Annotated in this window: 31 protein-coding genes; 11 read left to right on the top strand and 20 right to left on the bottom strand. The window is 72.3% G+C overall.

Annotated features, from left to right (window positions below; all coding sequences use genetic code 11):
- Positions 1–160 precede the first annotated feature (160 nt).
- Complete coding sequence (locus ACZ4EF_RS35775) at positions 161–610, bottom strand: nuclear transport factor 2 family protein (RefSeq protein ID WP_355347799.1); 450 nt, start codon at positions 608–610, stop codon at positions 161–163.
- A gap of 160 nt (positions 611–770) precedes the next feature.
- Between ACZ4EF_RS35775 and ACZ4EF_RS35770 the strand changes: the two genes are divergently transcribed.
- The 7 genes from ACZ4EF_RS35770 to ACZ4EF_RS35740 all read left to right on the top strand — a co-directional run bounded on the left by ACZ4EF_RS35770 (position 771) and on the right by ACZ4EF_RS35740 (position 13,023).
- Entirely contained in the window at positions 771–3,503 is a 2,733-nt protein-coding gene (locus tag ACZ4EF_RS35770) for an alpha/beta fold hydrolase (RefSeq protein ID WP_467508365.1), read from the top strand.
- 14 nt (positions 3,504–3,517) lie between these two features.
- A complete protein-coding gene (locus ACZ4EF_RS35765) occupies positions 3,518–4,402 on the top strand; it encodes an ABC transporter permease (protein ID WP_188282197.1) in 885 nt (294 codons plus the stop codon).
- Positions 4,403–4,677: 275 nt separating this feature from the next.
- The gene (locus ACZ4EF_RS35760; RefSeq protein ID WP_401314363.1) at positions 4,678–6,060 is read left to right on the top strand and encodes a S53 family peptidase; all 1,383 of its coding nucleotides are present in this window, start codon (positions 4,678–4,680) and stop codon (positions 6,058–6,060) included.
- 230 nt (positions 6,061–6,290) lie between these two features.
- A complete protein-coding gene (locus ACZ4EF_RS35755) occupies positions 6,291–7,844 on the top strand; it encodes a chitinase (protein WP_355347790.1) in 1,554 nt (517 codons plus the stop codon).
- A gap of 133 nt (positions 7,845–7,977) precedes the next feature.
- Positions 7,978–8,814 (top strand): undecaprenyl-diphosphate phosphatase, encoded by an 837-nt coding sequence (locus tag ACZ4EF_RS35750; RefSeq protein ID WP_355347787.1) that lies wholly within the window; start codon positions 7,978–7,980, stop codon positions 8,812–8,814.
- A gap of 162 nt (positions 8,815–8,976) precedes the next feature.
- A complete protein-coding gene (locus ACZ4EF_RS35745) occupies positions 8,977–11,226 on the top strand; it encodes an RICIN domain-containing protein (protein WP_467508363.1) in 2,250 nt (749 codons plus the stop codon).
- Positions 11,227–11,484: 258 nt separating this feature from the next.
- Positions 11,485–13,023, top strand: a complete 1,539-nt coding sequence (locus tag ACZ4EF_RS35740; protein WP_355347784.1) for an aldehyde dehydrogenase family protein — start codon at positions 11,485–11,487, stop codon at positions 13,021–13,023.
- 314 nt (positions 13,024–13,337) lie between these two features.
- Here the strand turns inward: ACZ4EF_RS35740 and ACZ4EF_RS35735 are convergent, their stop codons facing one another.
- The 4 genes from ACZ4EF_RS35735 to ACZ4EF_RS35720 form a co-directional block, all read right to left on the bottom strand.
- Positions 13,338–14,441: a Gfo/Idh/MocA family protein gene (locus ACZ4EF_RS35735; RefSeq protein WP_401314356.1), complete on the bottom strand. Its 1,104-nt coding sequence runs from the start codon at positions 14,439–14,441 to the stop codon at positions 13,338–13,340.
- Complete coding sequence (locus ACZ4EF_RS35730) at positions 14,438–15,181, bottom strand: sugar phosphate isomerase/epimerase family protein (protein WP_355347778.1); 744 nt, start codon at positions 15,179–15,181, stop codon at positions 14,438–14,440. The genes ACZ4EF_RS35735 and ACZ4EF_RS35730 overlap by 4 nt, the downstream gene beginning before the upstream one ends.
- A gap of 116 nt (positions 15,182–15,297) precedes the next feature.
- The gene (locus tag ACZ4EF_RS35725; RefSeq protein WP_355347775.1) at positions 15,298–16,218 is read right to left on the bottom strand and encodes a sugar phosphate isomerase/epimerase family protein; all 921 of its coding nucleotides are present in this window, start codon (positions 16,216–16,218) and stop codon (positions 15,298–15,300) included.
- A 1-nt stretch (position 16,219) separates the two neighbouring features.
- Positions 16,220–17,395 (bottom strand): Gfo/Idh/MocA family protein, encoded by a 1,176-nt coding sequence (locus ACZ4EF_RS35720; protein ID WP_355347772.1) that lies wholly within the window; start codon positions 17,393–17,395, stop codon positions 16,220–16,222.
- A gap of 157 nt (positions 17,396–17,552) precedes the next feature.
- Between ACZ4EF_RS35720 and ACZ4EF_RS35715 the strand changes: the two genes are divergently transcribed.
- Together ACZ4EF_RS35715 and ACZ4EF_RS35710 are read left to right on the top strand one after the other, a co-directional pair.
- Positions 17,553–18,734, top strand: a complete 1,182-nt coding sequence (locus ACZ4EF_RS35715; protein ID WP_317452715.1) for an ROK family protein — start codon at positions 17,553–17,555, stop codon at positions 18,732–18,734.
- A 113-nt stretch (positions 18,735–18,847) separates the two neighbouring features.
- A complete protein-coding gene (locus ACZ4EF_RS35710; protein WP_391050690.1) occupies positions 18,848–19,963 on the top strand; it encodes a DUF5954 family protein in 1,116 nt (371 codons plus the stop codon).
- Between the two features lie 117 nt (positions 19,964–20,080).
- On the opposite strand, the gene ACZ4EF_RS35705 is transcribed toward ACZ4EF_RS35710, so the two are convergent.
- The 8 genes from ACZ4EF_RS35705 to ACZ4EF_RS35670 all read right to left on the bottom strand — a co-directional run bounded on the left by ACZ4EF_RS35705 (position 20,081) and on the right by ACZ4EF_RS35670 (position 29,590).
- Positions 20,081–21,487, bottom strand: coding sequence for an AlkA N-terminal domain-containing protein (locus ACZ4EF_RS35705; RefSeq protein WP_467508359.1), 1,407 nt, complete (start codon positions 21,485–21,487; stop codon positions 20,081–20,083).
- Between the two features lie 108 nt (positions 21,488–21,595).
- Positions 21,596–22,018: a PIN domain-containing protein gene (locus ACZ4EF_RS35700; protein WP_402712115.1), complete on the bottom strand. Its 423-nt coding sequence runs from the start codon at positions 22,016–22,018 to the stop codon at positions 21,596–21,598.
- Positions 22,015–23,139 carry an aldose epimerase family protein gene (locus ACZ4EF_RS35695; protein ID WP_391050696.1) on the bottom strand — a complete coding sequence of 375 codons (1,125 nt, stop codon included), beginning with the start codon at positions 23,137–23,139 and terminating at the stop codon, positions 22,015–22,017. Before ACZ4EF_RS35695 ends, ACZ4EF_RS35700 begins: the two co-directional genes overlap by 4 nt.
- Positions 23,140–23,333: 194 nt before the next feature.
- Positions 23,334–24,350 (bottom strand): LacI family DNA-binding transcriptional regulator, encoded by a 1,017-nt coding sequence (locus tag ACZ4EF_RS35690; protein WP_355347756.1) that lies wholly within the window; start codon positions 24,348–24,350, stop codon positions 23,334–23,336.
- Between the two features lie 101 nt (positions 24,351–24,451).
- Entirely contained in the window at positions 24,452–25,486 is a 1,035-nt protein-coding gene (locus ACZ4EF_RS35685) for an ABC transporter permease (protein ID WP_467347622.1), read from the bottom strand.
- Between the two features lie 8 nt (positions 25,487–25,494).
- Positions 25,495–26,463 carry an ABC transporter permease gene (locus ACZ4EF_RS35680; protein ID WP_355347753.1) on the bottom strand — a complete coding sequence of 323 codons (969 nt, stop codon included), beginning with the start codon at positions 26,461–26,463 and terminating at the stop codon, positions 25,495–25,497.
- Positions 26,460–28,193, bottom strand: coding sequence for a sugar ABC transporter ATP-binding protein (locus ACZ4EF_RS35675; RefSeq protein WP_467508356.1), 1,734 nt, complete (start codon positions 28,191–28,193; stop codon positions 26,460–26,462). The genes ACZ4EF_RS35680 and ACZ4EF_RS35675 overlap by 4 nt, the downstream gene beginning before the upstream one ends.
- A gap of 305 nt (positions 28,194–28,498) precedes the next feature.
- On the bottom strand, positions 28,499–29,590 hold the full coding sequence (locus ACZ4EF_RS35670; RefSeq protein WP_355347747.1) for an ABC transporter substrate-binding protein: 1,092 nt from the start codon (positions 29,588–29,590) through the stop codon (positions 28,499–28,501).
- Positions 29,591–30,021: 431 nt separating this feature from the next.
- Between ACZ4EF_RS35670 and ACZ4EF_RS35665 the strand changes: the two genes are divergently transcribed.
- Both ACZ4EF_RS35665 and ACZ4EF_RS35660 read left to right on the top strand, forming a co-directional pair.
- Positions 30,022–32,466: a beta-L-arabinofuranosidase domain-containing protein gene (locus ACZ4EF_RS35665; RefSeq protein ID WP_467508354.1), complete on the top strand. Its 2,445-nt coding sequence runs from the start codon at positions 30,022–30,024 to the stop codon at positions 32,464–32,466.
- A gap of 62 nt (positions 32,467–32,528) precedes the next feature.
- Positions 32,529–35,159, top strand: a complete 2,631-nt coding sequence (locus ACZ4EF_RS35660; RefSeq protein WP_467508352.1) for a glutaminase domain-containing protein — start codon at positions 32,529–32,531, stop codon at positions 35,157–35,159.
- A gap of 18 nt (positions 35,160–35,177) precedes the next feature.
- Here ACZ4EF_RS35660 and ACZ4EF_RS35655 read toward each other — a convergent pair whose 3' ends face one another.
- The 7 genes from ACZ4EF_RS35655 to pelF form a co-directional block, all read right to left on the bottom strand.
- A complete protein-coding gene (locus ACZ4EF_RS35655; protein ID WP_467508350.1) occupies positions 35,178–36,140 on the bottom strand; it encodes an endo alpha-1,4 polygalactosaminidase in 963 nt (320 codons plus the stop codon).
- Positions 36,137–36,823, bottom strand: coding sequence for a spherulation-specific family 4 protein (locus ACZ4EF_RS35650; protein WP_355347735.1), 687 nt, complete (start codon positions 36,821–36,823; stop codon positions 36,137–36,139). Before ACZ4EF_RS35650 ends, ACZ4EF_RS35655 begins: the two co-directional genes overlap by 4 nt.
- Entirely contained in the window at positions 36,820–37,782 is a 963-nt protein-coding gene (locus tag ACZ4EF_RS35645; protein WP_467508348.1) for an NAD-dependent epimerase/dehydratase family protein, read from the bottom strand. Before ACZ4EF_RS35645 ends, ACZ4EF_RS35650 begins: the two co-directional genes overlap by 4 nt.
- A gap of 6 nt (positions 37,783–37,788) precedes the next feature.
- Positions 37,789–38,502, bottom strand: a complete 714-nt coding sequence (locus ACZ4EF_RS35640) for a sugar phosphate nucleotidyltransferase (RefSeq protein WP_355347729.1) — start codon at positions 38,500–38,502, stop codon at positions 37,789–37,791.
- A gap of 89 nt (positions 38,503–38,591) precedes the next feature.
- A complete protein-coding gene (locus ACZ4EF_RS35635) occupies positions 38,592–39,593 on the bottom strand; it encodes a GDP-mannose 4,6-dehydratase (protein WP_391160661.1) in 1,002 nt (333 codons plus the stop codon).
- Positions 39,594–39,684: 91 nt separating this feature from the next.
- Positions 39,685–41,364 (bottom strand): hypothetical protein, encoded by a 1,680-nt coding sequence (locus ACZ4EF_RS35630; RefSeq protein ID WP_467508346.1) that lies wholly within the window; start codon positions 41,362–41,364, stop codon positions 39,685–39,687.
- Positions 41,361–42,962, bottom strand: coding sequence for a GT4 family glycosyltransferase PelF (pelF, locus tag ACZ4EF_RS35625; protein ID WP_467508344.1), 1,602 nt, complete (start codon positions 42,960–42,962; stop codon positions 41,361–41,363). Before pelF ends, ACZ4EF_RS35630 begins: the two co-directional genes overlap by 4 nt.
- Between the last annotated feature and the right edge of the window lie 215 nt (positions 42,963–43,177).

The following is a 43,177-nucleotide window of genomic DNA, read 5'->3' as shown; positions in this document are numbered from 1 at the left end:
GACGCTGGCCCTCCTTCCCCCCTCCCCCCCGCCCCCCCCCCCCCCCGCGCCCCCACCCCCCCCCCCCCCCCCCCCCCCCCCCCCCCCCCCCCCCCCCCCCCCCCCGCGGCGGTTCACGGACACCGCGCGAACCGGGTACGTGCCGAAGGCGGCCGGTCGCTCACGCCTGCGCGGAGCCCGGCGCCCGGTACATGTACGACGTCTCCTGCCGCCGCGAGGCGATCCGCCAACCGCCGCCGTCCCGCGCGAAACCGTCCACGTACCAGAAGCCGCACAGCAGCACACCGCGCTCGGCGGCCTTGCCGCCCTCGGGCAGGACGAGCGGGTTGAGGCACATGGTGCGGCCCGTCGCGCGGTCCCCGTCGAGCCGGATCGCGCAATTCCCGAGCAAATGCTGATATCCGGGAAAACGCGGCATGACGGCCGCGAGAAATTCCTTGATCTCCGGCAGAGTTCCACGCGGTCCGCCCGTCGCCGTGTAGTCGAGGACCGCGTCCTTGGTGAAGACTGCGTCCAGCAGCGGCCATTGGCCGGTGTCCACCGCGTGGCTGTATTCGATCAACAGATCCTGGATTTCCAGCCGGTCGGAGATATCGCCGAGCGAGAGCATGCGGCCCCTCCTGCCCGCGCCCGGACGGACGCGTGGGCACCGCATGGATGGCACGCGCCACCGGAGAAGTCAAGACACCTGACAGGCGCGGAGTATGGGAATACCCGGAGAACCCTCCGCCCACGCCCGGTCCGCGACCCGAGCCGCCTAGGATCGAGGGATGGATCTTCGATGGCCGCGACGCAAGAGGTGGTTCGCCGCCGCGGGGGCGCTCGTGGTGCTGGTGGCGGGCGGCGTCGCGGTCGGTACGGCGACCGCGTCCGGCGACGGCGGCTCGGTGCACCGCAGCGACGCGATGCTCGACGGCACCGGGGGCGTACGCCTGGACACCTCGTACTTCACCTCGGGCGGTCCCGGCAGGCGGCCCGCCGTACTGCTCGGGCACGGCTTCGGCGGCAGCAAGGACGACGTGCGCGGCCAGGCGGAAACGCTCGCCCGGCACGGCTACGCCGTACTGACCTGGTCCGCGCGCGGCTTCGGGCACTCCACCGGACGCATCGGGCTCAACGCGCCGGACGGCGAGGTCGCCGACGTCGGCAAGCTCATCGACTGGCTCGCGGACCGCCCCGACGTGCGGCTCGACGCGCCGGGCGACCCGCGGGTCGGCATCTCCGGCGTCTCGTACGGCGGCGCGATCTCCCTGCTCGCCGCCGGTTACGACCAGCGCATCGACGCCATCGCGCCGCGCATGACGTACTGGAATCTGAGCGACGCGCTCTTCCCGAACGACGTCTACAAGAAGCTGTGGGCCGGCATCTTCTTCTCCAGCGGCTCCACCCCGCTGGACGCGGCAGCGGGCGGCGACCGGACCCCGGACACAGGCGCGGGCACAGGCACGGGCACGCCCACGCCCGCCGGAGCGCCGACGACCGCCGACCCCCTCTGCGGCCGGTTCGAACCGTCCGTCTGCGCGCTCTACCAACGCGTGGCCCAGGCGGGAAAGCCCGACGCCGCCGCCCGCGCGCGACTCGACGCGCTCAGCCCGTCCGCGGTCGGCTCCCGTATCAAGGTCCCCGCGCTGATCGTGCAGGGCCAGACCGACTCGCTGTTCACCCTCACCCAGTCCGACGCGATGGCCAAGGCGATCAAGGCCAACGGCGCACCCGTGACCGTCGACTGGATCGCGGGCGGACACGACGGCGGCAACACCGAGAACGGCAGGATCGACCAGCGGGTCACCGCCTGGTTCGACCACTACCTCAAGGGCGAGACGTCCACGAGCACGGGACCCGCCTTCCGGGTCACCCGCACCGGCGGCCTCAACTCCACCGACGGCAGCGTCACCCTGCGCGGCGCGAGCGGCGACAGCTACCCCGGCCTCGACGGATCGGGCAGCCGGAAGATCGCGCTCGCCGGCTCCGCCCAGCGGATCACCAACCCGGCGGGCGGCGCCCCGCCCGCGATCTCCGCCGTCCCCGGCCTCGGCGCGCTCACCCAGCTCTCCTCGGTCGGCGCCGGCATCTCCCTGGACTTCCCCGGCCAGATCGCGGTGTTCGAGTCCGCGCCGCTGCGCGACGGCGCCCAGCTCACCGGAGCGCCGTCGGTGCGGGTGAAGGTCGCCACCGACGCGCCCGACGCCGTGCTCTTCGCGAAGCTCTACGACGTCGCGCCCGGCGGCAAGGAGACCCTGCCCGCCTCGCTCGCCGCCCCCGTACGCGTCGTCGGGTCCGGGCAGGGCACCACCGTCACGGTCCGACTGCCCGCCGTCGACCACGACTTCGCGGCCGGGCACCGACTGCGCGTGGTGCTGTCCACCACCGACCTCGGCTACGCCTCCCCGGCCGCGCCCGCGGTACTGACCGTCTCGCTCGCGTCGCCGACGCTCACCCTGCCCACCGACACCGGGCTCGGCGCCGACGCCACCTCGGTCGCGTGGTGGGCCTGGGCGCTGCCGCTGATCGCGCTGGCCGTGGCCGCCGTCCTGCTGCTCACCGGCCGCCGCCGGGTCCGCCCGCGCCCGGCCGACCCGGCGCTCGCCGCGGTCCCGTTGCAGATCACCGGCCTCAGCAAGCGGTACGCGAAGTCCGTCGACCAGTACGCCGTACGCGACCTGTCCTTCCGCGTCGAACCCGGCCAGGTGCTCGGCCTGCTCGGGCCGAACGGCGCGGGCAAGACCACCACCTTGCGGATGCTGATGGGCCTGATCCGTCCCGACGAGGGCGAGATCCGGGTGTTCGGCGAGGCGGTACGGCCCGGCGCGCCCGTGCTGTCCCGGCTCGGCGCCTTCGTGGAGGGCGCCGGATTCCTGCCGCATCTGTCCGGCCGCGCCAACCTCGACCTGTACTGGCAGGCCACCGGCCGCCCGGCGCAGGACGCCCACCTGGCGGAGGCCCTGGAGATCGCGGGCCTCGGCGACGCGCTGGAACGGGCCGTGCGCACCTACTCGCAGGGCATGCGGCAGCGACTGGCCATCGCGCAGGCCATGCTCGGCCTGCCGGACCTGCTGATCCTCGACGAGCCGACCAACGGACTCGACCCGCCGCAGATCCGCGAGATGCGCGAGGTGCTGATCCGCTACGCGCAGGCGGGCCGGACCGTGATCGTCTCCAGCCACCTGCTGGCCGAGGTCGAGCAGACCTGTACGCATCTGGTGGTCATGGACCGCGGGCGGCTGGTCACGGCCGGTCCCGTCGCCGACATCATCGGCTCGGCGGACACCGTGCTGGTCGGGATCGACGGCGAACTGCCGCAGAGCGCGGTCGAGAAGGTCGCCGCACTGCCCGGGGTCGCCACCGCGGTCCGCGAGGAGGACGGTCTGCTCGCGGTGCTCGACGGCCTGACCCCGGCGCAATTCGTGGCCGAACTCGTCCGTCTCGACGTGCCCGTGGCCCAGGTCGGGCCGCACCGCCGCCTGGAGGACGCCTTCCTGACCCTGATCGGAGGCTCCTCGTGAGCGCCGCACCCGCCCTGCCCGCCCCCGCGCCCGCACCGGACGGGTCGCCGGCCCGCGCCACCGCGCCCGGCTACCGCCCCGGCCGTACGCTGCGGCTGCGCGTCGAGGCCAGGCGGCAGTTGCGCAGGCGCCGCACGATGATCGTGGCCGCGCTGCTCGCCGCGCTGCCGTTCATCCTGATCGCCGCCTTCGCGATCGGCGGCACCCCGAGCGGCGAGGGAAGGAACGGCCCGACGCTGATCGACACCGCCACCGCCTCGGGCGCCAACTTCTGCGCGACCTGCCTGTTCGTCTCCGCGGGCTTCGTGCTCGTCGTGCCGGTCGCGCTCTTCTGCGGCGACACCGTGGCCTCGGAGGCGGGCTGGTCCTCGCTGCGCTATCTGCTGGCCGCGCCCGTGCCGCGGACCAGGCTGCTGGCCGTGAAGCTCACCGTGGCGCTGGGCTTCAGCGCGGTCGCGCTCGTCCTGCTGCCCGCGGTCGCGCTGGTGGCGGGCACCGTCGCGTACGGCTGGGGGGACCTGGAACTGCCGACCGGCGGGGCGCTGGCGTCCGGTGAGGCGCTGCCGCGGCTGGCGGTCGCCGTGATCTACATCTTCGTGAGCCAACTCGTCACGGCCGCGCTCGCCTTCTGGCTCTCCACGGTCACCGACGCGCCGCTGGGCGCGGTCGGCGGCGCGGTCGGCCTCACCATCGTCGGCAATGTGCTGGACGCCGTGACCGCGCTGGGGCGGTGGCGCGACGTGCTGCCCGCGCACTGGCAGTTCTCCTGGGCGGACGCGCTCCAGCCGACGATGGAGTGGTCCGGCATGCTCCAGGGCACCTCGGTGTCGGTCTCGTACGCGATCGTGCTGACGGCGCTGGCCTTCCGCGGCTTCCGCACCAAGGACATCGTGTCCTGACCCGCCGTCGGCCGTGTCGTGACGTGGTGTATGCCGTGCCGTGCCGTGCCGTGACGCCGCCGCATGACGGGCCCCGTGACGCCGCCGCATGACGGGCCCCGCGACGCCGCCGCACCATGACGCCTCGTCATGGCATGCCCATGAAATAACCAAGGGACGGCCATCCGGAGTAAAGCGGTCGGCAGCAAACGGCGAAGTCTCTTGTCCTGGGCATGATCTGTGGGTGTGATCGCGGCATCCGTCTCGTGCGGTCGCACTCCACACAAGGAGAGTCCATGCGCAGATTCCGTCCGCGGCCCCGCGCCGCGGTCGCGGCGGCAGGGGTCACCGCCCTCGCCGCCGCCGCTTTGACAGCCGCTCCCGTCGCCGGGTCCGCCACCGCCGCCCCGGCGCGTACCGCACCGGTGGTGAAGGCAGTGCCCGCGGTCACGGGACACCGGCTGGTGAGCGGGGTGAGCAGCCCGCTCAGCAGCGCGCAGTGCCAGGCGAAGTGGGGCATCAACTGCTACACCCCGCAGCAGTACCGCCAGGCGTACGACCTCAAGCCGCTCTACCGCGCCGGTATCACCGGCAAGGGGCGGACGATCGTGATCGTGGACTCGTTCGGGTCGCCGACGATCCAGCACGACCTCGACGTGTACAGCCGGCAGTTCGGCATCGCCAGCTCGCACGTACAGGTCGTCAAGTGGGGTGACGTGCCGCCGTTCGACCCGACGAATCCGGACCACACCGGCTGGGCGAGCGAGAGCACGCTGGACGTGGAGATGGCGCACGCCGTCGCGCCCGACGCGCACATCGTGCTGGTGGAGACCGGCGTCGCGGAGACCGAGGGCGTCGAGGGGCTGCCCGAGATGATGGACGCCGAGAAGTCGATGATCGACCACGGCGTCGGCGACGTGATCACGCAGAGCTTCGGCGCCACCGAGAACACCTTCCCCGGCTTCGACCGGGGCGACTTCTCCAGCATCCAGAAGCTGCGGTACGCCTTCAAGGCCGCCGCCGCGCACGGCGTGACGGTGCTGTCGTCCTCCGGCGACGGCGGCGCCACCGACTCGATGGCGGACGGCGCCACCGACTACCCGTACCCGGTGAACTCCTGGCCCTCGTCCGACCCGCTGGTCACCTCGATCGGCGGCACGCAGCTCCACCTGGACGACGCGGGCGACCGCACCGCGCCCGACAGCGTCTACAACGACTACGGCGCGGGCGGCGGCGGCCAGTCGCACGTCTTCACCAGGCCCTCGTACCAGGACGTGGTCAAGAACGTCGTCGGCGCCCGGCGCGGCACCCCGGACATCTCGATGACCGCGGCCGTGGACGGCGGGGCGTGGGTGTACTCCTCCTTCGACCCGACGGCCGTCGGATGGGACGTGTACGGCGGCACCAGCGAGTCCAGCCCGCTGTTCTCCGGCATCGTCGCGCTGGCCGACCAGCTCGCCGGGCACCGGGTGGGCGACATCCACCAGGCGCTGTACGCGCTCTACCGGGGCGACAGCAGGCTCACCGGGATCGTGGACGTCAAGGACGGCACGAACAACTCCTACGACGGCGTCACCGGCTACACCGCGGTGAAGGGGTACGACATGGCGACCGGTGTCGGCACGCTGGACGCCGCGCGGTTCGTTCCCGCGCTGGCGATCGCCAGTTGGCGGCGCTGACCGTCCGAGCGGGGTACTGACAGGTCACCGCCGCGTCCGCGCGGGCGCGGCGGTGACACGTGCTGTCCGGGCGCCGGAAATGTCCGCTCCCGCGGGGTGAGTGGTCCAACTCCGTTATCTGTTAGGACTCTTGACAGTCGGGTGGTCCAGACCAACAGTATTGGTCCAGACCAGCAGCGCCCCCTGTGCTGTCGGCCCCCACACATCCCCCCTCGAAGGGAGCGCGGTCCATGACCGGACCCGTTCGCAGACCCCTCCGCGCGTTGCTCACCGGACTCGTCACCGCCACCGCGGCGGCCGGGCTCGCCCTGACCGGCAGCGGCACCGCCCACGCCGCCACCCCGCTGCCCGCCCACGTGTTCGCCCCGTACTTCGAGGCGTACAACGGCGACAGCCTCTCCGGCCTGGCGTCGGCCTCCGGCAACAAATTCCTCACCATGGCGTTCATCCAGACGCCGTCCGTCGGCTCCTGCACCCCGTACTGGAACGGCGACAGCTCGCTGCCGATCGCCCAGGCGAACTTCGGCGCCGACATCGACACCCTCCAGGCGGGCGGCGGCGACGTCATCCCGTCCTTCGGCGGTTACGCGGCCGACAACAGCGGCACCGAGATCGCCGACAGTTGCACCAACGTCAGCTCGATCGCCGCGGCCTACGAGAAGGTCATCACGACCTACGACATCAGCCGGATCGACCTCGACATCGAGGACAACTCGCTGACCAACGCCGGCGGCATCGACCGCCGCAACAAGGCCGTGAAGATGGTCCAGGACTGGGCGGCGAGCAACGGCCGCTCGGTGCAGTTCTCCTACACCCTGCCGACCACCACCCACGGGCTGACCACGGGCACCGCAGGTGACGGCTCGGGCCTGTCGGTGATCCAGAACGCCATCTCCAACGGCGTCAAGGTCGACGTCGTGAACCTGATGACGTTCGACTACTACGACAACGCCACGCACAACATGGCGACCGACACCCAGACCGCCGCCACCGGCCTGCACGACCAGCTCGCCGGGCTCTACCCGTCGAAGACCGACGCGCAGATCTGGGGCATGGTCGGCGTCACGGAGATGCCCGGCATCGACGACTTCGGCGCGGCCGAGACCTTCACCACCGCCAACGCCACCACCGTCTACAACTGGGCGGTCAGCAAGGGCATCAACACGCTGTCCTTCTGGGCGCTCCAGCGCGACAACGGCGGCTGCCCCGGCCAGGGCGGCTCCGACACCTGCTCCGGCGTCGCACAGAGCACCTGGCAGTTCAGCCACACCTTCCAGCCCTTCACCGGCGGCGGCACCACCACCCCGCCCCCGGCGAACGACTTCTCGGTGTCGCTGACCCCGGCCTCCGGCTCCGTCGCGCCGGGCGGTTCCACCACCTCCAGCGTGCACACCGCCGTCGCCTCCGGCACCGCGCAGTCCGTCGCGCTGACGGTCTCCGGCGCCCCGGCCGGTGTCACCGCCACGCTCAGCCCGACCTCGGTGACCGCGGGCGGCAACGCCACCTTGTCGGTCGCCACCACGGCCTCGGCGGCCCCCGGCACGTACACCCTGACCGTCACCGGCAAGGCGGGCACCACGACCCACACCGCCGCGTACACGCTCACGGTCACCGGGACCACCACCGGCTGCACCGCCACCGCGTGGAACAGCAGCGCGGTCTACGTGGGCGGCAACACCGTCTCGTACGCCGGTCACACCTGGAAGGCCAAGTGGTGGACGACGGGCGAGACGCCCGGCACCACCGGTGAGTGGGGTGTCTGGCAGGACCTCGGCGCCTGCTGATCCGCCTCCCGCGGCGGCCGGGCCCCGGATTCGGGGTCCGGCCGCCGATCCTCTAAAGTCTGACCGTTGTCTACGAACATGTAGTCGTAACGGGCCGGGGCGATCACCGGCGGACAAGGGGCGGGACCACCCAATGAGCGTCATCGGCGTCGGCCAAGCCGTCATTCTCGGCGTCGTGGAAGGAGTGACCGAGTTCCTTCCGGTCTCCTCCACCGGGCACCTGAAAATGACCGAGGGCCTGATGAACATCCCGGTGGACGACAAGGCTGTCGTCGGCTTCACCGCGGTGATCCAGACCGGCGCCATCGCCGCCGTCTTCGTCTACTTCTTCTCCGACATCAAGCGGTTCGTCGGCGCCTGGTTCAAGGGGCTCGCGAACAAGAGGGAGCGCGACAACCACGACTACAAGTTCACCTGGTGGGTGATCTACGCGACCATCCCGATCGTCGTCGTCGGACTGGCCGCCAAGCCGCTGATCGACGGCGCCCTCGCGTCCTTGTGGGTCGTCGCCTTCTCGCTGATCGGCGGCAGCGTCGTCATGTGGTGCGCCGAGCAGATGGCGCGATTCAAGCGCGGCGAGGACCAGGTCACCTTCAAGGACGCGATGATCGTCGGCTGTTCGCAGATCCTCGCGCTGCTCTTCCCCGGCTTCTCCCGGTCGGGCGCCACCATCTCCACCGCGCTCATCCGCGACCTGGACCGGGTGGCCGCCACCCGCCTGTCGTTCTTCCTCGGCCTGCCCGCCCTCACCGGCGCGGGGCTGTACGAGTTGAAGGACGCCACCAGCGGGGGCGTCGGCGTGCCCGCGCTCGCCGTCGGCACCGTGGTGTCGTTCGTGATCGCCTACGTCTCCATCGCCTGGCTGCTGAAGTTCGTCGCCAAGCACTCGTTCAACTCCTTCGTGATCTACCGGATCGTGGTCGGCTTCCTGCTGATCGGCCTGCTGACGACGGACACGATCAGTTCCTGACTTACCGTCAGACGCACTCCGAGGGCCCGGCCGGGACGGCCGGGCCCTCTTTTCCGGCCGGATAGTTCACGACTTATTTTTTGATGTGTATTGACTCGCCGACGGGCGGCCCCTAGCGTCCACACCGCATCGCGACCCCACAACGCGACCGAGGAGACACGTGTGACTCAGGTCCCCACCGTGCCCGGCACGCCCACCCGCACATCCCGCACCCGCAGACGAACAGCCGCCATAGCGGCGGCGCTCGTCCTGCCGGTCTCGGCCTGTATCGCCCTGGTCACCGCACGGGACGCGGGCGCCGCCACCATCCCGGCCGCCCCGGCCAGCGTCACCAGCGTCAGCAGCGGCAAGTGCGTGGACGCGCGCGCCGCGGCCACCGCCAACGGCACAGCGGTGCAGCAGTACGCCTGCAACGGAAGCGCCGCCCAGCAGTGGCAGTTCACCGCCACCGACAGCGGCTACTACCGGATCGGCGTGTCCACCGCGCCCGCCCAGGTGTGGGACGTCACCGGCGTCTCCACCGCCGACAGCGCCACCACACAGCTCTGGATGTACGGCGGCGGCAGCAACCAGCAGTGGCAGCCCGTCGCCGAGAGCAGCGGCGCCTTCCACTTCGTCAACCGCAACAGCGGCAAGTGCCTCGACGTGCCCGGCGCGTCGACCGCCGACAGCGTCCAGCTCCAGCAGTACACGTGCAACGGCACCACCGCGCAGTCGTTCAACGTCAGCGGCAGCGGCGGCGGCACCACGCCGCCGACCACCCCGCCCAGCGGCGGCGACCCCGACCTCGGCCCGAACACGGTCGTCTTCGACCCGTCGATGTCCGCCTCGACCATCCAGTCCAAGCTGAACTCGATCTTCAGCCAGCAGGAGACCAACCAGTTCGGCAGCCAGCGCTACGCGGTGCTCTTCAAGCCCGGCACCTACAGCGCGGACGTCAACGTCGGCTTCTACACCCAGGTCGCAGGACTCGGCCTGAGCCCCGACTCGGTCACCATCAACGGCAAGGTGCACGCCGAGGCCGACTGGTTCCAGGGCAACGCCACCCAGAACTTCTGGCGTGACGCCGAGAACATGTCCGTCAACCCGACCGGCGGCAGCGACCGTTGGGCCGTCTCGCAGGCCGCCCCGTACCGGCGGATGCACGTCCGCGGCAACCTCGCGCTGGACGACGGCGGCTGGTCGAGCGGCGGCTTCATCTCCGACTCCAAGATCGACGGGCAGATCCAGTCCGGCTCCCAGCAGCAGTTCCTCACCAAGGACACCGAGATGGGGTCCTGGAGCGGCTCCAACTGGAACATGGTCTTCGTCGGCGACAAGGGCGCGCCCGCGCAGAGCTTCCCGACGTACACCACCGTCGCCAGCGCGCCCGTGGTGCGCGAGAAGCCCTTCCTGTACATCGACAGCGCGGGCAAGTACCAGGTCTTCGTGCCCGCCCTCCAGTCCAACGCGTCCGGCACCACCTGGAGCGGGAAGACGCCGGCGGGACAGTCGCTGCCGATCGACCAGTTCTTCATCGTCAAGCCGGGCAACACCGCCTCCGACATCAACGCGGCGCTCGCGGCGGGCAAGAACCTGCTGTTCACGCCGGGTGTCTACCACCTCAACCAGACGATCAACGTGACCCGGCCCGACACCGTCGTCCTCGGTCTCGGTCTGGCCACGCTCGTCCCGGACGGCGGCGTCACCGCGCTGACCACGGCCGACGTGGACGGTGTGAAGCTGGCCGGGCTGCTCATCGACGCGGGCACCACCAACTCGCAGACGCTGATGCAGATCGGCCCGGCCGGCTCGTCCGCCAACCACGCGGCCGACCCGACCAGCCTGTCCGACGTCTTCTTCCGGATCGGCGGCGCGGCCGTCGGCAAGGCCACCCAGTCGCTGGTCGTCAACAGCAACAACGTCATCGGCGACCACATGTGGCTGTGGCGCGCCGACCACGGCAACGGCGGCACCGTCGGCTGGAACACCAACACCGCCGCCACGGGCCTCGTCGTCAACGGCCAGAACGTCACCATGTACGGCCTGTTCGTCGAGCACTACCAGCAGGCCCAGGTGCAGTGGAACGGCAACGGCGGCAGAACGTACTTCTTCCAGAACGAGATGCCCTACGACCCGCCCAACCAGGCTTCCTGGATGAACGGTTCCTCGCAGGGCTACCCCGCCTACAAGGTGGCCGACTCGGTCACCAGCCATGAGGCGTGGGGGCTCGGCAGCTACTGCTACTTCTCCGCCAACTCCTCGGTGGTGTCGGCCAACTCCTTCCAGGTGCCCAACACCTCCGGGGTGAAGTTCCACGACATGGTGACCGTCTCGCTCGGCGGTGTCGGCACCATCAGCCATGTCATCAACACCACGGGAGCGGCCGTGAACAGCGGCCATCAGGTCACGTACCTGACCAGCTACCCCTAGTCACACAGGGGTACACGGGGGACACAGTGGGGCCGGCCGGCACAGGGGGCGCATCCCGTCGGCCGGCCCCTCTCCCGTGCGGTGACCCCCGCTCTCCCGCGCCGTAACCCGCCTCCTCCCGTGCCGTGGCCGGGCACGGTGACGACCGACACACCCGTGGTCGAACACCGGAACCCCCGGGAGTCCAGTCGCTATCGTCGGCAGACGCGCGGTGGTGCGCCGCGCGAGTTCCGCCCCCCGACGAGAGCGGAGTTCCGAATGACCCTCATCCTCAAGCCCGGAACGGCCTGGAGCGACGCGTGGCGGCGCGCCCTGCGGACCGCGCCCGAGGCATTCCGCGACGACCGTGTGCTGAATCTGTGGGACGGCCGCTGGCAGGCCGACGGCCGCCCGCTGCCCGCCACTTCACCGGTCGACGGCAGCCCGATAGCCGGGCCGCCCCGGCTCGACGCGGCCACCGCGCGACAGGCGGTACGCGCCGCGCTCGACGAACACCGGAGCTGGCGGCACGTACCGCTGCCCGACCGCAAGGCGCGCGTCTCGGCGACTCTGGACGCCCTCACCGAACACCGCGACCTGCTGGCCCTGTTGCTGGTCTGGGAGATCGGCAAGCCCTGGCGGCTGGCCCGCGCCGACGTGGACCGGGCCATCGACGGCGTCCGCTGGTACGTGGACGGCATCGAGCCGATGGTGGCGGGCCGCACCGCACTTGCCGGTCCCGTCTCCAACATCGCGAGCTGGAACTACCCGATGAGCGTGCTGGTGCACGCCATGCTCGTCCAGGCGCTCGCGGGCAACGCGGTCATCGCCAAGACGCCCACCGACGGCGGTCTGGCCTGCCTCACCCTCGCCGCCGCGCTCGCCAGGCGCGAGGGCATTCCCGTCACGCTGGTCAGCGGCAGCGGCGGCGAACTCTCCGAGGCCCTGGTGCAGTCCTCGGAGATCGGCTGCGTCTCCTTCGTCGGCGGCCGGGACACCGGCGCCCGGATCGCGACGGCCGTCGCCGACGTCGGCAAGCGGCACATCCTCGAACAGGAAGGGCTCAACTGCTGGGGCCTGTGGGAGTACAGCGACTGGGACGCCTTCGGCGCGCAGATCCCCAAGCTCTTCGACTACGCCAAGCAGCGCTGCACCGCCTACCCGCGGTTCGTCGTCCAGCGCTCCCGCTTCGCGGACTTCCTCGCCGCGTACCTCCCGGCGGTCAAGTCGGTCAGGACCGGTCACCCGTTGGCCGTCGCCGCGCCCGACGACCCGCTGCCCGCACTCGACTTCGGGCCGCTGATCAACGCGGCCAAGGCGAAGGAGCTGGCCGATCTGGTCGCCGAGGCCGTCGACCGCGGCGCGGTGCCGCTGCACCACGGCGCCCTCGACCCCGGCCTCTTCCTCCCCGGCCAGGACACCTCCGCCTACCTCGCCCCGGTCACGCTCCTGGGCCCTCCGCCGTCCTCGCCGCTCCACCACACCGAGCCCTTCGGACCCGTCGACACGATCGTCCTGGTCGACACCGAGGCCGAGCTGCTCTCCGCCATGAACGCCAGCAACGGCGCCCTGGTGGCCGCCCTGTCCTGCGACGACCCGCGCACCACCGAACGCCTCGCCTCGCAGGTCCGCGCCTTCAAGGTCGGCCGCGGCGCGCCCCGCTCCCGCGGTGACCGCGACGAACTCTTCGGCGGCCTCGGCGCCTCCTGGCGCGGCGCCTTCGTCGGCGGCGAACTCCTCGTCCACGCCGTCACCGAAGGCCCCACCCTCGACCGCCTCCCGGGCAACTTCCCCGACTACCAATTGCCCGCGGCCTAGGGAGCCGCCTTGGGTGAGGCCGCGGTTGCGGCGAGCCGTGCGGGGGAGCCCTCTCGCGCAGGCTCACCGCGATCCCCTTTTTTTGCCGCCCTCTCGCCTCCGGCGGCTTAAATCCGGTGTCGACAGTCGATCGTGCTCGCTCCCTCGTTCCTCGGTCGCTGTGCGCGTTCTCCCTTTCAACACCGGCGCCGCCTTCGGCTCGCTGGCTACCGGCGAACCCACCTGCGCAGCGGCGAACCGTACTCAGAAAAACCCCGGTCGACCCATCCCCCCACGGGTGGGCCGACCGGGGCCGACGGTGGTCGACCGCTGCGTCAGGACAGCGTCGAGGCCGCCGGGTCCCACGCGTCCGGCAGCGGTGACACGGCCGGGGCGCTGGTTTCGAGGGTGCGGACGGTGTGCTCTTGCGCGGCGTCCGTCACCGTGGCCATCAAGTCGAGTACGTGCTGGGCGAGTTCGCCGGAGGCGCGGTGCTCGGTGCCGCCCCGGATGGCGCGGGCCATGTCCAGGACGCCCAGGCCGCGACCGGCGACCGTACCGGTGACGGGCAGGTCACGCCAGTCGTCGTCACCGAACGCCCGGACCTGCAAAGGCCCTTCGAAGGTGTTCGGGTCGGGCAGCGACAGCGTGCCCTCGGTGCCGGTGACCTCGATGAGGCGGCGCGGCACCGAGGAGTCGAAGCTGAAGGTCGCCGAGCCGCTGGGGCCACCGGCGAAGTCCAGCAACGCGTGCACATGCGTGGGCACTTCCACCGCGAAGGACGTGCCCTCCTTCGGCCCGGAACCGATCACCCGCTGGGCACGCGCCTGCCGCGCCGAGGCCGAGACCCGCGCCACCGGCCCGAACAGCGCGACCAGCGCCGTCAGATAGTACGGACCGATGTCGAACAGCGGCCCGGCACCGTACTGGAAGAGGAACTCCGGGTTCGGGTGCCACGACTCGGGGCCGGGCCCCTGCGTGACGGCGGTCGCGCTCACCGGTTCGCCGATGACCCCGGCGGCCAGCGCCCGCTGCGCGGACTGGAGCCCGGCCCCGAGGAAGGTGTCGGGAGCGCTCCCGACCCGCAGCCCGCGCGACCGTGCCTCGGCCAGGATCTTCGCCCCGTCGGCCGGCGCCAGCGCGAGCGGCTTCTCGCCGTAGACGTGCTTGCCCGCCTGGAGGGCGGCCGTGGCGACCTCCGCGTGCACGGCCGGGATCGTCAGGTTGACGACGATCTCCACCTCGGGGATCGCCAGCACCGACGCGAGGTCGCCCGCGGCCGGAATCCCGTACGTCCCGGCCGCCGTACGGGCCCGCTCGACGTCGATGTCGGCGACGGCGAGCACCCGCAGGTCGGGGAAGGCGGTGAGATGGTCCAGATACTGCGCGCTGATGACACCGGCGCCGACGACGGCGACGCCGACCGGGCCTGTGGTCATGAACGCTCCAGCGCGGTGAGGTAGGAGAGGCTTTCCGCGACGGCCTCGAAGATGTCGCCCGCGCAGGAGTCGAGTTCGACGATCCGCTGCGCGTCGGGCGCGGCGGCCAGGATCGACGGCACGTCGATGCTGCCCTTGCCGACCGCGGTGTGCGGCTCGTCCTTCACACCGGGACCGTCCTTGACGTGCAGCGCCAGCACCCGGTCGCCCAGCGCGCGCAGCAGCGCCGGCACATCGGCCCCGCCGACCGCCGCCCAGTACGTGTCGACCTCCAGGAACACCTCGGGGGCCAACCGGTCCGCCAGCTCCTCCAGCGCGGTCCTGCCGTCGAAGCGCGGCTCGATCTCCCACCAGTGGTTGTGGTAGCCGATCCGCATACCGCGCTCGGCGGCCTTCTCGGCGAAGCCGTTGAGGAGGTCCGCGGTGCGCGAGAGACCGTCGGGGGTGGTGAACTCCTCGTGTGCGATCCCGCCGGGGATGATCACCAGGTCGGTGCCGACCGTGGCGATCGCGTCGAAGACCTCCGACGCCTCCTTGTCGAACAGGGCGTACGCGTGCGTGCTGTTGACGCTCAGCCCCAGGTCGTCGGCGACCTTGCGGAAACCGGTCGGGTCGGCCGTGGGGTCGTACGCCTCGACGGCGGTGTAACCGATCCCGGCGAGGCGGGACAGCGTGCCGTCGCGGTCGGCGGCGATCTGGTCCCGGAGGGTGTAGAGCTGGATGCTCAAGGGCGTGGCCATCGTGACGATGCCTCCTGGAAGTACGGCGGGTGCGGGTACGGCGGGTGCGGGTACGGCGGGTACTGCGCGTGCGGGTGGTGCGGGGGAGCGGCGGCCGGCGGTGACGCGCGGTCGGATCAGCCGACGATCAACGGCCGCAGCGTGCGGTGGGCGATCTCCAGACCCTGGGTGATCCGCTGGACGTCGCCGCTCCAGACGGGGTCCTCGTGCTCGACGGAGAGCGTGCCCGTGAAGCCGCCCTCGTAAAGGGTGTCGACGATCCGGCGCCAGTCGACGTCGCCGAGCCCCGGCACCCGGTAGCGCCACCAGCCGCTGTCCCAGCCGTCGGTCCGCGCCACCGACCGGCCGAAGAAGCCGTAACGGTCCCTGGCCCGCGGGTCGAGCTGCGCGTCCTTGGCCTGCGCGTGCGGAATGCGGTCGATGTACGGCTTCAGCGCCTCGACCGGGTCGATGCCCAGCCACAGCAGGTGCGAGGGGTCGTAGTTGAGATAGAGGCCGAGGCCGAACATCCACTCCCACAGCTCGGGGGAGTAGGCGAGGTTGCCCGGATAGCCGTCCGGGTGCCAGCCCTCCATCACGCAGTTCTCGATGATGATCTTCACACCGCGCTCGCCCGCGTACTCCACCAGCGGCGGCAGCTCCCGCTCGGCCAGCGCGATGTTCTCCTTCACCGTCAGACCCGGGTGGCGGCCGACGAACGTGCCGACGTAGTCCACGCCCAGCAGTTGGGCGGCGTCCACATTGGCGCGTACGTGGGCGGCGATCTCCGCCCTGCGGGTCTCGTCCGGGTGCAGGTTGTTCTCGTAGTAGGCCAGCGCGGACAGCGTCAGGCCGTGCCGGTCGAACAGGCCGCGCACCTCGTCGGCCCGCTGCTTGCCGAAGCCGGTCACGTCGATGTGGCTGGCCTCGAACTCCCGTGAGCCGGTGGACGGCCAGGTGGCCACCTCCAGCGACTGGTAGTCGTGCGAGGCCGCCCACGCGGCGATCTCGTCCAGCGGGAGCTGCGGAAGGCAGGCGGTCAGGAAGCCCAGCTTCATCTCAGGAGACCTCTTTCCAGGTCCGGTCCGCCGCCGATTTCAGTACGGCCTCGGTCAGGCGCACCATGCGGGCGGCGTCGTCGAAGGTGGGGAACGTGTCCCCGGTGCCGTCGGCCGAGGACCCGCCCGCCGCGCCCGGGGCGCGGATCGCTGCGTGCACATCGCGGACGAAGGCGGCGAAACAGTCGAGATATCCCATCGGGTGGCCGCCGGGGACCACCGAGAGCCGGGCCGCGGCGGGCGAGAGCGTGGCCGGGTCGCGCAGCACCGCAGCGTTTTCACCGCGGCTGCCGACGAACAGCGACTCGGGGTTCTCCTGGTCGAAGGCGAGCGAGGTCCGCGTGCCGTCCACCTCGAACCACAGCCGGTTCTTCCGGCCGGGCGAGATCTGCGAGACGGTCACGGAACCGGTGGCGCCGCGGTCGGTGCGGAACAGGAGCTGCACCACGTCCTCGGTGTCCGGCCTGACCCGCGCGCCGCCGTCGCCGGCGGGACCCGTACGGTCCACGGTCTGGCTGACCGCGGTCAGCTCCGCGATCCGGTGCCCGGTCACCCACTCCACCAGGTCGCACCAGTGCGAGCCGATGTCGGCGAAGGCGCGCGAGGGCCCGCCCGCCGCCGCGTCGACCCGCCAGTTGGTGTCGCCCGGCTCCGAGAGCCAGTCCTGGAGGTAGTGGCCGTGCACCAGCCGGACCTCGCCCGCCCGGCCGTCCAGCACGCGGGACCGCGCCTCGGCCGCCATCGGGTGGTAGCGGTAGACGAACGGCACCGCCGCCACCAGACCGCTGTCCGCGGCGAGCGCCGCGAGCGCGTCCGCGGTGGCCGACGACGTGGTCAGCGGCTTCTCGCACACCACGTGCTTGCCCGCCCGCAGCGCCAGTTCGGCGAGCCCGGCGTGCGCGTCGTTGGGCGTACAGATGTGCACCACGTCGACGTCGTCACTGGTGACCAGCGCCTCCGAGGAGTCGAAGGCCCGCTCGACCCCGAGCGCCGCCGCGGCCTCCTTGGCCCGCGCGGGCGTCGACGCGCTGACCCCGACCACCGGGGCACCGCTCCTGCGCACCGCGTCCAGGTGCACCTGGCCGATCATCCCCACGCCGGCGATGGCCGTACGCAGTGCCGGACGCGATGACGTGCGCAGCGAAGAACCCGCTGTAACCGAGCTAGTCCCGCCCACAAGTGCCCTCCCTTTCCGCTTGCTTGAAACGCTAGCCACCGCTGTTTCGGTTGACAATGGCAATATTTCCGCTATCTTCTGTCATAAATCGGGGGCCGGGCCGCACAGGACGCGGACCGGGACGACGGACGTACGGCGCAGGGGAGGGCAGGAACCGGTGACAGCCGCAAGCGACCGGCAGTTGACCGCGCTCAGCGAACTGGCGGGACTGGTGGCGGGCGGCGCCACCCGGCGCAGCCAACTCGCCACCGCCACCGGGCTGTCCAGGGCCGCGGTCGCCCAGCGGGTGGACCTGCTGATCGCCAAGGGACTGCTGGTCGAGACCGGCACCATGGCCACCGAGCGCGGGCGCCCGCCGCTCACCCTCCAACTCGCCTCGCGGAACGCGGTGGTCTGCGCCGTCGACCTCGGCGCCACCCACCGCACGGTCGCCGTCGCCGAACTCGGGGGCCGGGTCCTCGCCGAAGCAACCGAAGCCCTCGACATCAACGCGGGACCCGAGGCCGTACTGACCGGGGTGCACGAGCAGATCGGCCGCCTGCTGGCCGACGCGGGACACCCCGCCGACCACGTACGCGCGATCAGCATCGGCGTGCCGGGCCCGGTCGAGGCCCGCACCGGTACGGTGATCCGGCCGCCGATCATGCGCGGCTGGGACGGCTACCGGGTCCCCGGCTTCTTCGCCGGGCGCTACCACGCGCCCGTCCTCGTCGACAACGACGTCAACATGATGGCCCTGGGCGAGTACGGCCACCGTCCGGCCACCGCCCATCTGCTGTACGTCAAGGTCGGTACGGGCATCGGCTGCGGCATCGTCTCCGGCGGCGTCGTGCACCGCGGGGCCAGCGGCGCCGCGGGCGACATCGGCCACATCCGCGTACCGGGCCACGACGACGTGCTGTGCCACTGCGGCAACACCGGCTGCGTCGAGGCCGTCGCCTCGGGAGCGGCCATCGCGGCGAAGCTGCGGGAGGCAGGGTTGCCCGCCGAGCACGCCGCCGACGTGGTCCGCCTCGTGGCCGCGGGCGACCCGGTGGCCCGCCGCCAGGTACGGCTGGCCGCCCAACGGCTCGGCGACGTCCTGGCCTCGCTGGTCAGCTTCTACAACCCCGACACCATCGTGCTCGGCGGCAGCATCGCCAGCCTCCACGACGACCTGCTCGCCGACATCCGCGGCGCCGTCTACCGCAGGGCCCTCCCGCTGGCCACCAGAACCGTCGCCATCGAGACCACGATGCTCGGCCGCAGGGCGGGCATCGAGGGCGCGCGGCGGCTGGCGGTGCAGCATCTGCTCTCGCCCGAGGGCATCGGACACGTGCTCGCGGAGCCCGCGGTCTGAACCACTGTTGCCCCCATACCTGCCGGTGGACGCGCGTCACGTCAACTCACGGACCCATGACGGCTTTGGCGTATGGGTCGCGTACGCCCCCGCGGTGTGGGCATGCTGGTCCCATGGATGCGCACGGCGACGATGTTCCTGCCTACCAGTCGATCCGGGTCACCACGCCCGAGTCCCCGGTCGCGGCGCTCGCCGACATCGAGGCGTGGAAGGCGAGAAAGACCTACCCCTCGATGCTGTTCGCGGGCGGCCCGGTCTTCGGCATCGCGTGCGAACTGGAGTCCGGCGGCTGGGAGTTGCACCCGTACTTCAGCGGACTCGCCCCGCAGGACGCCCGCGACAGCCTCGGCTCCCACTTCCGCCGCCTCGCCCACGCGGCCGACGAGGCCGGTGACGCCGAGGCGCGGGCCGAACTCCTCGCCGCGGGCGAGCGCATGGACTGGGAAGCTCTCGACGAGGTGACGGTACGCGGCAGCCGCTACCGCGTGGTGCGCGCCGAACGCTTCATCCGCATGGGGCCCGACGGTCCCGAACCCCCGCGCGACACCGACCCCGACCCGAGCGGCCCCGGCGAGTCCGGCGGCTTCGACCCCGCCGCGGGCCTGGTCATCGACCCGGTCAACGCGACCGGCATGTCCGAGGGCATCCTCAAGGTGGAACTCCTCGCCGCCCTCCGCAAAAGCGGCACCGTCCCCGCCGACGTCCGCGACGACTCACGGCACGCCGCCGACACTCACCCCGGCGGTGTCCTGCTCCCCGCCACCTTCATGACCGCGGAACGCGACGGCGGCAGTTGGCGCCCCGACTCCAGCGGCACCGCCACCACCCCGCAGTCAGCCCGCGACGGCCTCGCCATGCAACTGCGCGTCATGCTCCCCTGGCAGAAGGACCTCAGCCCCGAGCAGCGCGAGATCTACTCCCGCGCCGCCGACCACCTCGACGAACACCGCTGCGACGAACTCGACGTCGCAGGACGCCACTTCCGCGTGATCCGCGTCGAACGCCTCATCCGCATCGGCCCCGACGGCCCCGAGGGCCCCCGCCCCTCCGACCCCGACCCCACCCCGCCCGTCATGGTCCAGGACCAGCAACTGCGCGAACAGGGTCTCCTCACCGACGAGGACGAGGAGGCCGACCCCGAACCGGACGAGCACATGCGGAAGTTCATGCGCCTCTTCGAGGAAGAACGCCTCCGCCGGGACAACCTCAAGAACAAGCCCCACCCCTGACCCAGCCAGCCGGGCACCGCTGCGCCCAAGAGCCTGCGCCCCTGCGGTACGGCTGCGCGGGGAGGCGGAGGGGCGGCAAAAGAGGGGAAGGACGGTGCGCCCGCGCAAGGCGCCCCCTCACCCCTGACCTCCCCCTCCCACCCCCCAGCAGTAATGAGCCGCATACGACCGCCACGGGCGCCACCTCTCCGTCCCGGGCGGCACCGGCTCCGTCGAGGGGAAGACGTCCGGGTCGCCGAGGGCGCGCATGCGGATGTGGGCCGCGGTCAGGGGAGTGATGCCGGGGACGGTCAGGAGGGACCGTTCGGCGGCGTCGCGGTCGGCGCCCGGGTCGAGGGCGACCGTACCGTCGGCGAGGGCGCGGCAGAGGTCTCTGACGGGGGAGCGGCCGGCCGGGCTGCCCAGGTCGGCCTCGGCCAGATCCTCGGCCCGCGGGAAGAGGTGCGTGAGGGCGCCGTCGGGAGCGCTCAGCGGGGTGCCGTATCGGGCGACCAAGGCGGCCAGGGGCGCCGGGGAGAACGGCGCGGCGCCTTCGCCCAGGGCGGCGCGGACGGCGTGTTCCGCCGGGTCGGGGGAGCCGGGGGAGCGGAGGCCGGGAAGGGCGGCGACCAGCGGGGCCAAGTGCGGGTCGCAGCCGAGACGTTCGGCGACCGCGTACGGATCGGCGTCGAGGTCGAAGAGCCGGCGGACGCGCTGGGTGGCCGTGGTGAGGTCGCGGAGATCGCCCAGGTGGAGTCGGCAGTCCAGCCAATTGCCCCTGCCGGGCCGCTCGGCGACCTCGGCGATGCCCGTGCCGTGGGGCAGCCGCAGGGTACGGCGGTACGTACGGCTGCCGGGGGCGCCGACGATCTCCTCGACGCCGGGCACGGCGCGTGCGGCGAGGAAGTCGAAGACCCGCCCGGAGGCGTAGGGGCCCCGGAAGGCCAGCCGGAGCGGCACCCCGGCGGCCCCGCCCACCGGCCCGGAGCGCGCGTCCGTGCGCAGCTCGGTCGGGGTGGCGGCGTAGATCTCCCGGATCGTCTCGTTGAACTGCCGCACGCTCGCGAAGCCCGACGCGAAGGCGATCTCGGCGGCCTGGAGCGAGGTGGTCTGGAGGAGCACCCGCGCGGTGTGGCCGCGCTGCGCCCTGGCCAGGGCGATCGGCCCGGCGCCCAGCTCGGCGTTGAGCTGCCGCTGCACCTGCCGGGCGCTGTAGCCGAGCCGGGTGGCGAGGCCCGCGACGCCCTCGCGGTCGACGACGCCGTCCCCGATGAGCCGCACCGCGCGGCCCACCACGTCGGCCCGCGCGTCCCAGTCGGCGGAACCCGGCACCGCGTCCGGCCTGCACCGGCGGCAGGCCCGGAAGCCCGCGCCCTGGGCCGCGGCGGCGGTCGCGTAGAAGGACACGTTCTCGCGTTTCGGGGTGATCGCGGGGCAGCTCGGACGGCAGTAGATCCCGGTCGTGGCCACGGCGAAGAAGAAGACTCCGTCGAAGCGCGCGTCCCGGCTGCTCACCGCCTCGTATCTGCTGTCCTCGACTGTCACGCGTCCCAGTATGCGAGGGCTCCGGCGCCCCGAGCTGGCGGAAATCGGACACGGCCTTCCGGCGAGCGCGGGCGTCCCCGGAGCCCCGCCCCCCGGGGGACACGGGCGTCAGCGTGGCCGGACCGCCCGCGGCCCCACGACGGCCGCGCCGACCTCCGTGACGCGCGCTCGCAGGCCACGGTCGGCGGTGACGACGAGGCACGGGCGGTCGGGGTCCGCGGTGCGCGAGCGGGCGGCGACCTCGGTGATGAGGTCGTCGCCGCTGCCGGGCGCGGACTCCACGCGTACGCCGGGTACCGGCTCGACGCCGCGCGCCGCGCCCTCGACGATCAGGACGATGTCCAGCCGGTGGCCGCGGGCCCACGGCGGGGCGCCGCTGTCCTCGGCGAGGCCGGACGCGGCGAGCGGTACGAGCGCGTCGCGCAGCCGCTCGGCGGCGCCGCGCCGGTCGCGCCACCAGCCGTCGGGCACCGAGCCGACGACGTTGGCGCCGTCCACGACGAGCAGGGGTGCGGTCGGCGCGCTCGTCACCGGCCGCCCGCCAGGTGCGGGAAGCGGAATTCGGTGCGGCTGCGGAAGACCTCGTCGGGGCGCAGCTCGGTCGAGGGGTACTCGGGGTGGTTCGGCGAGTCCGGCAGGTGCTGGGTCTCCAGGCACACCGCGTCGTGCGCGTGGTACGTCCGCCCGTCGGGGCCGGTCAGCGAACCGTCGAGCTTGTTGGCCGTGTAGACCTGGATGGCCGGTTGCGTGGTGCGCACCTCCATCACCCGGCCGCTGTCGGGGTCGGAGAGGACGGCGGCGACCCGCGGCTCGCCCACGGCCTCGCCCGTACCGCCGCAGTTGCCGCGCAGCACGAAGCAGTGGTCGTACCCTCCGGCCGTCTTGATCTGCGGGTCGGCGTCCCGCACGCCGTCGCCGATGGGGCGCGGCTCGTTGAGGTCGAACGGCGTCCCCTCCACGGCCTGTTCCGGCCCCCACGGGATGGACTCGGGCGTGGCGGGCAGGAAGCGGTCGGCGTCGACGTACAGGGTGTGGCGCAGCACGTCGCCTCCCGCGATCCGCGACGCGGCTTCGGCGCCGTCCCTCGCCTCCGACCCGCCCAGGTTGAAGTACGCGTGGTTGGTCAGGTTGACCACCGTCGGCCGGTCGCTGCGCGCCTCGAAGTCCAGCGACAGCGTCCCGTCGTCGTCGAGCGCGTACGTCACCGTGACGTCCATCGCGCCGGGGAAGCCCATGTCGCCGTCCGGGCTGTGCAGCGTCAGCCGCAGCGCGCCGGGCAGCGGCTCGGCCCGCCAGACGCGGCTGTCGAAGCCCTCGGGGCCGCCGTGCAGATTGTGGCCGCCGTCGTTGTCCGGGAGCCGGTAGTGGCGGCCGTTGAGCGTGAAGCGGGCTTCGCTGATCCGGTTGGCGTAACGGCCGACGAGCGCGCCGAAGTACGGGGTGTCGGAGGCGTACGCCGCCAGGTCGGGCAGGGACAGCACCACGTTGGCGGGGCGGCCCGTCGGGTCGGGCACGTGCAGCGCGTGCAGGACGCCGCCGTAGGTGAGGATCTCGGCGCTCACCCCGGAGGCCGAGCTGAGCCGCCAGCGTTCCACTCGCCACCCGTCGGGAGTGGTGCCGAAGGGTTCGCTGAGCGGGGTGGGACGGGGCATCGGCAGTCCTCGTAAAGGGGGTCGGGGCGACGGATGCCGGACGCGGCGGACGTCCGACGGCGGGAAGGCGGCGGGAAGGCGGCGAGAAGACGACGGGGAGACCGGGCGGGGAAACCGGCCGGGGGCGCGACCACGGGCGACCACGGGCGGGCACCGGTGGCCGACCCCCCGGGGGACAACGCTACGCGGCGCGCTCACCCCGCTCTGGGCGCGGTCGACTCCCTGGTGACCAGCGTGTATCCGGGCGTGATCCGCTCCGGCCTGATCTGCGGCGTACCGGTCAGCCGCGCCACGACCCGCTCCACGGCGAGCCGTGCGATGGCCTGTTTGTCCGGTGACACCGTGGTGAGCGCGATCGTCGAGAAGCGGCCCTCCTCGACGTCGTCGAAGCCGACCACCGACACGTCCTGCGGCACCCGCAGCCCGCGCTCGACCAGGGCCCGCATCGCGCCGAGCGCCATCAGGTCGTTGTACGCGAACACGGCGTCGGGGCGGGTGCCGCGGTCGAGCAGCGCGTTCATCGCGGCGGCGCCGTCCCAGCGGCCGTAGCCGTCGGTGGCGGCCACCAGCGAGTCGTCGTCCGGCAGCCCGGCCGCCGCCAACTCCTCGCGCCAGCCGCGCAGTCGCAGGTGCGCCGGTTGCCTGGCGCTCTCCCTGCGGGCGCCGAGGAACGCGATCCGCCGGTGCCCGAGGCCGGTCAGGTGCCGTACGGCGGTACGGGCCGCCGCCACGTTGTCGATGGCGATCTGGTCGTACGGGGCGTCGTACTCCCGCTCGCCGAGCAGCACCAGCGGCGCGTCGTCCATGCGGCCCAGCAGGTCCGCGGCCTCCAATTCGATCGGGCTGAGGATCAGGCCGTCGATGACATGGGCCCGGAAACCCTGCGAGACCAGCACCTCCTTCTCGCGCTGGCCCGCGGTGTGGTCGAGCAGCACCGTGTAGTCGTGCCGGGCGGCGGCGTCGATGACGGCCCCGGCCAGCTCCGCGAAGTACGGGTTGCCGAGTTCGGGGACGGCCAGCGCGATGATGCCGGTGCGGCCCTTCCGGAGATGGCGGGCCGTCAGATTCGGCCGGTAGCCCAGCTCGTCGATGGCCCGCTGCACGCGCTCCCGCATCCCCGGCGTGACATGCGGATAGTTGTTCACCACATTCGACACGGTCTTGACGGACACGCCCGCCAGTCGCGCGACATCCTTCAGGCTGGCGCCCACGGAGTTCCTTCCCTCGGCCGACCTCGTGCGAGGCGCGGCGGTTCCGGCCTCAGTGTGCTGGAGCCGGTCCCGCGGATCGCGGACGGCCCCTCCCGGCCCGGTCAGGTGCCCCGGCGGGCGGCCGACAGATAGCGCTGGGCGACGACGACCACGATCAGGAAGCCGCCGCTGACCACCGACTGGTAGGAGGAGTTGAGCGAACCGATCTGATTGATCAGATTCTGGATCACACCGAGCAGCAGCACGCCCCACAGCGTGCCCGACACCGAACCCGCGCCACCGACCAGCAGCGTGCCGCCGATCACCACCGCGGAGATCGCGTCCAGCTCCATGCCGACACCGATGATGGTCACACCCGAGGACAGCCGGGCCGCGTTCAACGCGCCCGCCAGCCCCGCGAGCAGCCCGCTGAGCGTATAGACCAGCACCTTCGTACGGGCCACCGGCAGCCCCATCAGCAGCGCCGCGTCACCGCTGCCGCCGACGGCGAACAGCGCCTGGCCGAACGAGGTGCGCTGGAGCACGAGGCCGCCGACCCCGAACAGAGCCAGCGCGATCAGCACCGGGTAGCCGAAGCCCCACACCGCGCCGCCGCCCAGCTCCTGGAAGGCCGAGCCGCGCGGCACGAGATACGTGGTGGCGCCCTCGTGGGTGAGCGCGAGCAGCAGCCCGCGCGCGCCGAGCAGCGAGGCCAGCGTCACGATGAACGGGGCCATCCCGGCCCGCGCGACCAGCAGTCCGTTGAAGGTGCCGATCGCGCCGCACACCACGAGCGGCACCAGCAGCGCGGGCAGGAATCCGTACTGCGAGGCCCACGCGGCCAGCACACCGCCGAGCGCGAAGACCGAGCCGACCGACAGGTCGATGCCGCCGGTGACGATCACCATCGTCATGCCGAGCGCGACGATCGACAGGAACGACGCCTGGATGGTGATGCCGCGCGTGTTGTCGAGGGTGGCGAAGGAGTCGAAGACGAAGGACGAGATCAGGCAGAGCAGGACGAGGACGGCCAGGACGCCCTGGCGCTGGAGGAGTTCGGCGGCGCGCTGCCGCCCGGAGGGGCGCGACTCCGCGCTCACCGGCAGCGGCGCGTCACCGGCCACGGCGAGCGCGGGAGCGGGGGCGGCTGTTTTCACGAGGGCTTTCATCGGGATCGACGCTCCCGGGCGACGTAGACGGCGACGAGGATGATGCCCGCCTGGACCATCTGGGCGGTGGAGTCGTGCAGATTGTGGGTGACGAGCGTGGCGTGCAGGAGCTGCATCAGCAGCGCGCCGAACACCGTGCCGAGGACGCGTACCGAGCCGCCGGTCAGCGGGGTGCCGCCGACCACGACCGCGGTGATGGCCGACAGCTCCATCAGATTGCCCAGCGAGGACGGGTCGCTGGCGGTCAGCCGCGCGGTGGCGAGCACACCCGCGAGCGAGGCCAGCACCCCGCACAGCACGTACACGCCGATCAGCACCCGTTTGACGGGGAGTCCGGCGAGCCTGGCCGCGGCACGGTTGCCGCCGATGGCCACCAACTGGCGTCCGAAGGTGGTGCGTTGCACCAGAAAGGCGACCAACAGCGCGAGCACGCCCGCGATCAGCACGACGATCGGGACGCCGAGCACGCTGTTCGTGCCGAGGTCCAGCAGATTCTGGTTCTCGATCTGCTTGAGCTTCCCGTCGGCGATGACCAGGGCCAGGCCCCGGCCGCCGACGAAGAGCGCCAGGGTGGCCACGATGGGTTGCAGCCCGACCAGCGACACCAGCGAGCCGTTGATCAGGCCGACGAGCACACCGGCGAGCAGCGCCACCGACAGCGCGGGCAGCAGGCCGTATCCGAGGTAGAGCGGCAGCACGGAACTGGCCAGCGCCATCGTGGAGCCCACCGACAGGTCGACGCCCTCGGTGCCGATCACCAGCGCCATGCCCAGTGCCACGATGACGACGGGGGAGACCTGGACGAGCTGCGTGCGCAGATTGTCCGTCGTCATGAAGTGGTCGGTGAAGACGCCGTTGAAGACCAGCAGCGCGGCGACCGCGGCGTACACGCCGTACCGCTGGAGCCAGTCCGCGATCCGCGACCGGTCCAGGCCGCGCGGGAGTGAGTACGGGGCCGAGGTCATCGCGGGTCCTCCTTCGCGGTGGCGGAGCCGGATTCCGCCGCGGGAGCGGGTGCGGGCTCTGCGTCGGCGGGTACGGGCTCCGCGTCGGCGGCTGCGGGCTCTGCATCGGCGGCTGCGGGCTCCGGGTCGGTGTCCGGCGCGGCGGCGCTGTCGTCGTCCCCGGTCTCCGCCAGTACGGCGAGCAACGCGCTCTCCCCGACGTCGTCGCCGGTCAGCTCACCGGCCACCGCTCCGGCGCGCAGCACCACGATGCGGTCGGCGCCCTCGACCAGCTCCTCGATGTCGGAGGAGATCAGCAGGACGGCCAGGCCCTCTCCCGCGAGGTCGTCGATCAGCGACTGCACCTCGGCCTTGGCGCCGACGTCGATGCCGCGGGTGGGCTCGTCCAGCAGCAGCACCTTCGGCTCCAGGCAGAGCCAGCGGGCCAGCAGCACCTTCTGCTGGTTGCCGCCGGACAGCTCGCCGACCTTCTGCTCGGGGCCCGCGGCCTTGATCCGCAGCCGCTTCATGAAGATGTCGACGATCCGGTCCTGCCGCTGCCGGGACACGATCCCGGCGCGGGACAGCCGGGGCATCGCGGCCAGCACGATGTTCTCCCGGACCGAGAGGCCGGGCACGATGCCCTCGGCCTTGCGGTCCTCGGGCAGCAGGCTGATCCCGGCCCTGATCGCGGCGGACGGGGTGAGGCGGCGCACGGTGTGCCCGCCGACGGTGACCTCGCCGCTGTCCAGTGACAGCGCCCCGGACAGCGCCTTGGCGGTCTCGCTGCGCCCCGAGCCCAACAGGCCGCCGAGGCCCAGCACTTCGCCGGGTCGCAGGTCCAGGCCGATGTCGTGCAGCAGGTGACGACGGGTCAGTCCTTTGGCCGTGAGCACCGGTTGGCGCTCGGCGGTGTGTCCCTCGCCGAAGCTGGTGGCACCGTGCCTGCGGACCTCGGCGATCTCCCGGCCGAGCATCAGCGAGACCAGCCGCACCCGGTCGGTGTCGGCCAGGTCGCCGCTGTGCACGAGGCGGCCGTCGCGCAGGACGGTGACGCGGTCGCAGATCCGGTACAGCTCGTCCATCCGGTGGCTGACGTACAGGATCGAGATGCCGCGCTCGTGCAGCTCACGGATCACCCGGAACAGCGTCTCGACCTCGCGCGGTTCGAGCGACGAGGTGGGCTCGTCCATGACGACCACCCGGGCCCGCACGGAGACGGCGCGGGCGAGCGCGACCATCTGCTGGGTGCCGATGCCCAGGGTGTGCAGCGGGCGGCGCGGGTCGGCGGTGATGCCGAAGCCGCCGAGGAGTTCCGCGGTCTCGCGGTGCATCCGGGGGAAGTCGATCAGGCCGAAGCGGTTCTTCGGCTCCCGGCCCAGGAAGATGTTGCGGGCCACGCTCATCAGCGGGACCAGGTTCACCTCCTGGTAGATGGTCGAGATCCCGGCGCGCTGCGCCTCGTGCGGGTGGTGGAAGGCGATCGGCTCGCCCGCCAGCCGCAGTTCGCCGTCGTCGGGCCGGTAGACCCCGGTGAGCAGCTTGATCAGCGTCGACTTGCCCGCGCCGTTCTCCCCGACCAGCGCGTGGATCTCGCCCTCGCGCAGGGTGAAGGAGACGTCGTCGAGCGCCACCACGCCGGGGAAGCGTTTGCTGACGCGGACGGCCTCCAGTACGGCCCCGGCCGCCGGTGGCGGGCTCGGCGGACCGGGCGGCGCGGACTGGGCCGCGGCGGCTTCGGGTGGTGCCATGGTCGTGGCCTTCCGGGGTCGCGGGGAAGCGGGAACTCTTCTACGGGCTGACGGGCTGTACGGGCTCTACTGGTGGGGCGGGCTCTTACTGGGCGGGCTCTACGGGTTCGGCAGGCTCTACGAATGGGGCGGCCCGGCAGGCGGCGGCCCTGTGGTCGTACGGGCTACAGGCGCCCCCACCGGCTCGACAGCCCGGCGGGCCGACCCGCCGATGGTGCGGCGTACGGCGGGGAGGCACCCCGCCGTACGCCTGTCCGAGGGGTGGCGCGGGGGGAGCCGCGCCACCGGTTCCTCCTGACCGAAGGTCAGAACGCCCCGCCGACCGACGCCTTGGCGTTGGACTCGTCGTAGGCGCGGTCCGAGATGATGACGTTCTCCGGGATCGCCTCGCCGCTGTAGAACTTCTGCGCGGTGGCGAAGGCCAGCGGGCCGAAGCGCGGGTTGGACTCGATCACCGCGTTGTACGTGCCGTTGACGATCGCCTGCACGGCGTTGCGGGTGCCGTCGACCGAGACGACCTTGACGTCCTTGCCCGGGTTCTTGCCCGCGCTCTTGAGCGCGGTGACCGCGCCGAGGCCCATCTCGTCGTTCTCCGCGTAGACCGCGGTGATGCCCGGCTTGGACTGGATGAGCTGCTCCATGACCTGCTGGCCCTTGTCACGGGTGAAGTCACCGGTCTGCTGGGCGACGACCTTCAGGCCGGGCGCCTTGGCGGCGATCTCGTCCACGAAGCCCTTGGTGCGGTCGGTGGTCACGTTGTTGCCCGAGGAGCCGAGCAGGATCGCGACCTGGCCCTTGCCGCCGGTGGCCTTGATCATGGCGTCCGCCGCGCGCTTGCCCTGCTCGACGAAGTCCGAGCCGAGGAAGGTGACGTAGTCCTTGCAGGACGTGGCGTTGATCTTCCGGTCGATGGTGATCACCGGCACGTGCTTGGCGGCGGCGGCCTTCAGCGCCGGGTCCAGGCCGTCGGAGTTGAGCGGCGCGACGATCAGGAGCTGCGCGCCCTGCGCGAGCATGTCCTGGATGTCGCTGATCTGCTTGGGGAGTTGGGACTGCGCGTCGGTGGTCAGCAGCTTCTTCACGCCGAGCTTGGCGGCCTCGTCCTTGATGGACTGGGTCTCGGCGATACGGAACGGGTTGTCCTCCTTCTCCGACTGGGAGAAGCCCACCACCGCGTTCTTCAGGTCGAGCTTGGGGGCGCCGTACGCCGTCAGGGTGCAGCCCGCGCCGGACGCCGTCGGGTCCGTGGTGACCTGCTGCTGCGCCGCCTGGTCCGAGCCGGAGGGGGAGGCGCCCTTGTCACTGGACTCCGACTTGGAGCAGCCGGTGGCGGCCAGCCCTGCGGTGGCCAGCAGCAGACAGGTGGCGGCCAGTGCGCGGGTTCTGTGGTTCGTCATGCTCACGACACTCCTTGGTCGCGACGGCAGCGGCCGTCGAGTCGTACGTGGGTCCGGCTCCGTGCCGGGGCGGGTGCGCTTCCGGGGTCCGGTCCGGGCTCCCCGAGGAGGCGGTATGACGTGCGGAGATGGCGGCGCTCCGGGGGTGGGAACGCCCGTTCCCTCCCTCGGCTTTACAACGTTATATACGCGCGGCGGCACCTCGACAACCCGTCGTTCCCGATGTTTCCAAAATGCTTCCCACCGCTGTGATCCGTGCTCAGGCAACAACCCCGACAGGCCCGTACAACTTCTGTCGCTGCTCTGGACATGCCCATCCCTGCGTGCTGTCATTCCGGGTGGCACCGCCGTTTCCAACGTTGGAAGGACCGTCGCCGCCAGGGTTCGCGCCCCCGCAGCGCCCCACCCGAAGCCACCAGGAGCCACCCCCCATGCCCCTGAACCGTCGTCAGTTCGCACTCACCGCACTCGCCGCCGGCACCGCAGGGCTCCAACTGCGGTTCGCGGGCGGCGCTCAGGCCGCCCCCACCCCCGCCGCGGCCCGCGTCGCCCCCGCCCGCGGCGGCCTCTACGCGCCGAACGCCGCACCGCTGGCCCCCACCGCCTTCCTGCGGCTGCCGCCCGGCGCCGTCACCGCGCGCGGCTGGCTCGACGGCCAACTGCGCCTCCAACTCGCCGGTCTGTGCGGCCGGTACGCCGACATCTCGCACTTCCTCGCCATGGACAACAGCGGCTGGGCGCACCCCGACCGCGCCGGCTGGGAGGAAGTGCCGTACTGGCTGCGCGGCTATGTCGACCTCGCCGTGCTCACCCAGGACGCCACCGCGTTGGCCGCCGTACACCGCTGGATCGACGCCATCGTGGCCACCCGGCAGTCCGACGGCTTCTTCGGCCCGACGGCCCTGCGCACCTCGCTCGGCGGCGGCCCCGACTTCTGGCCGTTCCTCCCGCTGACCTGGGCACTGCGCAACTGGCAGGAGTACAGCGGGGACACCAGGATCATCCCGCTGCTGTCCGCCTTCTTCCGCTACATGAACGCCCAGGGCCCCGGCGCCTTCAACCAGAGCTGGGTGTCGGTGCGTTGGGGCGACGGCCTGGACAGCGTCTTCTGGCTCTACAACCGCACCGGCGAGAGCCATCTGCTCGACCTCGCCGACAAGATCCACGCGGGCGGCGCCAACTGGGTCAACAACCTCCCGTCGCTGCACAACGTCAACATCGCCCAGGGCTTCAGGGAACCGGCGCAGTACGCGCTCCGCTCGCCGTCCAACGCCCTCACCCAGGCCGCCTACCAGAACTACACCGCGGTGATGTCCGCCTACGGCCAGTTCCCCGGCGGCGGCTTCGCGGGCGACGAGAACGCCAGACCCGGCTTCGGCGACCCCCGGCAGGGCTTCGAGACCTGCGGCATCGTGGAGTTCATGGCCAGCCACCAGTTGCTGGCCCGGATCACCGGTGACCCGCTGTGGGCCGACCGCTGCGAGGACCTGGCCTTCAACTCACTGCCCGCGGCCCTCGACCCGGCGGGCAAGGGCGTGCACTACATCACCAGCGCCAACAGCGTCGATCTGAACAACACCCCGAAGACGCAGGGGCAGTTCCAGAACGGCTTCGCCATGCAGTCCTTCCAGCCGGGCGTCGACCAGTACCGCTGCTGCCCGCACAACTACGGCATGGGCTGGCCGTACTTCACCGAGGAGCTGTGGCTCGCCACCCCCGACAACGGCCTGGCCGCCGCGATGTACGCACCGAGCAGCGTCACGGCCAAGGTCGCCGACGGCACCTCGGTCACCATCACCGAGACCACCGACTACCCCTTCGCGGACACGGTCACGCTCAAGATCACCGCACCGCGCGCCCTGGCCTTCCCGCTGTACCTGCGGGTCCCCGGCTGGTGCTCCGCCCCGCGCGTCACCGTCAACGGCCAAGCGGTCAGCGCCCCTTCGGGACCCGCCTTCACCAAGATCAGCCGCACCTGGAGCAGCGGGGACACCGTCACCGTCCAGCTCCCGCAGCAGACCACCGTCCGCACCTGGTCCGCCAACCACGGCGCCGTCTCCGTCGACCACGGACCGCTCACGTACGCGCTGAACATCGGTGAGAACTACGTGCGGTACGCGGGCGACGCCGAGTTCCCCGAGTACGAGGTGCACGCCACCACACCCTGGAACTACGGGCTCGCGCTCGACTCCGGGTCCCCGGCCTTCACCAAGTCGGGCGGCTCGCTGGCCGCCAACCCCTTCACGCACGACGGCACGCCGGTACGGATCACCGTGCCCGCCCGCCGTATCGCGGAGTGGAAGGCGGACGGACAGCAGGTCGTCAACCCGCTCCAGACCAGCCCGGCCCGCAGCACCGCGGCCGTCGAGACCGTCACGCTGATCCCGATGGGCGCCGCCCGGCTGCGGATCTCCGCCTTCCCCACCGCCACTCCCAACGGCACCCCGTGGGCACCGGCAGGCGACTACCTGAGGATCTGGAACAAGAACTCCAACAAGGTCATGGGCGTCGACCTGATGTCGACCGCGAACAGCGCCCACGTCGTGCAGTTCGACGACAACGGCACCGCCGACCACCTGTGGCAGCTCGTCGACAACGGCGACGGCTGGTACCGCATCCGCAACCTCAACTCGCAGAAGATGCTGGGCGTGGACCTGATGTCGACCGCGAACAGCGCCCAGGTGGTGCAGTTCGACGACAACGGGACCGCCGACCACCTGTGGCAGCTCGTGGCCAACGGCGACGGCTGGTACCGCATCCGCAACAAGAACTCGGGAAAGGTGCTCGGCGTCGACCTGATGTCGACGGCCAACAGCGCGCCGGTCGTGCAGTACGACGACAACGGCACCGCCGACCACCTGTGGCAACTGCGCTGAGCCCCCGGCTCCCCCCACCCCCGCTCCGCTCTCCTTCCCCCCACCTCTGAGGACGGACTCCCGTGACCCCCGACGACTCCGCGACCCCGCACGCCCGCCCCGGACGCCGCGAACTCCTGCGCTGGAGCGGCGCGTTGACCGCCGCCGCGGCCACCGGCGGCTGGCTCGCCGCCGTGCCCGCACAAGCCGCCACAGCGAACGCCGTCACCGCGACGGCCGTTCCGGGCGCGGCCCCGCACGCCGCCCAGGCGGCGGCCTCCACCTTCAGCCCGCTGCGCCCGCCCGCCGTACCCCTGGCCGTCCGCTCGCCGTACCTGTCGACCTGGCTGCCCGCCGACAACCTCGCGGGGACCTGGCCCGCCTTCTGGACCGGCCACGTCACCGCGCTGTGCGGCCTCGCCCGGATCGACGGCGCGGCGTACGTCTTCCTCGGCAACCCCGCGCTGCCCGGCGGCCCCGCGCTCACCACCATGCAGCAGGTGTCGCTGCAACTCACCGCCACCCGCTCGATCTACCAGCTCAGCGGCGGCGGCGTGACGCTCACCGTCACCTTCTTCTCACCCGTCGACGTCGGCGATCTCCAGCGCCAGTGCGTACCGCTCAGCTACGTCACCGTGCGGGCCGCGAGCAACGACGGCCGCTCCCACACCGTGGACGTCCACCTCGACGCCTCCGGCGAGTGGGTGCACAACAACGTCGCCACGCCCATCACGTGGGACCGCACGACCACCGGCCGGATGACCGTGCTCAGCGCGGAACCCGCCACCCCGGGCGTCCTTCAGGAGAGCGGCGACCAGGCGTCCTGGGGACGGCTCGTGCTGGCCACCGCCACCGGCGGCGCGGTGACCCATCAGATCGGCCAGGACACCGTGGTGCGCGCGGCCTCGGCGGGCACCGGGCGGCTCGACGGCTCGGTGGACACCGCCAAGCCGCGCGCGATCAACGACCGATGGCCGGTGCTCGGCCTCAACCGGGACTTCGGCACCGTCGACTCCGGTACACCGTCGGCGGAGTTCACCGTCGTCCTCGGCCATGTCCGAACCCCCGCCGTCACCCACCTCGGCGCACAACTCCAGCCCTGGTGGACGCACTACTGGAGCTCCTGGACCGCGATGGTGGACTGGTTCGACGCCGACCGCGGCGCCGCGCTGACCGCCGCGACCGCCCTCGACCAGAAGATCCACGACGACGCGGTCACCGCGGCCGGCGGAGGAAGCACCGGCGACCACTACGCCGCCGTCTGCGCCCTCGCGCTGCGCCAGGCCGTCGCGGGCACCGAACTGGTCGACCGCGACGGCGGCCCCTGGGCGTTCTTGAAGGAGATCTCCTCCAACGGCGACATGTCCACCGTCGACGTGATCTACCCCGCCTTCCCCGCCTACCTCTACCTCTCCCCGGCCTATCTGCGACTGGTGCTCGAACCGCTCTTCCACTACGTCGAACACGGCGGCTGGTCACAGGACTTCGCACCGCACGACCTCGGCACCTACCCCAACGCCTTCGGCCGCGCCGACGGCAACGAGGAGAGCATGCCGGTCGAGGAGTCCGCGAACATGCTCATCATGGTCGCGGCGATCGTCCAGCGGCTGCCCACCGCTGACGGCGCGTCATACGCCGCCGCCCACTACGCGGTGCTGCGCCGCTGGGCCGAGTACCTGGTCGCCAACACCCTCGACCCCGGCTACCAGAACCAGACCGACGACTTCACCGGCTTCATCGCGCACAGCGCGAACCTCGCGCTCAAGGGCATGGTCGGCATCGGCGCGATGGGCGTCATCGCCGCCGCCACCGGCAACACCGCGGACGCCGCCCGCTACCGCTCGGTCTCCCGCGGCTACCTCAGCCAGTGGACCACCCTCGCCCAGGACTCCTCCGGCACCCACCTCAAACTGGCCTACGACCAGGACGGCACCTGGAGCCTGAAGTACAACGGCTTCCCCGACCGGCTGCTCGGCCTCGACCTGGTCCCGGTCGGCTTCGCCGAACAGGAGGCCAACTGGTACGCCTCCCACGCCGGCACCTACGGCATCGAACTCGACCCGCGCAACGACTACACCAAGGCCGACTGGGAACTGTGGACGGCGGCCTGGCTCGCCGACCGGCCCGGCGTCCGCGACCTGCTCGTCAACGGCGTCTACGCCTACGCCGACACCACCGGACAGCGCGTCCCGTTCAGCGACTGGTACACCGTGGCCAGCGCCGCCCAACGCGGCTTCCAGGCCCGCCCGGTGGTGGGCGGCGCGCTGGCCCTGCTCCTGAAACCCGCCGCGTCCACCGTGGTGTGGTGCCGGATCCAGAACCGCAACTCCGGCAAGGTGCTCGCCGTCTCCGGCATGTTCCGCGCCGACACCGCCGAGGTCACCCAGTACGCCGACAACGGCACCGCCGACCACGTCTGGACCGTGCTCGACAACGGCGACGGCACCGTACGCATCATCAACCGCAACAGCGGCAAAGCGCTCGCCGTCCACGACCAGAGCCTCGACGACGGCGCCCACGTCCAGCAGTACCAGGACAACGGAACGCCCGACCACCTGTGGCGGATCGTCGACAACGGCGACGGCTGGAGGAAGATCGTCAACGTCCGCTCGGGCAAGGTCCTCGCGGTCGACGGAATGTCGCAGGCCGACGCCGCCCAGGTCACCCAGTGGACCGACAACGGCAGCGCCGACCACCTGTGGCGGATGATCTGAGCGCCGTCGCCCGACCGCTCAGCAGGGATCGCGCCACGCGTCCAGCGAAAGGTGCTTCACCATCGAACTGAGCCCCAACTTCCTCGCCTGAGAGCAGAACTGACCGGTCTTCAGCTTGTACTCGACATGGAAGACCGGCTTGTCCGCCGCGATGAAAGGCGCCATTTGCGCACACTCGTCGTACTGCGCGCACTCCTCGTTGACCGCGAAGTCGAAGTACCGCACGAGCGTGGCCACCTGGCCGACGTCGTTCTTCAGACCGACGGCCAGCCCACGCTCGTGCGCCAAGTCGGCGATCATCCGGTTGTACGTGATCTGCTGAGCGGCCGTCAGCGGAAAGCCCGTGGTGTTCGCGTAGCCGTCCATCAGGTCGGGCTCCACCGCGTCGAAGCCCTTCTCGCGGCACATGTCGAAGCGGGCGGCCATCAGCGGGCGCAGGACGTCCACCCGGCGGATGTCCAGCCAGCGTTCGCCGTCCCAGCCGTCGCCCTCGCCGCGCACCGACGCGGGGAATTTCCCGCTGTCGGGGCGGAAGGACTCCCACGCCCCGACGTTGATGTAGCAGATCACCTTGCGCCCGGCCGCGTGCAGCTTCCTGACCACCTCGGCGCCGTTCTCGAAGCCGTCGATGTCGTAGACCGGTACGTCCACCGAGGTGTCGACCGTGCCGCTGAGCTGCCACTGCCAGGGTGTGCGGGCGCGCGGATGCCAGTACGCGGGCGCGCCCCGCCCGGTCGCCGCGTGCGTGTGCGTACCTTCCGGGGCGCTCGCCGGGCCGGTCGTGGCGGGGCTCGACGCGGCGCCCTTCGCGGGCCCGGACGCGGTCGCCGAGGGACTGCCGCCCGCCGTGCCCCCGCCGTCCGTACCTCCCCCTCCGCCACCGTCCCCGTCACCCGACGACGAGCAGGCCGCCAGCACGAGCAGCAGGGCGGCGGTCACCGTGCGCACGGTGAGATTCAGCGCCGTACGGCGGGCGGTCATACGTTTCCTCCGATCGGGACGGGCGCGGTCCGCCACGGATTGGGCGGCAGACCGGGGACCGCGCAGCGCACGGCCGCACCGCGCAGCGCCGCCAGCCGGGCCGCCCGCCCCGCGAGACCGTCGGGCACCCCGTACACCAGATGGCAGAACCGTTCGGCCGGATGCCCGGCCGTCCAGCGCGGCACGCCCGCGCCCTGGTAGTCGTCCCAGGTTCCCTCGAAGGTCACGAGCAGGTCGCAGAGACGGGCGTAGCCGGGATCGGGGTGCACCCCTGGATTGAACACCACCGTCCGCGCCCCGCAGAGCCGGGCCGTCCTGGCCAGCCACCGGTAGTACGGGATCCGCCGCGCGTCGGACGCCACCCGGTCGAAGAACACGCCGTCGGTGGCGTACCAGGCCCGGTGCCTGCGCAGATCGCGGTAGACCGTGTGCGCCGGGCGGGCCGCGTAGTCGGTGTCGACATAGCCGAGCACCGGCGCCCCGGCCTCCCGCAGCCGCCGCGCGGCGAGCGTGTACACCGGGTCCGGCCGGTCGCCGGGACCGTCCGCGGCGTTGAGCACCACCCCGTACAGGGCCGGTGCCGCGTCCTCCAGGGCCCGCCACGCGGCCGGGTCCACCGCCGGGTGGACGTACAGCGGCACGAGCAGCGAGCCCGCGGAGGGCGCGGGGGAGCCATGGCTCACGATGAGATCCTGACCGGCTCGCCCGGCACCGCCGCCCACAGGGCGGTGAGCGCGTCCCGCAGCGTCCGCGTGGGCTGCCAGCCCAGCGCGTACGCCGCGAGCGTGATGTCCGCCTGGTGCCAGGACACCCCGGCCGAGCGCTCCGAGCCCCGCCCCGACTCCTCCAGCCGGCCGGTGAAGCCGCTGACGGAGGCCAACTCCGCCGCCAGCGTGCGCACTTGGGTCGCCTCGCCCGAGCCGATGTTGACCACGGGCGGCACCGAGCCGGGCGCGGCCACCGCGAGGGCCACCGCGTCCGCCACGTCGTCCGCGGCGACGAAGTCGCGGTACGCGGCCAGACTGCCGGTGCGCACCACCCCTTCGCGCGGCGCCTCGCGGAAGGCGGCGGCCAGCCTGCCGGGCAGCCCGGAGGTCGGCGAGCCCGCGCCGACCGGGTTGAAGACCCGCAGCACCACCGCGTCGAGGCCCGAGCCGGTCACGGCGAGGGTGCCCGCGAGCTTGGCCGCCCCGTAGACGCCCTCCGGCCGGGCGGGCGCCGACTCCGCCAGTGCGGCGCCGGGCTCCGCCGGTCCGTACTCGGCCGCCGAGCCCAGGTGCACCAGCCGCGCCGACGGCGTGGCGAGCGCCATCGCCTCGCACAGCGCGGCCGGCCCCCGCGCGTTGGTCGCGCACAGCGTGCTGGCGCGGCCCGCCACCACGCCCGCGCAGTCGACCACCGCGTCGGGGGCCAGCGCGGCGAGCCGCCGGGCCAGGACGTCGACCGGCACGGTCGCCAGGTCGGCCGCCAGATCGAGTCCGGCGCCGCCCTTCGGACCGCCCCGCGTACCGCCCTTGGCGCCGTCCCCCGCGCCCCGCCCGCCGCGCAGGATCCGCGCACCGGGCGTCCGCTGGAGCCGCGCGGTCACCCGGGAGCCCAGGAAACCGCCACAGCCCAGTACGAGAATCCGCGTCCGCGTCATGTCCCCTCACGCCCCCTTGAGCAACAGGCCGCGACGGCTGCTGAATTCGGCGTTCGCCCGGTCGTAGTCGTCGGGGCGGCCGATGTCGAGCCAGTAGCCGTCGAAGTCGAAGGCCCGCGGCTGCGCACCCGCGGCCAGCAGATCGAGCACCACCTCGTCGAAGCCCAGCGGCAGACCGGGGGTGTAGCGCAGGAGCGTGCTCCGGGAGACCCCGTACACCCCCATCGACACCCGGTAGTCCATGCTCGGCTTCTCGGTGAAGGCCACCACCCGCCCGTCGTCGGTGCTGAGCACCCCGAAGTCGATGTTCACGGTACGTGCGTAGGTGGCGATGGTGAGCGGCGCGCCCGTGCCCCGGTGCTGGTCGAGGACGGCGGAGAAGTCGAGGTCGGTGAGCACGTCGCCGTTCATCACCAGGAAGTGTTCGGGGAGTTGGTCGATCATCGTGAGCAGCGGCCCCATCGTGCCCAGCGGACTGTCCTCGGTCACGTAGTCGACCTCGATGCCCCACTGGGAGCCGTCCCCGACGTACGCGCGGATGATGTTGCCGAGGTGGCCGATGGCGATGGTGCAGCGGCGGAAGCCGAAGCCCGCGAGCTGGCGCATCACGATCTCCAGGATCGCGTGGCTGTCGCCGATCGGCACCAGTGGCTTGGGCAGTGCGGTGGTGTACGGCCGGAGCCTCACGCCTTTGCCCCCGGCGAGAATGACTGCGTGCATGGTGGTCCCCCCTGCGGTTGGATGTCAGCGGTTCTCTGCTGCGATGAAAGTGGTCAACAAGTGCCCGGCGCGGCGCTGATGAGGCGGCGTCAGACGTTGTACGCGGTGGTCTTGTAACGGGCCAGGTGGGCCGGGTCGCGGAAGAAGTCGATGGTGTGCGCCAGCCCGTCCTCCAGGCTGTGGGCCGGTCGCCAGCCGGTGGCCTCGCGCAGCCGGGTCGCGTCGCAGACCAGCCGCATGACCTCGGAACCGGCGGGCCGCAGCCGCTGCGCGTCCTCGCGCACCAGCAGCTCGGTGTCCATCAGCTTGCCGATCAGCCGCACCAGGTCGCCGACCGAGATCTCGCCGCCCGTACCGGCGTTGAAGGTCCGGCCGACCACCTTCTCGGCGGGCGCGGTGCCGACCGCGACGAAGGCCGCGGCGGTGTCCTTGACGTAGCTGAAGTCCCTGGTCGGCCGCAGGTCCCCGAGCGTCACCTCCCGCTCGCCCGCCGCGACCTGGCCGATCACCGTCGGGATCACCGCGCGCATCGACTGCCGCGGCCCGAAGGTGTTGAACGGCCGCAGTGTCACCACCGGCGTCTCGAAGCTGGCGTGGTAGCTGTCCGCCAGCCGGTCCCCGCCCGCCTTCGACGCGGCGTACGGCGACTGCGTGACGATCGGGTGGTCCTCGGTGATCGGCACGGTCCGCGCGGTGCCGTACGTCTCGCTGGTGGAGGTGTGCACCAGCCGCGGGACGCCGAACTCCCTTACGGCTTCGAGGACGTTGAGGGTGCCGGACACATTGGTGTCCACGTAGCTGCGCGGCGCGCGGTACGAGTACGGGATCGCGATCAGCGCGGCCAGGTGGTAGACGGTGTCGCTGTCGGCGACCAGATCCCGTACGGAACCGGAGTCGCGGACGTCGCCGAGGACCACCTCGACCCGGTCCAGCACGTCGGGCGCGAGCACTTCGAGCCAGCCGTGGGACGAGAACGAGTTGTACTGCACCATCGCGCGGACGCGGCGCCCGGAGGCGACCAGCGCCTCCACCAGGTGCGAGCCGATGAAGCCTTCCGCGCCGGTGACGGCGACGGGTGTCTCGGTGGACACGGATGAATCTCCTTCTGCGGAGGGTCGGTTGGAGTGGTGAGGTCGGAGGTCGGTGGTGTGGGGCGCGGGTGTGCGCGCCGCGGACGCGGGGTCAGCGGTGGGTGGTCACGCGGCCGGTCATCGTGAAGGCCGCGGTGAGCAGGACGGCGGCGGCTCCCGCGCAGACCAGGCCGAGTACGGTCCCGGCCGTCGCGGTGTGCGCCGCCAGCAGCGCGACGGCCGTCAGGACGGCGGCGGCGAGCACGTAACTCCCCGTCCACGCCCGGCCGCAGGACTGGAGGAGCAGCGACAGCCACAGCGTGCCGCCGAGGGCCAGCAGCACCGACAGGTGCGCCGGGTTCCAGGCGGCGGCGCCGGGCACGACCGCCGCCTCGACGGCCGCGAGCGCGGCCAGCGCGACGGCGTAGAGCGCGAGACAGCCCGCCAGCACGCGCCACGACCTGGCGAGCAGCCGCTCGTGCACGGTCGTCCCGCGCAGGGCGGTCAGACACCGGCTGCGGAAGCGGAAGAGCAGCCATTCGGCGACGCCCATGCTCACCGTGAGGGCGGCCACGAACTCCCCGGTGAGCGCCGCCGCGACCACCAGCGCGCCGCCCGCGAGCCCCGCCATCCCGTGCGGCAGTGACAGATACGGCGACAGGCCCTTGGCGTCGGTGACGCCGTCGTCGGCCCGCCACAGCAGCCGGGCCGCCTCCGGCAGGGTCCGGAGCGAGGAGACGAGCCCGGTGCGGGTGCTCGTGCCGGGTCCGGCCGCCCTGCGGCCGAACCGGCCGGGTGTGGTGCGGGTGTCCGTACCCGTCATGGCGGATCCGCGGACGAACCGGCTTGCGCGGGCGCGCAGTTGGGCGCCGCGGTCGGCGCGCACACGCTCGCGCCAGGGCGCGCGCGGCGGCTTGGCGGGCCCGCGCTCGGGCGGCTCGCCGGTCAGGGCGGTGCGCAGCGCGGTGGCGAGGGCCGCCCCGCCGGCCGCCGCCGCGGTGGCGACCAGGACGGCGGCGACCGCGGGCGACGGCAGGCCGCCGGCGCCGCAGGCGACCGCGACGGCGAGCGGCGTCAGGACGTAGAGGAGGGAGCGCTCGCGGCCGAGCACGAGCAGGACGGTCGCGGACGCGACGTACACCGACTGGCCGGCCGCGAAGGCGAGGGCGGAGAGATGGCCGGGGCCCGCGACGGCCGCGGCGGCGGCGCCGGCCAGGCAGGCCCCGACCGCCGCGCCGGTGACCAGGCAGCGCGCGGCGGCCCGCGGTCGCTGGGCGAGCAGGTGCAGGTGCGCGCGGTGCGCGAGCGCCTGGTTCCAGCCCCACCCGCACAGCGCCGCCGCGCCCCACGCGGCGACCGCGCGGGACACCCCGAACGGCCCGTCGTCGCCGCCCGCCCAGCGCCCGCCGAGCACATAGGCGACGCCGGGCAGCGCGAAGGTCAGGCCCCGCAGTACGCAGCGCCACACGTCGACCTGCCACGGGTCGTCGGCGGGTTCGGGTTCGGGGAAGCGCCGCGGCACCGTCTCGAACAGCTCCCGCGCGAGCGAGAACAGGTCCGGGTGCCCGTAGCGGCCGGTGATCTGCTCGTCGGTCAGCCCCTCGGACTCCAGGACCGCCGCGATCTCGTCGGGATGCACGGCCGCCGAGCACGCCGCCGACAGCCGCTCCGCCAGCTCCGCGACCGGGTCGCCGACCGCCCAGGACGGCACCCGGCGCGGGCGCGGCAGCTCGGGCAGCGCGGCCATACCGCCGCCCGCGACCCTGCTGAGCAGGGACATCGGCCCGCTCACCGGCCGTCCCCGACAGCCCGCACACCGACGACTGTCGCGTCATCGGCGTTCTCAGCAGGGGCTGTTGACAGTCCATCAGCTTCGGCGTCCGCTGAACCCCCGCGCCAGACACGGGACATCCAGGTGACACCGCCGTAGATCTGCGCGCCGCGGTCCTCGACCCGGCTCAGTCCCGTGTAGATCCCCCGGAAGGCGTCGATCGTCTGACGGAGCGTGAACTGGTCGATGACCCGCAGCCGCGCCTCCCAGCCCATCGAGGCGCGCCGCGCCGGATCGCGCAGCAGCTCGACCGCGGCCCGCGCCATCGCCTTCGGATCGCGCGGCGGCACGACGAGACCAGTGTCGCCCACGGCCTCCCGTACCCCGCCGACATCGGTCGACACGGTGCACCGCCCGCAGGACATCGCCTCGATGAGGGTGAAGGGGAAGCCCTCGCTGATGCTGGAGAGCATCACGACCTGCCCGGCCGCGTACGCGGTGCGGATGTCGTCCACCCGGCCCTCGAAGGTGACCGCGTCGGCCGCGCCGACCGTCGCCGCCAGTGCCTCGCACCGCTCGCGGTACGCCTCGCCGCCGCGCGGAGTGCCGCCGAAGATCCGCAGCCGCGCGGCGGGTATCTCGGCCCTGACCAGCGCGAAGGCGCGGATCAGCGTCTCCAGGTCCTTGATCGGGTCGATCCGCCCCGCCCAGGTGAGCGTCGGCACCTCCGGCTCGGGTCCGGCCATCGGGAACGCCCCGGGATCGACTCCGTTGTAGACGGTACGAATCCGGTCAGGCGCCGCGCCGCCGTGCTCCTCCCACCGCCGGTTGTAGCGGTTGCCCGGCGTGATCAGCGCGCTGTTGCGGTACGTCTCGCGCGACAGCAGCCGGAAGAAGGTGAGCAGCAGCGCCTTGACCGGCCAGCGGTACGGGCCCGTGCGGTAGCCGAGATAGCGTTCGCGCTGGTAGACGCCGTGCTCGGTGAGCAGCAGCGGAGTGTCGTACCGCTCGTGCGCCACCAGTCCCGGCAGCGTGGCCAGCCCGCCGCTGACGGCGTGCGCGACCTGACCCGGCGGCGGTACCACGGCCAGCGGGCGCAGCGCGTGCTCCAGCAGATCGACGGCGCTGAGCGCGTCGGCCTGGGTCGGCACCGCGGCCGACACGGTCGTGCCGGGGCGGCGCCACAGCCGGACCAGCGTCCGCACGGCCTCCTCCGAGCGCAGCCCGGCCGACAGCGCGCCCATGCCCGCCCACCCGGCGAGCGCGTACAGCGCGGGCCCGAAGTCCTCGTCGGGCGCCGCGGACCGGCCGCCGCGGGCCGGCGGCTCGTCCGCGCCGTCCTCGTGCAGCAGCGCCCGCAGAAAGCGTTCCCACACCGCGAGGAACGCGCGGCGGTCCCGGCCGCGCGGCGCCCTGCCCTCCGGCGCCTGCCCCCACAGCGGGACCACGTCGAGCCCGGTGACCTGCGCCGGGAGCGGCCAGACCGGGGTCTCGCGGCCGGTGCCCGTCACCGCGATCACCGAGAATTCGACGTCCGGCATCCCCTGGACCAATTGGTCGCACCACACGCTGACCCCGCCGGGGCTGTGCGGATACGTGCCCTCGGTCAGCAATGTCACCCGCGCGGTGCGCGAGGGCGGTGCGCCGAAGATTCTGTGCGTGGAAATGGTGTCCCCCCTGGACGTTCTCGTGTCACGGGGCGCCGGTGACCGTGCGGCGCCCCGGTACCGGGGGGGGGGGGGGGGGGGGGGGGGGGGGGGGGGGGGGGGGGGGGGGGGGGGGGGGCTTGGGGGGGGGGGGGGGAGGGGAGGAGGGAGGGGAGCCGGCAATACGT

It is taken from the genome of Streptomyces sp. NPDC025721 (assembly GCF_055558595.1).
The sequence above is the reverse complement of the archived record's forward strand: the minus strand, read 5'-3'. Positions and strand labels throughout refer to the sequence as shown.

What these genes read in the sequence shown, in the direction of transcription:
- ACZ4EF_RS35740 (WP_355347784.1), top strand. Translation starts at nt 11,485, where the DNA reads ATGACCCTCATCCTCAAGCCCGGAACGGCCTGGAGCGACGCGTGGCGG.
- ACZ4EF_RS35770 (WP_467508365.1), top strand. Translation starts at nt 771, where the DNA reads ATGGATCTTCGATGGCCGCGACGCAAGAGGTGGTTCGCCGCCGCGGGG.
- ACZ4EF_RS35640 (WP_355347729.1), bottom strand. Translation starts at nt 38,502, where the DNA reads ATGCACGCAGTCATTCTCGCCGGGGGCAAAGGCGTGAGGCTCCGGCCG.
- ACZ4EF_RS35665 (WP_467508354.1), top strand. Translation starts at nt 30,022, where the DNA reads ATGCCCCTGAACCGTCGTCAGTTCGCACTCACCGCACTCGCCGCCGGC.
- ACZ4EF_RS35775 (WP_355347799.1), bottom strand. Translation starts at nt 610, where the DNA reads ATGCTCTCGCTCGGCGATATCTCCGACCGGCTGGAAATCCAGGATCTG.
- ACZ4EF_RS35760 (WP_401314363.1), top strand. Translation starts at nt 4,678, where the DNA reads ATGCGCAGATTCCGTCCGCGGCCCCGCGCCGCGGTCGCGGCGGCAGGG.
- ACZ4EF_RS35755 (WP_355347790.1), top strand. Translation starts at nt 6,291, where the DNA reads ATGACCGGACCCGTTCGCAGACCCCTCCGCGCGTTGCTCACCGGACTC.
- ACZ4EF_RS35695 (WP_391050696.1), bottom strand. Translation starts at nt 23,139, where the DNA reads ATGCCCCGTCCCACCCCGCTCAGCGAACCCTTCGGCACCACTCCCGAC.
- ACZ4EF_RS35680 (WP_355347753.1), bottom strand. Translation starts at nt 26,463, where the DNA reads ATGACCTCGGCCCCGTACTCACTCCCGCGCGGCCTGGACCGGTCGCGG.
- ACZ4EF_RS35735 (WP_401314356.1), bottom strand. Translation starts at nt 14,441, where the DNA reads ATGACCACAGGCCCGGTCGGCGTCGCCGTCGTCGGCGCCGGTGTCATC.
- ACZ4EF_RS35655 (WP_467508350.1), bottom strand. Translation starts at nt 36,140, where the DNA reads ATGACCGCCCGCCGTACGGCGCTGAATCTCACCGTGCGCACGGTGACC.
- ACZ4EF_RS35750 (WP_355347787.1), top strand. Translation starts at nt 7,978, where the DNA reads ATGAGCGTCATCGGCGTCGGCCAAGCCGTCATTCTCGGCGTCGTGGAA.
- ACZ4EF_RS35670 (WP_355347747.1), bottom strand. Translation starts at nt 29,590, where the DNA reads ATGACGAACCACAGAACCCGCGCACTGGCCGCCACCTGTCTGCTGCTG.
- ACZ4EF_RS35675 (WP_467508356.1), bottom strand. Translation starts at nt 28,193, where the DNA reads ATGGCACCACCCGAAGCCGCCGCGGCCCAGTCCGCGCCGCCCGGTCCG.
- ACZ4EF_RS35710 (WP_391050690.1), top strand. Translation starts at nt 18,848, where the DNA reads ATGGATGCGCACGGCGACGATGTTCCTGCCTACCAGTCGATCCGGGTC.
- ACZ4EF_RS35725 (WP_355347775.1), bottom strand. Translation starts at nt 16,218, where the DNA reads ATGAAGCTGGGCTTCCTGACCGCCTGCCTTCCGCAGCTCCCGCTGGAC.
- ACZ4EF_RS35645 (WP_467508348.1), bottom strand. Translation starts at nt 37,782, where the DNA reads ATGACGCGGACGCGGATTCTCGTACTGGGCTGTGGCGGTTTCCTGGGC.
- ACZ4EF_RS35730 (WP_355347778.1), bottom strand. Translation starts at nt 15,181, where the DNA reads ATGGCCACGCCCTTGAGCATCCAGCTCTACACCCTCCGGGACCAGATC.